Raw genomic sequence first — 54,879 nt, forward strand, 5'->3', positions numbered from 1 at the left:
TACAAGGAAAGCCCGCAACGAAAGTTGCGGGCTTTTTTCATTTGGAGGATCTGCGTGAGCAAGGCATTCACCAAGGAAACCGATGCGGACGGAGACGACGACGGCGCCGATGGCGCGTTGCCTCCGCTGCCCGCCGGCGGCAAGAACTACATCACCCCCGACGGCTACGCGCGGCTGCGCGACGAGCTGCTGCAGCTGATGGACGAAGAGCGCCCGAAGATCGTCGAGACCGTGCACTGGGCGGCCAAGAACGGCGACCGCTCCGAGAACGGCGACTACCTCTACGGCAAGAAGCGCCTGCGCGAAATCGATCGACGCATCCGCTTTCTCACCAAGCGCCTCGAAATCGCCGAGATCACGGACCCGTCGGTGCACCATGGGCGTGACCAAGTCTTCTTTGGCGCCACCGTGCGCTATGCCGACGAAGCCGGCGATGAGCGCAGCGTCACGATCCTCGGCATCGACGAGGCGGAAAGCGCGAAGGCGCAGGTCAGCTGGATCTCGCCGATCGCACGGGCGCTGCTCAAGGCGCGCGAGGGCGATGTGGTGAAGCTCGTGACGCCGGGCGGCGCGCACGAGGTCGAGATTCTGTCGGTGAGCTATCCGGCGCCGCGCCCGGCTGCAGCGTAGCGCTGCACAAAGCCCTGTCAGGGAATCGGCACGGTCCTGGAGGCCGTCAGCACCGAAGCGGTCCGGCGTGCCGCGCGCAGCACCGCATCGAGATGCGCACGGTCGCGCACCGCGATCACGAAGCGCAGGTCGGTCGAGTCCTGCGGCGTCTCGTCGGCCATTTCGACATGCGTGATGTCGGCTTCGGCATCGGCCAGCGTGGCGGCAACCCTTGCCAGCACGCCCTTGTCGTTGCGCACGGTAATGACCACGCCGGTTTCGAACGCGCGCGTGGGCTCGTCGGCCCACTCGACGGCGAAGAAGCGTTCGCTGTCCTTGTGGCGCAGGCGCTGGCCCACGCCGCATTCTTCGGTGTGCACCACCAGGCCTTCGCCGTGCCCGAGGTAGCCGACGATCTGGTCGCCCGGAATCGGCCGGCAGCACAGCGCGAAGCGCACCGATGAGTTCTCGCTGCCATCGAGCGTGACCGCGCCTTGCGACACGGTTTCGTGCGAGATGAAGCGCTCGCGGCTCAGCAGCAGTGCGTCGGGCCGTTCGCCCAACTCCGAGAGCATGGCCACGAGCCGCTTGGCGACGATGCTGGCAATGCGCTTGCCCAGCCCGATGTCGGTCAGCAGTTCGGCGCGGGTGCGGTTGCCGGTGAAGCGCAGCAGCTTTTCCCACAGCGCCTGGTGCTCTTCGTCTTCGTCGGGCAGCTTGCTCAGGCCCTCGGCGCGCAGCGCCTGCGCGAGCAGCTTTTCGCCCAAGCCCTCGGACTCGGCATGCGCCAGCGTCTTGAGGTAGTGGCGGATCTTGGAGCGGGCCCGGCCCGTGCGCACGAAGCCGAGCCACGCGGGGTTGGGCGTCGAGACGGGCGCGGTGATGACCTCGACCACGTCGCCGTTCTTGAGCTCGGTGCGCAGCGGCACCTGGTCGCCGTTGATGCGGGCGGCCGAGGTGTGGTCGCCGATGTTGCTGTGGATGGCGTAGGCAAAGTCGACCACCGTGGCGCCGCGCGGCAGCGCCATGATCTGGCTCTTGGGCGTGAACACGTAGACCGCGTCGGGGAACAGGTCGACCTTGACGTGGTCCCAGAACTCGGCGGCGTCGCGGGTTTCGTCCTGGATGTCGAGCAGCGACTGCAGCCACTTGGTGCCCAGTCGGTCGTTGCTGGCGGCGTTCGGCTCGGCGGCCTTGTAGAGCCAGTGCGCGGCCACGCCGGATTCGGCCACCACGTGCATGGCTTCGGTGCGCAGCTGGAACTCGACGCTCACGCCCGCCGGACCCACCAGCGTGGTGTGCAGCGACTGGTAGCCGTTGAGCTTGGAAATCGCGATGTGATCCTTGAACTTGCCCGGCAGCGGCTTGTACATCTGGTGCAGGATGCCCAGGCCGGTGTAGCAGGCGATCACGTTCGGCACGATCAGGCGAAAGCCGTAGATGTCGGTCACCTGGGCGAAGCTCAGGTGTTTTTCTTCCATCTTGCGGTAGATGGAATAGAGCGTTTTCTCGCGTCCGGCGATCCGCAGCGTCATGCCGGCGGCCGAGAAGGCGGTCTCGACCTCTTTCTGTACTTTTTGAATCAAGTCCCGTCGTCGGCCGCGGGCCTTGGCGACGGCCTTGGACAGCGTGGCGTAGCGCCACGGTTTCAAATGGCGGAACGACAGCTCCTGCAGCTCGCGGTAGGTCTGGTTCAGCCCGAGCCGATGTGCGATGGGCGCGTAGATCTCGAGCGTTTCGCGCGAAATGCGGGCCCACTTTTCACGCGGCGCATCGGCCAGCGTGCGCATGTTGTGCGTGCGGTCCGCCAGCTTGACCAGGATGACGCGCACGTCGCGCGCCATGGCCAGCAGCATCTTGCGGAACGACTCGGCCTGGTTTTCTTCGCGCGTGTTGAACTGCAGCTTGTCGAGCTTGGTGAGCCCGTCGACCAGCTCGGCCACCGGCGCGCCGAAGCGTTCGATGAGTTCGGGCTTGGTCACGCCGCAGTCTTCGATGGCGTCGTGCAGCAGGGCGGCCATCAGGGCCTGCGCATCGAGCTTCCACTCGGCGCATTGCGCCGCCACGGCGATCGGGTGCGTGATGTACGGCTCGCCGCTGTTGCGCAGCTGGCCCAGATGGGCTTCGTCGGCGAAACGGTAGGCGCGCCGCACCAGCTCGGTGTCTTCGGCGCTCAGGTAATCGAGCCGTGCCGTCAATGCGGCAAAGCTTGCCGCGGCCGCGTTCAGCGCCGCCGGGCTCGGCTTCGGCGTGCCTTTGGGGGCATGGGACTGATGTTTGGCTACCGCGCTCATGGCTACCACTTTAGCGTGACCGCTGTATGGACGCGTCCGGACATAAAAAAAGCACCGCTTGGCGGTGCCTTTTCGTTGCAGGGCTGCGTCAGATCAGCCCGGAACCTTCTTGAGCATTTCGATGCCGATCTTGCCTTCGGCGATTTCGCGCAGGGCGGTCACGGCGGGCTTGTTCTTGCTCTCGATCTTGGGCGCGTGGCCTTGGCTCAGCATGCGCGCGCGGTACGTGGCGGCCAGCACGAGCTGGAAGCGGTTCGGGATCTGCAGCAGACAATCTTCGACGGTGATGCGGGCCATGATGAGAAGCTTTCTGTCGGTGAGCGCGGGGCTCGGATATCAGGGGATGTTCAGTGCGGCGAATGTGTCGGCACGCGCACGGCGCTGTGCGGAATACCGAAGCCGCTGAGCGTGGACGATCGCCTTGAGATCGAAAAGCGCGCGCTCAAATACCTCGTTGATTATAACGAAGTCGAATTCCCCCGCCCGAGCCATCTCTTCGGCGGCGTTTTTCAGTCGCAATTCGATCACCGAGGCGCTGTCTTCGCCGCGCCGCTCGAGGCGGGAGCGCAGCTCTTCCCAACTGGGCGGCAGGATGAAGATCATGACCGCGTTCGCGAAAGTCTTGCGGATCTGCAGGGCGCCCTGGAAGTCGATTTCGAGAATCACGTCCGCCCCCTGGGCGATCCGCTCCTCGATGGCGCGCTTGGAGGTGCCGTAGCGGTGGCCGTGCACATGCGCCCATTCCACGAAGCCGTCGGCCGCGATCAGCGCGTCGAACTCCGTCGGCGAGGCAAAAAAGTACTCGCGGCCGTGTTTTTCCTGTCCGCGCGGTGAGCGCGTGGTGTGGGAAACCGAGGGCTGGACGGCCGAATCGAGTTCCATCAGCGCCTTGACCAGGCTCGATTTGCCGGCGCCGCTGGGCGCCGCCACCACGAAGATGTTGCCAGGGTAGTCCATGCTGCTGTTCGTCGTCGTCATTCGATGTTCTGGACCTGCTCGCGCATCTGCTCGATCAGGACCTTCATGTCCACGCCGATGCGCGTGAGCTCCAGCGCCGCCGACTTGGAGCCCAGGGTGTTGGCCTCGCGGTGCAGTTCCTGGATCAGGAAGTCCAGGCGCTTGCCGATCTCGCCGCCCTTCTTGAGCAGGCGCTCGATCTCGTCGAGGTGCGAGTTCAGGCGGGTCAGTTCCTCGGCCACGTCGATGCGGATCGCGAAGGCCGTGGCCTCGGTCAGCGCGCGGTCCTGGGCGGCCTCGGGCAGGGTGCCGCCGGTGCTTTCGGTCAGGCCCATGGCCTCTTTCCAGCGCTCCAGGAAGCGGGTGCGCTGCTGTTCGACCAGCTGCGGCACCAGCGGGCCGGCCTGCTGCACCAGGGTGCGCAGCTGGGCCAGGTGGGCCTCGAGCATCTTGGCGAGCCGGGCGCCTTCGCGCTGGCGGGCCGACATCAGGCCGTCAAGGGCCTTGCCGCTCACCTCGAGCAGGTCGGGGCCCCAGTCGCCGCGGGCGGCGCTGTCGCCGCCGGCCAGGCGCAGCACGTCGGCCACGCTCAGCTCGCGGGCGCTGGGCAGCCAGGCCTTGATGCTGTCCTGCACCCCGTTGAGCCGCTGGAGCAGCTTGACGGAGGGCTCGACGACGCCCGCCTGGGCGGTGTTCTCGATCGCTGCCCGCACCTCGACCTTGCCGCGCTTGAGCTTGCCCGTGAGCAACTCGCGCAGCGCGGTTTCATGCTGGCGCAATTCCTCCGGCAACTTGAAGGTGAGATCGAGGAAGCGGCTGTTGACCGAGCGGATTTCGACCCCGAGCCGGCCCGCGGCGGAGGGCCGTGCTTCGGCTTCGGAGTGGCTGCCTGCGGACCCATTTTGGCCGCTGGCGTAGCCGGTCATGCTGTAAACTGGCATTGCGCCTCACTGTGGTTTTGCTTGCAAGCACCGAGCGTCGGCACGGCGTTCGCTTGCCGCACCATCGCCTTCGGGCGAAACTCCCGGATTATGTCAAAGGTCAAGCCTTCGCCCCTGTTGCCCGATACGGTCATCGGCGGATACCGCGTTGTACGCCGGCTTTCCGCGGGTGGTTTCGGTGTCGTCTATCTCGCCATCGACCCTGCCGGCCAGCAGGTCGCCATCAAGGAATATCTGCCCTCGTCGCTCGCCACCCGGGGCCCCGACGAGCTGGCGCCCCAGGTGCCGCCCGAGAAGTTGTCTCTTTACCGGCTGGGCCTCAAGAGTTTCTTCGAAGAAGGCCGCTCGCTCGCGCAAATCTCGCATGCCTCGGTGGTCAGCGTGCTCAATTTCTTTCGCGAGAACGAGACCGTCTACATGGTCATGAACTACCTGGAGGGCGCGACCCTGCAGGATTTCGTGGTCACGGCGCGCGACCTCAAGAAGCAGAAGGTCTTCCGCGAATCCACCATCCGGTCGCTGTTCGACGAAATCCTGCGCGGCCTGCGCATCGTCCACCAGTACAAGATGCTGCATCTGGACATCAAGCCCGCCAACATCTTCGTCACCGACGACGACCGGGCCGTGCTGATCGACTTCGGCGCCGCGCGCGAAGTGCTCAGCAAGGAGGGCATCTTCATCCGCCCCATGTACACCCCCGGCTTCGCGGCCCCCGAGATGTACCGGCGCGACTCGTCGATGGGCCCGTGGACCGACATCTACGCCATTGGCGCCTGCATCTACGCCTGCATGCAGGGCTACCCGCCCAACGACGCGCCGCGGCGCATCGAGAAAGACCGCCTCAGCCTGTCGCTGTCGCGCCTGCGCGGCGTGTATTCCGACAACCTGATCGAGGTCGTCGAGTGGTGCATGTCGCTCGACCCGCTGTCGCGTCCGCAATCGGTGTTCGCGCTGCAGAAAGAACTCAGCCGCGAAGGCGAGCGCCGCTACACCAAGCTCACGGTGGGTGAGAAGGTGCGCCTGTCGATCGACAACATCCGCTCCTTCGACAAGAAGAGCCTGCCCAGGGCCGCCGCGCCCACCACGCGCCCCGCATGACATCACCATGAAATTCTCCGTCTTCCAGGTCAGCCGCAAGGGCGGTCGTCTCAAGAACGAAGACCGCATGGGCTATTGCTACACGCGGGAGTCGGGCCTTTTCGTGCTGGCCGACGGCATGGGCGGCCATCCGGAAGGCGAAGTGGCCGCGCAACTGGCCCTGCAGACCATCGCCGCGCTCTACCAGCGCGAAGCGCGCCCGATCGTGAAAGACGTGAAGTCCTTCCTGGCCGAATCGGCCATGGCCGCGCACCAGCAGATCATGCGCTACGCCAGCCACAAGGCCATGCTCGACACGCCGCGCACCACCGTCGTCGCGGCCGTGCTGCAGGGCACCACCGCCACCTGGATGCACTGTGGCGACTCGCGCCTGTACGTGGTGCGCGACGGCCGGCTGCTGGTGCGCACGCGCGACCATTCCCACGCCGAGCGGCCCAAGCCGCACGGCTCCGACACGCCCGTCAACCGCAACCTGCTGCTGACCTGCCTGGGCTCGCCGACCACGCCGCTGTTCGACGTGTCGAACCCGCTGCAGCTGCAGCGCGGCGACCGCCTCATGCTGTGCTCCGACGGCGTGTGGGGCGTGCTCGACGACGCGCTCATCGTGCACACGCTCTCGTCGGGCAAGCCCGTGTCCGACGCCGCCCCCGACCTGGCCGAAATGGCGCTGCGCAAGGGCGGCGCCCACAGCGACAACGTGACGCTCATCGCCCTCGAATGGGAAATGCCCGACAGCACCGCGGGCGACGACCGCAGCGGCGTGTCGACCGAGACCATCGAGGACGGTGTGTTCGCCTCGACCATCCAGGCGGGCATGCCGTCGGACAACGAGATCGACGACCTCGACGAAGACGCCATCGAGCGCTCCATCGCCGAGATCAACGAAGCCATTCGCCGCTCGGCCGCACGCAAGACCTGAGCGCGCCGACCGTTCCCCTTTTTCCCTCTTTCGAGTCTCCAACCATGACTGCATTCACACGAAGCGGCGGCCGTGCCGCCGACCAACTGCGCCCGGTGCGCATCACCCGCGGTTTCACCATCCACGCCGAAGGCTCGGTGCTCATCGAGTTCGGCCAGACCCGCGTGCTGTGCACCGCGTCGGTCGAAGAAAAAGTGCCGCCGCACAAGAAGGGCAGCGGCGAAGGCTGGGTCACGGCCGAATACGGCATGCTGCCGCGCGCCACCCACACCCGCAGCAGCCGCGAAGCCGCCAAGGGCAAGCAGACCGGCCGCACGCAGGAAATCCAGCGCCTCATCGGCCGCTCGATGCGCGCCGTGTTCGACCTGGCCGCACTCGGCGAGCGCACCATCCACCTCGACTGCGACGTGCTGCAGGCCGACGGCGGCACGCGCACCGCGGCCATCACCGGCGCGTTCGTGGCCGCGCAGGACGCCGTCAACAAGCTCATCGCCGCCGGCACCCTCAAGGCCTCGCCCATCAAGGGCCACGTGGCCGCCATCTCGGTTGGCATCGTCGAAGGCGCGCCGCTGCTCGACCTCGAATACACCGAAGACTCGGCCTGCGACACCGACATGAACGTCGTCATGACCGGCGCCGGTCACTTCGTCGAAGTGCAGGGCACCGCCGAAGGCGTGGCCTTCACGCGCGACGAAATGAACATCCTGCTCGGCCTGGCCGAGAAGGGCATCGGCGAACTCGTGACCCTGCAGAAGCAGGCACTCGCCGCCTCGAACTGACCACCTCCAGCTACTGGCGCCTGCTTGCAAGGCGGGCGCCACAGCCACTTTGACTTTCTATGAAACTGGTTCTGGCTTCCAACAACGCAGGCAAGCTCGCCGAACTCCAGCAACTGTTCGCGGAGCTGTCCGTCACGCTCGTGCCGCAATCGTCGCTGGGCGTGGGCGAGGCTGAAGAACCCTTTCGCACCTTTGTAGAGAACGCGCTGACGAAGGCACGCCACGCCAGCGCCGCCACCGGCCTGCCGGCCATTGCCGACGACGCCGGCCTGTGCGTCGATGCCTTCGGCGGCCTGCCGGGCGTCGACACCGCCTACTACGCCACCCAATTCGGCTACGCCAAGGGCGACGCCAACAACGTGAAGGCGCTGCTCGAGCAGCTCGACGGGGTCGTCAACCGGCGCGCCGCGCTGGTCAGCACCCTGGTCGCGCTGCGCAGCCACGACGACCCCGAGCCACTCATTGCCGTGGGCCGTGTCGTCGGCGAGATCGCGCCCGCGCCCGTGGGCGACAACGGCTTCGGCTTCGACCCCGTGATGTACCTGCCGAGCTTCGGCAAGACCTTTGCCCAGCTGACGCCCGAGGTCAAGAACGCCAACAGCCACCGCGGCCGCGCGGCGCAGGCCATGCTGGCGCTGATGCGCGAACGCTGGCTGTCGTCGTAGTTCGCCATGGCCACCGTCTTCCCGATTCAACCGGCGCAGCCCACGGGCGCGCCGCAGGCCAACGACGTGCTGCACTGGATGCGGCCCGGTCCGCTGCAGCTCAGCGCGCTGCCGCCGCTGTCGCTGTACATCCACCTGCCGTGGTGCCTGCGCAAGTGCCCGTACTGCGACTTCAACTCGCACGAGTGGCGCGCCACCAGCGAAGCCGACATCGACGGCATTCCCGAGCAGGCGTACCTCGATGCGCTGATTGCCGACCTCGACGCCGCGCTGCCGCTCATCTGGGGCCGGACCGTCCACACCGTCTTCATCGGCGGCGGCACGCCGAGCCTGTTCTCGCCGCAGGCCATCGACCGCCTGCTGGGCGACGTGCGCGCGCGCCTGAAGCTCGCGCCCGATTGCGAGATCACCCTCGAGGCCAACCCCGGCACCTTCGAGCGCAATCGCTTTCGTGCGTATCGCGCGGCAGGCGTCACGCGCCTGTCGGTGGGCGTGCAGAGCTTCAACGACGAGCACCTGAAGGCCCTGGGCCGCGTGCACGACCGCGCGCAGGCCATTGCCGCAGTGGAAGAGGCCGCGAGCGCCTTCGACACCTTCAACCTCGACCTGATGTACGCGCTGCCGGGCCAGACGCTCGAGGGCCTCGACGCCGACCTGTCGCAGGCGCTGTCGCTCGCGCCGCCGCATCTGTCGGTGTACCACCTGACCATCGAGCCCAACACCTGGTTCGCCAAGTTTCCGCCGACGCTGCCCGAGGACGACATCGCCTACGCGATGCTCGACCGCATCACCGAACGCACGGGTGCCATCGGCATGTCGCGCTACGAGGTTTCGGCCTATGCCCGCGAGGGGCACGGCTGCGCGCACAACCTCAACTACTGGGAGTTCGGTGACTACCTGGGCATTGGCGCGGGCGCGCACAGCAAGCTGAGCTTCGCGCACCGCATCGTGCGCCAGGTGCGCTACCGGGAGCCGCGGCTGTACATGGAGAACGCGCGCGCCGGCGCCGCCGTGTCGCAGAGCGACGAAGTGGCGCTGGCCGACCTGCCGTTCGAGTTCATGCTCAACGCGCTGCGGCTGAAGGCGGGCTTCACGCTGCCGCAGTTCAGCGAGCGCACGGGGCTGGCGATGACGTCGATCCAGCGCGGCCTGGAAGAGGCCGAACGCAAGGGGCTGCTGGCGCGCGACCTGTTCCGGGTGTGGCCGACCGAGCGCGGGCTGGACTTTCTGAGCGACCTGCAGGCGATGTTCCTGCCGGACACGGAGTAGGGCGCGGCTGTCAGCTTAAAATCGACGATTCCGGAGAGTTGGGTGAGTGGTTTAAACCAGCAGTCTTGAAAACTGCCGACGTGAAAGCGTCCGTGAGTTCGAATCTCACACTCTCCGCAAATTTTCCTTTAAAGTCAACAGCTTGGGTTGATTTTAAATTTTTGTCCCACATAAAAGCCCACATAAAGCCACCCTCGGACGAGCGGTGGTTTTGTTTTTGGACGCCACCCATCAAGCATCCACATGCCAAGGTGGCGAGGTTGGTCAACGTGCTAACGAAATCCGAAGAAGTACGGAACATGAAGAGGGTCTACGCAACTCTGCTTGCACTGTCGGCGGCCTGCCTCCTGTTGATGCCGGCACACAGCAAAGATGTGAAGCCTGACCCCGAGACAGGCCTGCCGACGTCGAGGCCCTTCGAGTTTCCCGAGCTCGGCGCGGTGACCCCGTTCTGGGACCGGCGGCTCATGGGTTACTTCACCACCGTCGACGGCGTCCGGCTGCGCTACAGCGTGCTGCTGCCGAAGGGGCAAGGCCGGTTCCCCGTGGTGCTGAGCATCAACGGCTACGACGCCGGTTCGATCGGCGGCGGCGCGTACCTGAAGAACAAAACCGCGATGTCCGTCGACTTCGATAAACGGCTGGTGGAGGCCGGCTATGCGGTGATGGGCGTCAACACTGCCGGCACCGGGTGCTCCGACGGCACCCTCGAGTACACCCGCCCACAACTGGGCAGGCATGGCGCCGAGGCCGTGGAGTTTGCCGCGGCGCAAGCCTGGTCCGACGGCAAGGTCGGCATGGTCAATGCGTCGTATGGCGGCTCTTCGCAACTCGCGGCGGCGCAATTCCAGCCGCCGCACCTTCGCGCGATCGTGCCTGGCGTGCCGCTGGTGGACTACCGCGACGCGCTGATGCCGGGCGGCGTGCCGCAGCCCGGCTTCATCACCCCGTTCCGCGGCGTGTTGCGTGGCTACTGGAGCAACGTGGTCGCCCAGACGGCCAGGGAGGAGGGCGACGCACATTGCCTGCGGCAAGTCGAGAAGAACCTCGTGGCCGAGGAAACGAATTCGATCATGAACCTGTACGTCTCGCATCCCTTGCGTGACGACTACATGAACAGCTTCGACCTGTCGCGCAACGCGGACCGCATCCGGGTGCCGGTTCTGTCATTCGAGTCTTTCCAGGACCAGGCGATCACGGCGCGCGGCGGCCACTACCACTCCAAGCTCGACCCCACGAAACTGTGGCGCTTCCAGTCGAACGGCAGGCACGACATGTATTTCGCCGAGGCCTTCCAGATCACGGCGGTGCGTTTTCTCGACCGGTTCGTGAAGGGCCGAGACAACGGCTTCGAGCGCGACACCTCGCGCACCACCGTGTGGATGGAGACATCCGGCACCGGCAGCGGTCCGCTGGAGCGGCGCGCTTCGCCCAAGCCGCGCTGGGTGGTACAGCGAGACACAGTCAAGGACGAGGACCTTGCCGTCAGGGAGTTTCACCTGGGCGCTGGCAACGTGCTGGCGGACAGTGCCACGCCCGGCGCGGCCGACGCCTTCGACTATCCGGGTGCCGGCGTGGCCGTCAACGACGTGGCGGGCAACAGCTTCTGGGGGCCGTTGCCCGGCGACTGGAAGACGACCAGCCTCGCCTACACTTCGGCGCCGCTGAGCCAGGACATGATGGTCTGGGGTCCGGGCAGCGCGGACCTCTGGGTCGCTGCCAACGGCGGCGACGCCGACCTCCAGATCACCGTCACCGAACTGCGTCCCGATGGGCTGGAAACCTATGTGCAGCGCGGCTGGCTGCGGCTGTCGAACCGCCTGCTCGACACCGCGCGCTCGACCCCGCTGCTGCCGGTGCACCTCGAACGGCCTGACCAGCTTCTGCCGCTGCTGCCCGGGCGTCCGGTGTTCGCACGCGTGGAGATCAACAAGATGGGGCACTACTTTCGCAAAGACTCCCGATTGCGTGTGTGGATCGACACGCCCGCGCAAAGCGGCGGCCTCGTGTTCGACACCTACACGCAGAAGCAGCGAGTTCACGTGCTGCACAGCGCAAAGTACGACTCGCTGGTGCGCTTCGGCGTGCTGAAGGACGTCAAGGGGCCCGAAAGCCAACCGGAGTGCGGGAGCGTGCTGCTGCAGCCGTGCCGGCCGGACCCACTCGCGGCCAACTGACTCGCGTCGGGCGCAGTGCGCCCCTGCAGTGCGCGTCCAGCTACGGCCGCCGCTTTCCGTGCCGGTGGTCTACGTCGGCGGGCTCTTGCGACGCCATCACTTCGTCATTGCCTCGTCACTGCCTCTCGGCTTGTGTGATCTCGGTCGACATCTGATAGCTCACGCCGAGCCAGCGATTCGATAGCCTGTCGATGGTGCCATCGGCACGCATGTCCTTGACAGCCTTGCTCACGGCCTCGCGCAACGCGGGCTGGTTCTTCTGCATCGCCGCAGCCGACAACTGGTAGGTCAGCACAGGGCCGACTTCCTTGATCGGCAGTTTGTTCACAGTCGCGTACCGCATGCCGCCAAAGTGCGAGCTGATGAGCGCATCTATGCGGCCTATGGCGAGGTCGTTGAACACTAGCCCGCCGTTGTCGTAGGTCACGATTTCAGAGTTGAGCAGGTTCGCGCGCGACCAGGACTCGTTGCTCGTGCCCGCAGTAACGCCGATGCGCTTGCCCTTCAGGTCGGGCCGGTCCTTGATGTCGTTGTTGACTGCGCGCACGAATATGCGGAAATCCTCCAGGCCGTAGGCGGTGCTGAAGTCGACCTGCTTCTCGCGCTCGGCGGTGGGCGTGAGGTCGTTCATCACGAGTTCGTACTTACCGGCCTTCAGGCCCTCGACGAAGTTCTTGAAGAGGTCGGCGACGAACTCGACCTTGGCCACGCCGATGCGCTTCGCCACTTCTTTGGCCACTTCGACGTCGTAGCCGGCGGGCTGATTGCGGTCATCCAGCATGCTCCACGGCGGACTGGCCTGCGTGTTGGCGATACGAATCACGCCTGTTGCGCGCGCATGGGAAAGAAGGTCGACCTGCTGCGCCCAGGCGGCGGGAGCGGACACCATGCCGAAGGCCGAATAAGCAAGAAGGCGGCAAAGCAAATCGCGTCGGAGGAAAGCTCGGTTCATGGCGCTGTACAGGAGTTGAAGGTCTGGGAACGAGCGCGATCTTGTCGCGCGTCATCGTCTCGCCACAATCCGTCGCAGATAGTTGCTCGATAAGCTCGGCTTATGCCCTCAGCAGGGGAACCCCTATGCCTTTCTGGACGCCTTGCGCGCGGGCGGAGCCGGCGGGGCACCGCTCAGTGCCTCGCGCACCCGCTGCAGGTCGGTGTCCAGCTGGATGCGCATCATGCGCAGCAACTCCTTCGCATTTTCCGACAGCGGCACGCCTGGCCTGAATACCAGCAGCGAGGTGGCGACGATGTCGAAGACCATGGGCTTGAGCAGCAGCCCACGCGCCACGTAGTCGAGCGCCATCACGGGGTGCGCCATGCCCATTCCGACACCCCGCAGCGCGAACTCGCACACTGAATGTGAGTAGGGCGTTTCGATCACCGGCCGCAATGTCCTGCCCTCGCGCGCCAACGCGTCGTCGAGCGCGCGTCGCCCCACGTCTTCGGGGTTGAGCGCGATAAAGGGATGGCTCGCCAGGTCGTTCGCGTCGATGACCTTCTTGCGCGCCAGTGGATGCCCCGTGTTCATGACGATGACACCGCGGACCTTCGCGAACGGGGAGTGCTCGAGGCCTGTGACTGACAGCTCTTCGGCCATCAACCCGAAGTCGAGTTGGCCGGCCGACACCTGCTGATAGACCTCGCGCGAACTCATCACCTGGAACGACAGCTGGATCTGCCGCCGCTCGAGGCCAAAAGCCGCGATGGCCCGCGGCATGAAGCCCGTGCCCAATGCCGGAAGCGATCCGATGGCCAAGCGCCCCAGGCCGAACGACTTCAAGCTCCGCACGCGATGCTCGATCATCTCCAGGCCGGTGAAGTAGCGGTCGACTTCAACCATCAGCGCCACGGCTTCCTGTGTCGGCACCAGGCGTCCGCGAACCCGCTCGAACAGGCGCAGTTCGCAGGCGAGTTCGAACTTGCGCAGCGACTGGCTCACTGCGGGTTGCGACACGCCCAGCAAGGTCGCGGCCTGGCTGGTCGTGCCCGCGCGCATGACCGCGCGGAATACCTCGATGTCCCGTTTTTCCATCCATAACCTCGGCTTATCGAGCGAGTTTTTTCCGCTGTTGAGTTGACAGGCCGGCTGACAAATACTTCAGAGCATCGAGACAACCTAACCTGAACGAATAGCATAAATGCAATCAATTGCTCCAGCTAATGACCAGTTCGAGAGCCTGTCGCCTGCCGTGATGCGCGGCTCGACGGTGGTTTTCAAGAACTTCAGCGACTTCGTGAATCGCAAGAGCCGCCAGCCAGACGGCTTCAGCTACGGCATCACGGGCACGCCGACGGCGCGCGGCCTCGAGCGCAAGATCGCAGAACTCGAAGGAGGGCGGCATTGCGTGGTGACGCCTTCGGGGCAGTCGGCCCTGATGACGACGGTCATGGGTTTCGTGCGCGGAGGCGATCACCTGCTGGTGTCCGCGGCGTCCTATGGCGCGCTGAAGATATTCGCGCAGAAATGGCTCGCGGGCATGAATGTCGAGGTGGAGTTCTACCCGCCCGCCATCGGCGCCGAGATCGAGTCGCTGATCCGGCCGAACACTCGGATGATCTGCATGGAGTCGCCGGGCACGGTGACCATGGAGATGCAGGACACGCCCGCCGTCGCGGCAGTGGCGAGGCACCACGGCGTGCTCACAATGATGGACAACACCTGGGCAAGCCCGCTCGGCTTCCGACCGTTGGAGCACGGCGTCGACTTCAGCATCGAGGCGGCGACCAAGTTCCTCGGCGGGCACTCCGACCTGCTGATGGGCAGCATCAGCATGAACGACCGCGCGCACTACGAGGTGCTGCGCGAGACCCAGAGCATCCTCGGACAGCAGGTGAGCCCGGAGGACTGCTTCTTAGTACTTCGCGGCCTTGAGACGCTGAAGGTGCGCGTGGCCGCGCAGAGCGCATCGGCGTTGAGCATCGCGCAATGGCTGCAGACGCAGCCCGAGGTCGACAGGCTTCTGTATCCGCCGCTCGAGTCGGACCCCGGGCATGCGCTGTGGAAGCGCGACTTTCGCACCAACGGGTGCCTGTTCTCGCTGATTCTGAAGCCCGCGCCGGAAGCGGCGTTTCATGGTTTCTTCGATGCCTTCAGGCGCTTCGTCATCGGAGCCAGTTGGGGTGGCGTGCACAGCCTGGCTGCGTACTATCCGGCGGCCTTGCAGGCGGAGCGTGTCTTTCCGGCCACCGACCAGCCTGTGGTGCGGTTGTCGATCGGCCTGGAGGATGCCGGAGACCTGATAGCCGATCTGCAGGCGGCGCTCGCGGGCTACGCTGCCCACAGGGCCTGTGCGCAGGCGCGTTGAAGACGGAGGCCACGCATGATGGATCTGTTCGTCAGGGCGCTGCCCTTGCTGGAGAAGGCCGTGCTGGTCACTCTGGGCCTGGGGCTTTCAGCCTTCTTTTTCGGATGCATATTGGGGCTGCTGGTTGCCCTGGCGCGCATCTCGCCATTCGGGCCACTTCGATGGTTCGCATTCACTTATGTCTCCGTGTTCCGCGGAACGCCGCTGCTGATCCAGATCTTGCTCATCTACTTCGGCCTGCCGACGTACGGCATCGTGATGGGGCCGATTCCCTCGGCGCTGCTGGCGCTCAGCCTGTTCGCCGCGGCATACCTCAGCGAGAACTTTCGCTCGGGCATCATGGCCGTCGACAAAGGCCAGTGGGAAGCGGCCTGGTCGATGGGCATGGGGTACTGGAAGACCCTGCTGCGCATCGTGCTGCCGCAGGCGACGCGCATCGTGCTGCCGCCCGTGGGCAGCCGACTGATCGGCCTGATGAAGGACACCTCACTGGCCTCTACGGTCACCGTGGTCGAACTCACACGGGTCGCCGAGCAGATGGGCGCCACCACCTTTCGGTACATGGAGATGTTTCTCATCGTCGGCGCCATCTACTGGTTCATCAACCAGACGCTCACTCTTTTGCAGACCTGGCTTGAAAGCCGCTTCTCGAGGCGCTACGCATGAATGAAAGCTCCACCTTCCCTGTCCAGGTGCGGAACCTTGCCAAGAGCTTCGGCGCCAACAACGTGCTGCGGCAAATCGACCTCACGGTGTCGCGCGGCGAGGTGGTGGTCATCATGGGGCCTTCAGGTTCGGGCAAGACCACACTGATCCGTTCGCTCAACTTCCTCGAGATGCCTGATCGCGGCACCGTGCGCATGTGCGGCATCGAGATCGCCGATGCCGGGCCGAAGCCTTCGGCCGAAACGCGCCGTCGCATGCGCGAGATCCGTCGCAGGACGGCGATGGTCTTCCAGTCGTTCAACCTGTTCCCCCACATGACCGCCGTCGAGAACGTGATCGAGGGCATGGTGTCGGTGCAGGGCCTGCGCAAGGCGGCGGCATTGCCGCGCGGGCGCGAATTGCTGGCGCAGGTCGGGTTGCTCGAGAAGGCCGACGAGTATCCGGGGCGGCTGTCGGGCGGCCAGAAGCAACGGGTGGCAATCGCGCGCGCGCTGGCCATGAACCCCGAGGTAATCCTGTTCGACGAGCCCACGTCCGCGCTCGATCCCGAGCTACGCGGGGAGGTGCTGAAAGTGATGCGCGATCTGGCCGGCAAAGGCATGACGATGCTCGTGGTCACGCACGAGACGCACTTTGCAAGAGACGTGGCCGACCGCATCATCTTCATGGAAGGCGGCGTGATCGTGGACGATGCGCCCCCGGCGCAGTTCTTCGGCCCCGCGACGAGCCAGCGCGCCAAGGATTTTCTCGGGCTCATCAGGGATTAGCAGATGCACATGTTCGCCCAGCGTGCGCCCGATCAGCCCATCGGGGAAAGCTCAGTCGGCGATGCGCTGCAACGCAGCCCGCGCCCGGGTCTCGTCAAGCAACTGTTCGGCCCGCGCCTCGTGGCCCAGGATGGCCCACATATTCGCCAGGCTCTGCGCGGCGCGCAGTTCCCAGCCCATGGCGCCTTGCTGCCGAGCGATGTCGATGGCGCGCAGATAGAAGGCCTCGGCTTCGTCGGTCATGCCGCCGCGTTCGCTGCGCCAGCCGGCGGCTCGCCAGACTTCCGCGGCGCTCCAAAGGCCTTCACCGCGCGCGAGCCGCGCGATCATGCCGTCGTCGACCCAGTCGGCGCAGAAGGTCACGAGCATTTCCCTGCGCGGCGCGTCGTAGCCCGCAAACCGCTCGGACACTTCGCGGATGTGACGGCTGCGCTCCGGCAGGTTGTCCAGCCGCAGGGCCTGGCAGAACCATTCGGCATACCGCAACCAGCCCAGCAGACCCTTGCGCTGCGCTTCTTCCATCATCAGCGGCACCCAGCGGCGCGCCAGTTCGCGGTCGTCCGCCCACAAGGCGACGACGCAGGCGCCGTACAGCGCAGAGCACAGCGAGACCGAATTGCCGATCGATTCCGCGCGGGCCACGGCGTCCTTCGCGACGCGCAGGGCCGCTGCCGTGTCGCCCTGCACCCACAGGGTGCGGCACAGCACGGCCATCGCGCCACGGTCGCGTCGGGGCCGAGCATGTTGGCGTGCGTGCGCCCGAGGCCGCTTGAAATGGCGATCGAGGCTTCGCTGTGCTGCCGCGAGACATCGAAGTTGCCGCAGAAATGGTGAGCCATCGCACTCACCCGGTGGGAGAGGATGAGCGCTGCCGGGTCGGATGCCGAAGCCACCATGGCGAGCAGCTTTTTCGAATCGCGCAGGGCGGCGGTGTACTCGCCACGAAACATGTCATGCGTGCAGCGGCCCCAGAGGGCCCGCAATGCCAGCACGGGCGCCTGCATCGTCAGCGCACCTGCCATCGACCGGTCGCAGAGGCGGTCCAGGTCTTCATGCGAGCCCTCGGTGTTCAGCAGCACCGTGACCAGCGTGGTGCTCAGCCATGTGGCGGTCTCCGTGTCAGGCTCGGGCTGCTGGTCGACGAGCGCGAGCGCGGCGGCGACCTTGTCGCGGTATTCGACGACCTGCGAGACATGGAACCAAAGGGGCATGGACGCGATGATGAGCGCCGCGGCCGCCCGGGCATCCGGTTGCTGCACCAGGCGGACATCCAGTGCGAAGCGCACGTCGTCCAGACGGAATGTGTAGCGCTCGCCCCAAGCCTGCTCGGTGAACTCCGGTATCTCGGCCGTCGCCGTTTTCATCAGATCGAGCATGAACGCCGCATGGCGCCGCTGCATCGCTGCGCGTTCCTCGCTCTGCACCAGAAGCGATGCGGCGTAGCTTCTTGTCGTATCGAGCAGCCGGTAGGGTGCGACGGCGTCGCTGCTGTCGAACGAGACCAGCGACTTGTTGGTCAGCGAGATCAGCGCGTCGAACGCCGCATCCGGGTCCGTATCGGCATTGAGCTGCAACGCGGATTCGACATCGAAGCGCCCGCGAAAGACCGACAGGCGGCGGAACAGTCGCAGCTCTTCCTCGCTCAGCAGCGCGATGCTCCAGTCGAGCGCCGCTGCAAGGGTTCGGTGACGTGGCGATGCAGCCCGCTTGTCGATGGCGTAGAGCCGCATGTGGTCGTCGAGCCTGCGCGCGAGATCGCCGGCCGATTGGACGCCCAGCCGAGCCGCCACGAGTTCGATGGCCAGCGGAATGCCATCGATCTGCCGCGAGATCTTCGACAGCAAGGGCCCATGCGATTCATTGAACGCGCCGGCACCCGCGGCCCTTGCGCGCTCCACAAGCAGCTTGACCGACGGCCAATGCAAGGCCTGTGTGAGCGGAATGCCTTCCGCATCGGGAACGGCCAGCGGCGGCAGGCGGACGACGTACTCCGCCGTCACTCGAAGGGATTCGCGGCTGGTCGCCAGAATACGCAGGTCCGGCAGCGCCGTCAGCAAGCCGTTGACGGCTGGTGCGAGCGATTCGATCACGTGCTCGCAGTTGTCGATGACCAGGAGCACATCCTGCCCCTGCAGGCATTGGGTGATCGCCTGCACGGTGTCGGGCATGTCGGCGGCGGCGCCCAAAGACCGTGCCATGGTGCTGAGCACGTGGGCCTGCGAGATCAGGGGCGACAGATCGACGAAGGCCGTCTGCGTGGCGTGCTGCGACTGCTGGTGCTCCGCGACGTGGATCGCGACACTGGTCTTCCCGATGCCGCCGGGTCCCACGAGGGTGACCAGCCGGTGGGCGCCGAGCGCAGCGAGGACTTGCTCCACCTCCAGATCGCGGCCGACCAACTCGGTCAACCGCACCGGCAGTTTGACGAATGAGGGCGCGGACTGTCGTGGCTTGGCGCTGCCGGAAGGGTCGACCCATTCGCGATCGACCCTGGCGTTGAAACGGTAGCCGCGCTGAGGAATGTTGGAGATCCATTCCTTGCAGCCTTCGGCTTCACCTGGTTCGCCCAGCACCTTGCGCAACAGCGACATGTGGACGCGCACGCTGGCTTCCTCGACCACGACACCGGCCCAGACGGTGGCCAGCAGCTCGTCCTTGCTCAAATATTCGCCGGCGCGCTTGACCAGTTGCAGCAGCAGGTCGAACGCCCGCGGCCCGAGTCGCACGGCTTGGCCTCCGCGTTCGAGGCTGCGGTGCATTTCCCGAACGGTGAACGGTCCGAAGCGCCAGAGGGCCTCTGCGGATGCCGCCGGCACATGCGGGGATGTCGGTAGGGCGTTGCGGTCTGCTTGCATGAATCACCCATGCAGGATGCATCGGGTCTCGGCGGATTGTTCCACGCCTCAGGGGCGTTCACGCAGTGGCGGCGGCATAGCCGTCCGGCATGAGGGGCGGTTACAACCAGCCCTGCTCGCGGGCATCGGCCAATCGGTATGTCAGGTACGCCGCGGCTTCGTCCCGGTCGTAGAAACAGCCGTCGAACAGAAACCCGGACTGTAGCGACGGCTTCACCGACAAGACCTTGCCGGCGGCGGTTCTCGCAACCACCACCTCGTCGGGCAACCCGTCGATCACGTGGACCGGCGCGAGCCGTCCGTCGGCGAAGCGTGACGGGTAGATATGGCCGGTTTCCGCGTTTCGGAACGCGGGGCGGAAGCCAAGGTGACGGTTTTCGCTGCTGATGCCGCCGCTTCCGCGGTACGTGACGTTTTGCTGCGCAAGGATCGATGGATTCATGGCTCACCCCGTGAATGAAGTTGCAGGCTGTCGTGTTCGTGTCCTCCGTGAGCGGCGCCTTTGGCATGCGGCGCACTGAAACGGATGCTAGGCAGCGCTTCCCGCAATCGGAAGATGGCTGCGCCACATCGCGGTGTTGCCGGCAAGGCAACAACGGGCGGCACCGCCCGATTGATGCCCGCGCCTCAACCCGGTGGTTCCGCCAAACCGCCTACCGGCAAACGGCAACGCTCCCTAGCATGAATGGCACCGCGGCACGCCTGCCCGGCTCCCCAACGCAGCCTCTCACTCTTCGAAGAAAGACCCCATGTCCCTTGACTCCAAGGTTCCCCCCGCGCGGCGAATCTTCCTGAGCCGCATCGGCGGCGCATCCGGCGCGGCGCTGGCGCTGCCTGCGTTGCTCGGCGGACTCGCGCCATCGCCCGTGCCTGCGCAAGCCGCCACCGCCGTCGCCAGCGGCGCGCAGACCCGACCCGCGGGCTACCTTTCGCTTGGCCCGCAGGAGGGTGCGTGCGTCGAAGCACTGATCAACGTGATGTGCCCGGCCGATGCGCTCACGCCCAACGGTGTCGACTGCGGCCTGCATGTCTACATCGACCGGCAACTGGCGGGCGCGTGGGGCCGCGGCGACCAGCTCTACCGGCAGGGCCCCTGGCACCCCGGCAAGCCGCAGCACGGCTACCAGTCGCCGCTCACGCCCGAGCAGCATTTCAAGGAAGGTATCGCGGTGCTGCGGCACGAGACCCAGCGCCGCACGGGCAAGGCCATCGAGCAGCTCGAGCCCGCGCCGCTCGATTCGTTGCTGCAGGACGTCGCGGCCGGCCGGTGCGACGACGACCCGCGCTTCCCGCTCGGCGCGTGGTTCAACGACGCCTTCTATCCGCTGTTCGTCCAGGCTTGCTTCGCCGACCCGATCTACGGCGGCAACCGCGACAAGGTCTTCTGGCGCTCGGTGGGCTTTCCCGGCTTGCCCGCGCTGCATGCACGCAACGTCGTCGAGTTTCGCGGCCGGCCCGTTCCCGTCGCGGCCACGCCCCAATCGATCGAGGACTTCAGCTGAAAAGGCCTGACCCATCATGACAAAGAAACTCAAAAAGCGATCCGTCGTCTTCGTCGGCGGCGGCCTCACCGCCGCTCTGGCCGCGCGGCAGATGATGAGTTCCGGCATCGACGTGCTGGTGCTCGAGCGCGGCGGCGACCTCGCCGGAAGCGCCGCCGCCACGCTGCCCAGCCAGCGCGACGAATTGCGCTGGGGCGTGCGCAATGGCCTGGTCCAGAACTGGGCCAACGAAACCTACACGCTGCGCCATGCCCACGATGAACAGGCGCTGCCCGTGCGGCGCATGGAAGCGTTTCTGCCTGGCGAAGGCATGGGCGGCGCGGCCAACCACTGGAACGGGCAGACCTGGCGCTGGGCGGAGTACGACCCCACCTTGCGCACCCGCCTCGAGTCGCGCTACGGCAAGGCCGCGATCCCGCGCGACATGACAGTGCAGGACTGGGGCATCGGGTATGCCGAAATGGAGCCGTACCACGACCTTTTCGAGCGGCTCTTCGGCATCGCGGGGCAGGCTGGCAACATTGACGGTCGGCTGGTGGATGGCGGCAACCCTTTCGAAGCGCCGCGCCAGCGCGACTTTCCGCAAAAGCCGCTCGAGATCCTCGAGTCGGGTCGCATCTTCCAGGCCGCCGCGCAAAGCCTCGGCTACAAGCCCTTTCCGCTGCCCGCGGGCAACTCCCCGCGCGCGTACACCAACCCGGACGGCATGCACTTGGCGGCGTGCCAGTACTGCGGCCACTGCGAACGCTTCTTCTGCGAGGCCAATGCCAAGGCCAGCCCGGCAGTGCTGCTCTATCCGCTGCTGCAGAAGAACCCGGACTTCGAGATACGGCTCCACTCGCAGGTGACGGGCCTTGTCTACGACCGGCACGCCAGGCGCGTCACCGCCGTGCGCTTCATCGACCTGCATACCGCGCAGGAATACGAACAGCCCGCCGACGTGGTCGTCCTCTCGGGTTTCACCATGACGAACACCAAGCTGTTGCTCACGAGCGGCATCGGTCGGCCCTACGACCCGAAGACCGGCAAGGGCGTGGTTGGCAAGAACTTCTGCTACCAGGTGATGTCGTCGGTGCCCGTGTTTTTCAAGGACCGCTGGATCAACCCCTTCATGGCCACGGGCGCATCGCAGATGGTGGTCGACGAATTCAATGGCGACAACTTCGACCATGCGGGCCTCGGCTTCTTCGGCGGCGGATACATCTATTCGAACGTGACGAACGGCCGGCCGATCAACGCGCGGCTGCAGCCGGCCGGCACGCCCCGATGGGGTTCGGCGTGGAAGCAGGCCAACGCCGACTGGTATGCGCACGCCTTCAACGTTGCAGTGCATGGCAGCAACTATCCGCACCGCGAGAACTACCTCGATCTCGACCCGAACTACCGTGACGTCTATGGCATGCCGCTGCTGCGCATGACCTTCAACTTCCACGACAACGACCGCCGCATGAGCGAGTACGTGACCAGCAAGGCCGCCGGCATCGCGCGCGCCATGGGCGCCACGACGGTCGGCACGCCGCAGCCGCGGCGCGGGGACTTCGATGCGAGGCAGTACCAGACCACGCACACGACGGGTGGCACGATCATGGGGGCGGACCCGGCCACCAGCGTGGTGTCGCCTCGGCTGCAGCACTGGGACGCGCAGAACCTGTTCGTGGTCGGCGCATCGGTCTACCCGCACAACGCCGGCTACAACCCGACAGGCCCGCTCGCGGCGCTGGCGTTGCGCCTGGGGGACGACCTCATGCGGTACGCCAAGCAGCCGCGGATGCTGTGATGCGCTCGACGCGGCGCTGCACCGTTACTTGCCGATGTGCGCTGCCCGGCCCACCGACAGCCCGAGCGCGCACATGACCAGGCACAGCACCGCGCAGGCAATCAGCGGAGCGGTCCAGCCTCGCGCGGCTTCATGCAGATAGCCCACAAGCGTCGGACCCACGGCCGCAAGCAGGTAACCGATGCTTTGCGACATGCCCGACAGCGATGCTGCAACCTGCTGCGAACCCGCGCGCAAGCCGACGAAGGCCAGACTCAGGATCAGCGCCGAGCCCATGCCCATGCCGAAGGCAAAGACCCAGAGCGCCGCGAACGCTGGTGCCACCAGCAGCCCCGCCAGCCCCACGGCGCTGAGCGCGGGCGAAGCAAAGGCGATCCACCGTTGATCGGGCATGCGTTGCAGCAGCGGCATCAGCAGCAGCGCAGGCACGGCGCCAGCCAGTTGCATCCACCCGTGCAGCGCGCCAGCGCGTGCGCTCGAATCACCCGCTTCCTGCAGGATCGACGGCAGCCACGCGATGGCGGCGAAATAGATGAAGCAGGTCAGGCCCAGGTAGGCCGCCACCTGCCAGGCCAGCGGCGCTTTCCAGACCGATGCGCGTGGCTTGCCGGGCGACAGGCCAGGTGCGGACACCGTGCGCGAGCGCAACTGCGGCAGCCACAGCAGCGCCGCGCCCAGCGGCAGCAGGACGACGGTGGCGAGCGAGGCCGGCCAACCCGCGCCGAGCGCGCGGTCCAGCGGTACCGCAACGGCCGACATCACGCCCGCGGAGGCAATCATCGCAAGCGCATAGCAGGCCGTGAGCTTGGCCACGTGGTACGGAAAGTCGCGCTTGAGCAGGCTTGGCAGCAGCACATTGGCAATGGCGATCGCGCCACCGATCACGCACGTTCCCGTGTAAAGCGCCGTTGCGGTGCCCGTCGAGCGCACGCCAATGCCCGCGACCAGCAACATCAGCGCGGCGAACAGCACGCGTTCGAGGCCGTAGCGGTGCGCAACGGGCGCCGCCACCGGCGACACCACGGCGAAGGCCAACAGCGGCAGCGTGGTCAGCAGGCCGGCCTGCGAGGCGCTGAGTCCGAAGCTCGCGCGAATGGGTTCGAGCAACGGGCCGAGCGCGGTGATCGGTGCCCGCAGGCTGGCGGCGATGAGGAGAATGCCGGCGATGAGAAGCGCGGGGCGGTGCAGGCGCAATACCGGCGTCGAGGAATGCATGGTGTTTGAAGTGAGGCTGCGTGGGCTATGAATCTATCGATCGCGTGCCATGTTCGATGCCAGCCGACCGACAGATGATTGGCAAATCCGGTCAAATCGAGGGCGTGACCACGCACCATCCCCACCCCTGGCGCTTCGAGTTCGACAAGATGGCGTCGCCGGCCGCGGCGCTCCGGATCCGCACGCGCGGGCAGCCCGAGGCGCTGGCGATGCATGCGCACCCGCAGGGCCAGTTGGTGATGGTCGCGCGTGGCGCCATGACCTGCGAAGTGCCCGGTGCGCTGTGGATGGCGCCCGTGCATGGCGGCCTCTGGATACCGGGCGGTGTGCCGCATGGCAATCGCGTCACGGCCGATGCAGACGTCTGCTTTCTGTTCGTTGCGCAAGATGCGGCGTCCATGCCGTCAGCCTGCTGCGCGCTGGGAATAAGCCCCTTGCTGCGCGAACTGGTCCTGCATCTCGCGGACCTCCCAGAGCCGCAGGGCGCCGAGACGGAGCGCCTGCACGGGGTCCTCCTGGACCAGCTCGTGCGCGCACCTTCGGAATCGATGCACTTGCCAGTGTCGGACGAACCGCGCCTGCGCCGCATGGTCGATGCGTTGATGCAGGACCCCTCCGACCGCACCAGCACCGCGCAGTGGGCGTCGCGCCTGGCCATGAGCGAGCGTACCTTCACGCGGTTGGTGTTGCAGGAGACCGGCATGTCCTTCGGCCGCTGGCGCCAGCGGCTCCACCTGATCGTGGCGCTGCAGTGGCTCTCTTCGGGCATGCCGGTACAGCAGGTGGCCGGCGAGCTGGGCTACGACTCGGTGAGCGGGTTCATCGCTATGTTCAGGAAGACGATGGGCAAGCCGCCGGCGCGCTACCTGGCCGAACGGCGGCCGGGCGGGCCGTAAGGCCCGCGGGGCTTACTTCACCGGAATGAAGAAGTCCATGCCCTTGTCCTTGATGAGCGTCACGATGAACTTGGCTGGCTGCGTGCTGCTGGCGTTGCGGCCCACCGTGTGGATGTCGTTCGGCCCTTCGTAGAAGGTTTGTCCCTTGGTGAGGGTGACCTCCTTGCCGCCCTTGACGCCCATCACGATCGAGCCTTCCAGCACGTAGACGAACGCATGTGCGTCGTGGCGGTGCACCGGGTCGACGGCGCCCGGCGGGTAGTCCACGTTGATCATCAGCACTTCCTTGCCCGGAATGTTGGGCAGGTCGCGCGTGAGCAGCGGCGTCACGACGGCCTCGGGCGCGGCCATCGCGTGCTGCGCCAGTGCCACGCCGCAGGCCAGCAGCAGGTGTTTTCCAGTTTTTCCGAATGCGGACATGTTTCTTTCCTTCAAAGGGCTCCTGCCGTGCGGGGCCGGGTTGCACATCGCGGACGCGATGCGTCGGTCTTTCTCACGGACGACTGTGCCCGCTGAACGCTCGCGTGCCAGTCTCTGGTAGTCGCAGGTGCGCCTGCCTCTTTTGGAGGGCATGCCCGGCTAGAAGCGCCGCGCGTAGCGCAGCTGAATGAAGTTTTCGCCGGGGTTCGGGTGCTTGATGCCCGCGTCGAGAAATGCTCGATGCGCAAGGCGATCTCGTGTTCGCGCCGGTCGCCGAAGCTTCGGCCGATTGCCAGATGGGTGCCGAAGTTCAAGTTCGTGGAAAAGCTCTTTTGCCGCGTACGGTAGACCGATGAGGTCGCCGTGAGCCCTACGCCCGCTTCGGCGAACCAGGGCGACGCGCCGTCGTCGGGACGCCAGCGAAGCACGGGCACGACCGCGAGTTGCGACAACTGCGAGAGACCGACCCGGTCCTGCGACGAGATGTTCCAGTATGCGTACGAGGCTTCGAGGTAGCTACCGAGCGCGCCGGTGCCGAGTGTCCATCGGTAGGGCAAGTCCCAGGTGAGGCCGGCCGTCAGCGTTCGCGTGCCGTGTGCCGAGCCGGCCTGCACGAAGACGGAAGAGGGCTTGAATGCCTCCTGTGCAGAGGCACCTGGGAAGTGGCACAGGCAGATGGCTGCACCGATGAAAGCACGCGTGAAGCGGCGTTTGAGATGGAGCGATGGCCTGAGGAAGGCCGGGCAAGGGAGGGCGTCGATCATGTGAATGGCAGCCGGGCTGACGTTTTGAATTGAACGCAGGCGGTTGTGCCTGTCGCAAGTCGAGCGTAGAGAAACCCGGCGCCGAGCGGATGCGCCAGAAGAGAGGCTTCAGGGGCCCCTCTTTGGCCGGTGAACGTTCAGATCACCAGAGGCTTTCGAGCAGCGTGTCGAGCTTCACGCTCGCGTTGTTGCCCAGGTCCGCGACCTCGTTGGGGTAGTTCTGCTTCAACAGCCTGGCCACTTCAGGGAGCCGCGCGATGTCGAGGTCGAAGGCGCCGATGCGGTCCGGCAAGCCAAGCGACTTCACCACGCTTGCGATCCGGTCGGCCAGTTGGGCCGCCGCGTCTTCACCGCGCGCCGCGTCCGATGAACTCGGCGCAAAAATGCCCAGCTTGTCGCCATAGAAGTCCGCGCACGCGCGGATCACCGGGGCCAGCGTGATGCATGAGGTCGCGCTGTGAGGCAGGCCGAAGGTGCCGCCCAGGATGTGGCCGATACGGTGGCTCAGGCCATAGATGACCGAGGCAGGCGAGAAGTAGCACTGCCACGCAGCCAACTGCAGCTGCAACAAGTCATCGGGCGTCACCAACCCCTGGTCGATTGCCTCGCGCGTCGACAGGGCATTCGGCCACTTCTGCAGCACGGCAAGAAAGCGCGCCAGGCCGCTCGCCGCCATGACCGCGTGCGGATGCTCTTTCGTGACTTTGCGCATACCCTCCACCGCGTGATCCATGCCCTTGACGGCGGAGGAAAGCAGCAGCGCACGCGGCGTGTCCAGCAGCAGCACAGGGTCGATCACGACCACCTTGGGCACAGTCTCTCGCACTGCGTAGCTGCGTTTGAACTTCTGCGGCCCGTCGGTCTCCGTGATGCCGAAGTAGTGCGAGAACTCGGAACCGGACAGCGTGGTCGGCAGGGCTGCGATCGGCAGGTAGCGCCCGGTCTTCTCATGATGCAGGTGCGACACCGCCTTTGCCGCGTCGAGCACCGAGCCACCGCCCAGCGCAAGGATGGATCCGGCGCCGGCTTGCAGGCAGGCCTCAAGCCCGTTCTGCACAGCGATGTCGGGCACATGCGCCGGAAGGTCCGTGAAGGTGCCCGCGTCCTGCTTCAGGTTGGGTTGCACGCAGGTACGGTGCAGCTTGGCCAGCGGCTCGACCGTGAACGTGATCGGTCGCTGGATGTCGTGGTCGCCCAGCCGCGCGACGGCGCCCTGCAGGATGTGGCGTCCCCAGAAGACGCCTTCTTGCGGCAAGCAGTTCAAGTGATTCATGTCGATCCGGCTCTTGTATTTCAGAGCCCACAAGATAGGTCGGCGGCACAGTGGCCACAAGCCGTCGTTCGGCAAACGCAGCGTCCATGTGCATGGACGACGACGGGCTCGTGCGGCCCGCCGCGCGAGGCGGCCTACGCGGAGCGCGATGGGTGGTCGAACGCCGTGATCACCGGGATTTCCACAGCCAGGAAATCCACCAGCGAACGCACCGCCGGCAGCAGCCCGGTGCGAAACGGAATGAGCGCCGAGATGCGCGCGTCCGCCGCCGACCAGTCGGGGAGCAACTGCTGCAGCGCACCGGTTCTCAGTTCCGAGCGGCAGATGTAGCCCGGCAGCGCCGCGATGCCCAGGTTGGCGCACGCCGCTTCCTTCAGCGCGACCATGTTGTTGCTCTGGAAGCGCGGGTCGATGGGCATGACCACCTCTTCGCCGTGCGGCCCTCGCAGCGGCCACTGCATGGGGCCGTTTCGCACCATCGCGATGGTTGCGTGCTGCGCCAGGTCGGCAGGGCTTTCAGGCACGCCCATCTTCTGCAGGTAGGCGGGGCTCGCGAACAGGTACCACGGCACGTCGGAGAGCGCGCGCTGCACGAGCGTGGAGTTCTGCAGCGGGGCAGTGTGGCCGCGGATTGCCAGGTCGAAGCCTTCGCCCACGATGTCCACGTAGCGGTCGGTCGCGATCTCGATCACGCGCACCTTCGGGTACTGGTTGAGGAAGACTGGAAGTACCTCGCGCAAGGCGAACTGGGCAATCTCGACGGCTGTCGTCAGCCGGATCACGCCGCTGGGCTCGGTCAGGCGCTGGCGCACCGCTTCCTCGGCGACGTCGGAGCTGTGCAGCATCGCCACCGCGTACTCGTAGAACTCCTTGCCGATGTCGGTCATGCCGAACTGGCGCGAGGTCCGGTTGAGAAGGCGCACGCCCAGGTAGCTCTCGAGCTCCTGGACGCGATGGCTCAGTGTCGACTTCGGCAGGCGCAGTGCGGCACCTGCGGCCGTGAACCCGCCTCGGTCGACGACCTGTACGAAGTAGTACACATCCTTCAGATCCAGCATCGGCGGCCAGGGCAAGAGGCAGAAAAATGCCGCGGAGCGCGGCACGGCTGGCGCAAGCATAGCGCCAGAGGAGCGCCGCGCAAGATGCCCCGCAGCAAGCCTGCGTCGGGAAATTGCCGCGGCGATGCCTCAGGCAACTTCGGCGACCGGCTGCGCGGCGCGCAGTGCCCTGGTGGTCGACGCGACGCGGCGGCCCTGGTAAGCGGCGACGGCGAGTTGCTCGGCGCCGGGCATCACCGAGTCCTTGTGCGAGACGTGAGTCGCGCCGTAGGGTGTGCCTGCGGCGAACATGGAGGCGTCGGCGTAGCCCAGCGGCACGATGATCAGGCCGAGGTGGGCCATGGGGCCGTAGAGCGACAGCAGCGTCGACTCGTTGCCGCCATGCGTCGACGAGGTAGAGCCGAAGACCGAGCCCACCTTGCCGTTGAGCTTGCCCTGGAACCAGAGGCCGCCGAGCGAGTCGATGTAGGCCTTGAGCTCGGAGGCGATGGAGCCGAAGCGCGTGGGCGTGCCGAAGATGATCGCGTCAGCCCAGTCGGCATCGGCTTCGGTCGGGGCTTCGTACTTCGCGTTCATCTCGCTGGCGCGCTCAGCCCAGCCGGGCACCTGGCGCATGACTTCCGGGCCGACGAATTCGCGGGCGCGGCGCATCCGCACTTCGGCGCCCTCGGCCGTTGCGCCCTGCGCGATGGCCTGGGCGAGAAGCTCGGTGGAGCTGTTGCGGGAATGGAAAGCGATGAGGACCTTGGGTTTGGACATGGGTAACCTGTGTGTTGAAACAAAAGAAAGTCTTCGCCCCCCGGGCGTTCGGTGGGCAAGAGCGTGCGGAGTTGAAGAAGCGGGGCGGCGGTGCCCCGCGCGGCGCTCAGATCGCGATCGGCTCCAGGCGGCCGAGCAGCTCGTCCTTGCGCTCGCGCAGCCACGGCGGCAGCTGGAACTCGGCGCCGAAGTGGCCGGGCTCCTCGTCGATCGCGAAGCCGATGTCGGTCGTGGCCGCCTCGAACATCACGCCGCCGGGCATCTTGAAATACATCGAGCGGAAGTAGTTGCGGTTGACCGACTCGGAGGTGTCGATGTGGCCCATCGACATCAGCTTCTCCTTGATCTGCATCTGCTGCTCGACGCTGTCCACCGCGAAGGCCACGTGGTGGATGGTGCCCTCGCCGTAGATCGACGAACCCTGGTGCCTGTCGGGCTCGTGCAGAAACTCGACGATGGTGCCGGGCGCGCCGTCCGCGGTTTCGAAGCGGTGGTGCGGGCCGTCGTCGTCGGCGTAGCGAAAGTCCAGCGCGTCCTGCATGAAGATGATCGATTCCTCTACCTCGCGCAGCGACAGCGTGATGCTGTGCACGCCCCGGATCGCGTATTGCGCGGGGATGTCGTCGGTCGAGCACGGTGGACGCTTGTCGCCGTTGCAAGCCACCAGATCGAACTCGATGCCGCATGGGTGCTGGAAGCGCTGGCGCTGCTCGCCGAAGCGCTCGACCACGGTCTCGTCGAAGCTCACGCCGTGGGCGCGAAAGCGCTCGCGCCAGAAGTCCAGCGAGCCTGCGGGCACGGAGTAGTTGATGACGCGGATCTGCCCCGAGCCGCGGCGGCCCTTGACGCCTTTCTGCTTGAAGGGAAACGAAGTCACCAGCGTGCCGGCGTCGCCCTGCGCATTGCCGTAATAGAGGTGGTAGACGGGGTCCTCGCCGTCCAGGAGGACGGTTTTCTTGACCAGACTCTGGCCAAGCAGCTTGACGTAGAAGTCCACGTCTTCCTGTGCGCCGCTGACACAGGCAGTCAGGTGGTGGAAGCCCTTGATGATCGACATGGGAAAAACCTTTCGTTGATGCGAATGAATGCAGCCACTTTCGCGGCGGTGCAATGGCGGGGTTACTGCTGGATGAACGAAGCGAAGTGCTCGAGCTCCAGCTTTTGCAGCGTCATGCGGTTCTCGGGCAGGCTGTTGTCGGCCCAGCCCATCGACATCCCCGCGATCACCATCTCGCCTGCGGGAATGCCGAGTTCGGCGCGCAGTACGTGATGCTGCAGCGACCAGATCTGTTGCGGGCAGGTGTCCAGGCCGCGGCCTTTGGCTGCCAGCATCACGCTCTGCAGGAAGCAGCCGTAGCACAGCAGGCTGGCCCACTCCAGCTGGCGGTCCATCGTGAAGATGATGCCGACCGGCGCATCGAAGAACAGGAACTGGCGCTCCACGTCGCGCATGCGCCCGGTCTTGTCGCTGCGGTGCACGCCCTGCGCATCGCCTAGTTGGCCGCGAAAGGTGTTGAAGCGCGTGGCGAACGGGTCGTGCAGCGGCTGAGGAAAGAACGGGTACTCCGGCGCCAGCTTGTCGTGGTTGGCACGAAACTCCTCCACCGCGGCGGTGGTGACGCGCTTGCGCGCTTCGCCGGTCACGACATAGCAGCGCCATGGTTGCGTGTTGCTCGAGCTCGGGGCGTATTTCGCCGCCGAGAGAATGTCCTTCACCATGTCGAGCGGAACGGGCTGGTCGGTGAAGCCGCGCTTGCTGCGCCGCTCCAGGATCAGGTCATCGATATACGGCGTCGTGTGCATTTCCGTGGGCTCCATCAACAGGTTGGCTGACATGATGTTTTTTGTCTCTCTATGGTTTGGGGATCTGATTCGAGGAAATCGTAGGTACGCCGCACGGCGCTGAGAAGCCCTCTTTGGTTGCACGCTCGGTCCCGAAAACGCGAACGATCGGGGCCGGCGAGCCGGTTCACCGGCCTTGGCGAGCCATGTGCGGGCACACGGGCGGCGGGTTGCCGATGAAGGTGCGCGCGGACCAGAGCTCCGGGAAGGGAATTTCCTCGAGCGTGGGTGCGAGCCATGCGACGCCCTCGGAGCCGAAGTACGCCGGACGCGCGCCGAAGGTGCGGCGCGTGGCCATGAGGTGGCGATACTTCCAGTTGCAAAAGCCCTCCGCGATGTCGGCCAGCGTCTCGCCGAGCTGCTGCAGTTCGATGCGGCTGTCGGCGTCCGCGTAGATGTCGCGCCACACCTGCTCGACCTCCTGGCTGGGCGTGTAGGGTGCACTCAGGTCGCGCGCGAGCAGCGCGGGGGGCACGTTCAATCCTCGACGCTGCAGATACCCGAGCACGTCGTCGTACAGGCTCGGCTCGGCCAGCGTCTGGTTGAGCTGCGCCCAACGCGGTGGCTGCGGCTCGAAGTGCTGCAGGTGTACCGCCTGCTTGATGCCCAGCAGGTAGACCATCTGCCGATAAGTCCATCCCTGTAGCGCGGTGTCCTTGCCGTGCGTTGCCACGGCGCGCGACAGGATGGCCAGCAGGTCGTTGGGCGTCATCCAGTCGATCGAGCGCCAGATGGCCTCGAGCGGCGCCTGGTGGCCGACGATGCGCAGCAGCGCGCGATAGGCCTGCGGCAGGTTGTCGACGCGCAGAAAGCGCTGAGCCGTCTGCATCTCCTTGATGATGAGCATCCAGTAGAGCTCGGAAACCTGCACATGGACGATCCACGCGTGCTCGCCAGGATGGTCGCTGACCGTGCGCTGCAGCTGATGCAGCGTGTCGGTCTGGATCCATGCGCTATAGGGGGTCTGGCCTTCGGGGGTGACGCCGGGCTTCGGGCCCGAAGTGCCGGTGGTGTCGGGGATGTCGTTCACGTGGTGCTCCTGGTTGTGTTGATGTGAAAGCTGTCAGCGCCTTGGCGCTTCGGTGCCGCGCAGCACCAACTCCATCTGCCGCGCGACCTGCAGCAGCGCGCCATCGCGGCCGGGCTTGGCCACGACCTGCAGCGCCGCGGGCAACCGGCCGCCACGCACGGGGAGCGGGATCGAAACCGCGGGAAAGCCGGCCACGTTGAACGGCGCGGTGTAGGTCATCAGCGCCTCGCGCACCGTCCCAGTCCAGGCTCCGATCGCGATCGAGCTCTCGCCCACGCGTGGTGCGGTACAGGGGCAGGTCGGCAACACGAGAAAGTCGACCGCCGACATGGCGCGGTGCAGGCGCGCGGTGAAGTCGCGTCGCGTCTGCTGCGCAAGCGCGTAGTCGCCCAGCGTGATCGTCTTCGCGCGCTCCAGCCGGTCGACGGTTTCGCGGCCGTAGAGCGCGGCGATGCGCTGCGCGTCGTTGTGCCTGAAGTGCCCGACTCCGCCTTCGGTCAGCACGAGGTGTGCGAAGGCCTGCTGCACGCCGTCGAACAGCGTGGTGCCGTCGAGCGCGGTGCCGTCGAGCATGTCGCAGGAAAAGCCCTGGGCGAGCAGGGCGACGGCGGCATCGAAGGCCCCGGCCACCTCGTTGCTGACCGGCACGGGCGCGATCTCGCGGACGACGCCCAGGCGTGCGGCCGCACGCGCCTTTCCCTGCGGCACGTCGATGCGCAGCGCGCCCGCAAGGACGACGATGTCGTCGACCGTTTCTCCGAGCAGGCCGGGGTGATCCAGCGTGGGCGCCAGGCGAAACACACCGCGTGTGGACAGGGTTCCGTAGCTCGGCTTGAAGCCGGCAACGCCGCACAGCGCCGCCGGTATCCGCACCGAACCGCCGGTGTCCGTGCCCAGACCGGCCGCCACGGCGCCATAGGCGATGGCCGCTGCCGCGCCGCCACTGGAGCCGCCGGGAATCCGCGTGAGGTCCAGCGGGTTCAGGGTGTCGCCAAAAGTCGCGCTGGCCGTGGTCACGCCCCAGGCGAACTCATGCGTGGTGGTCTTGCCGATGATGATGGCGCCTTGCTCACGCAGCGATGACACGATCTCGGCATCGGCGGACGGCACATGACCTCTCCACGCGGCCGAGCCATAGCTGGTTTCAACGCCTTGCGTGTCGATCAGGTCCTTGACGCCGATGGCCAGCCCCTCGAGCGGCCGCGCCCTGCCTTCCGCATAGCGCTGCTCACTCTCCCGGGCCGCACGCAGCGCACCTTCGCAGTCGATGGCGGCGAACGCATGCAGCGTGCGCTGGGCTGACTCTGCCGCGTCGAGCGCCTGCTCAACCAGCCCGGACACCGTGATGCGCCCGCCGGCGAGCGCTTCGAGCGCACGGCGAAGGCCCGGCGCACGGGGGATCACGCTGGATGGCTGCGCGACGTTGTCCGTAAAGGCGTTCACGTGGGCTCCGGTTCAGAAAGACGATGGATGGAAACGCAAGACGAGCGCCTCCCCTCGCGGCGTCGAACGCCGCGAGACCGGAAGCTCGGAAACGCTGTTGAAACTCAGGCGGCGGCGACTGCCGTGCAGTCCGCCACGGCGTCCATGTAGCGCGAGGGCGGCATCGAGGCGATCGACGCGCCGATGGCTTCCTTGCACAGTGAGGGCCGCTTGCAAAGCGCGTCGAAGTAGTGCGCCACGTTAGGCAACGCGTCCCACATCGAAGAGAGGCCGAGGTAGTTGATGCGCACGAGGTTCACGCCCCACAGCACGTCGGCCAGCGAGAAGAGATGGCCGTTGGTGAACGCGAAAGCCCCGGCCGCGAGATCGCGCTCCAGGTCCGCCAGCAGCGCGCCCGTATGCTCGCGCGCGGCGCGCTGGAAGGCGGGGTCGTGACAGACCTTCTTGCCCCCGGTCTCCTTCACGATCTTGGCGCGATAGGCCGCCACGAGCTCGGGCTCGTCGGCGTTTTCCTGGATCAGGCGTTCGAGCGCCATGACCTTGTAGTCGTACACCGTCTGCATCGATGCCTTGAGCGGGTCGGGCCTCAGGTCCGCATCGGGGTGGAAGCCATAGAGCAGCGCGCCGTTGGAAATCCTGTCGACGATGCCGACCTGGCGCATCACTTCGCCGCGCGCCTGGGGTTCGTCGGGAACCAGTTGCAGCGGCTGGCGAGAAACCGCGTCCAGGTAGGTGCAGATGCGCTGCGAATCGGCGATCACGCGGCCGGCTTCATAGTCCACCAGCAGCGGCACGACGCAAGGGTCGAAGCCTTCGCTTTCCACGGAAGTGCGTCCGCTGTATCCCGACACGAAGGCGCGGCCCAGCTCGCGACCCGCGAACAGGCGCAGCCGGATGTAGGCGGGGCTGTAGTGCTCGGCGGGGACCAGTCCGTCAGTACCCATCGTGCTCAGGATGAGCATGTCGTTCGAGCGGTAGGGCAGTGCCTTCTCATGCAGCACCGTGCGTACCTTCTGCGAGCACAGCGAACTGGCTGCGTGGAAGAGTTCGAAGCGCGGGTTCGCGTCGCGGCCCACCAGGGTCGTGCGGTGGGGGTCCTGCACGGCGGCGCGGGCGGCGGCTGTCATGTCCATCAATGGGGCGGGGGGCGTCATCACGTTCCTCTCATCGGCCTGTACTGCAGGCGCACCAACTGTCGATCGGCGGGGTTGCCTTCAAGCGTGTTGAAGACAGCCGAATCGTAGGTAGCCTGGTGTCGAGTGAGAAGGCGTCAAAGCTTGCACGCTCGGTCCCGAAAATCCGAACGATGCGTTGGTGCGCGTCAGAGTTCGGACGCTGCGGCGGCCTCAGGGATCAGCGGCACCCAGCGCGGCTGCCCCTGTACGCGCGTGACCCATGCGCCGATGCCGGCGAAGCGCGACATCGCATAGCCGCCTTGCGCGGCCAGCGACACGTAGGTGGACGCGGCCAGGTCCGCGATGGTGTAGCGCTCGTCCACGAGCCAGGTGCGCTCGTGCAGCCAACGGTCGAGTTTTTCCAGCGCCAGGTAGCCCTCGGCGTGGAAGCGCGCGATGTCCTGTTGTCTGTCGTCGGCCATGCCGTACAGATGCAGCACACGTGGCGTGGCGATGTTCTTCTGAAGGTCGGCCTGCTCGAAGAAGAGCCAACTGAGCACTTCGGCGCGAAGGTACCCATCGTCGGGCAGGTAGGGTGTGCCCTGCGCGAGGTACAGCAGGATGGCGCCCGACTCGACGACCGGCCGCCCGTCTTCCAGCATCAGCACCGGAACGCGTTCGAAACGGCTGATCGCGCGAAAGTCCGGCTCGTGGGTATCGCCCTTGCCGATGTCCAGCGTGACGCGCTCGTAGGGCAGGCCGAGCTGGCTCAGGAGGATGCGGATCTTCCACGAGTTGCCGGAGAGACGGCTGTCATACAGGCGCAGCATGGTGAGGTTCCATCGGGGTGGGCACGCGGGGTGTTGCGCGGATTGTCGCCGCCTTGCGCGGACCCTGCAAAAGAGAGAGGCCTTTGCCGAACCATCGGCCGCTGTGCACATGTGGCCTGGCACTTAACGTGGATTCAGGTGGCCCGCCCGATGCGGCCGCCCGCTGCGAAGCAGCACCCACCCTCTCACTGAACCCTTCACAAAGGAACGACATGAACCACCCCCGACTGCCCTGGACCGAAATTTCTCCCAAGTCCTACCAGGCGATGGCCGGCGTCAACGGCTCGCTCGCCAAATCGACGCTGGGCCATTCGCTGATGGAACTTGTGCAAACGCGCGTCTCCCAGATCAACGGCTGCGCCTTCTGCCTGGACATGCATGCGCGTGACCTGCGCAAGCACGGCGAGACCTGGCAACGCCTGAACAGCCTCTCGACCTGGCGCGAGGTGAGCTTCTACGATGCGCGCGAACGCGCGGCCCTGGCCTGGGCCGAAGTGCTCACGCGCCTGGCCGACCAGCACGGCGATCAGGACACGGCCTACGAAGCGCTGAAGAAGCACTTCAACGACCAGGAGATCGTGGAACTGAGCTGGACCATCGCCGCCATCAATGCGTGGAACCGCCTGGCGGTGGGCATGCGCACGCCGCCTTCGGACCAGCCGCTGGAGTAAGCAGCAACAGCCGGCGTCTCGCGACGCCGGCTGTTTTTGCGCAAAGGAATTGTTCAGGATTTCTTCAGGTACAGCGCCAGGAACGCATCGGTTCTGCCGTTGGCCAGCGCGGCCGCTTCGGCGTCGTAGCTGATGCCACGATGCCGCGCGAACGCGTGGTGGCATCCAGGGTAGTTGTAGACCTGGACCTGCGAGAGATCTTGCAGCGCTGTGGTGATCTTCTGCTGTGCTTCGGCCGGAATGTACTCGTCCTCCTGAGCAAGATGAATCAGCATCGGGCTGTGGACGCCGCCGGCCTCCTCGAGGTGCTTGTCGGCGTTGCCGGGGTAGTAGGCCACCGCCGCGTCGACGCCGACGCGCGCGGCTGTCAAATAGGTCAGAAGCCCGCCCAGGCAGTAGCCGACAACCCCGACCCGGCCTGTCGCGTCAGGCAGTGCGCGTGCTGCCTCCAGCGTGGCGACGATGTCACGCACGCCGGCGTCGAGGTCGAACGCGTTGTACAGCGCCAGTGCCTTCGCGCGCTCGACCTCGGTCTGGTCGGTCATGTCGACGCCGGGTTCCTGCCGCCAGAACAGGTCAGGGCTGATCGCTAGGTAACCCTTCGCCGCGAGTTCATCGCAGGACTGACGCATGTCGGCATTCACGCCGAACACTTCGTGAATAACGACGACGGCCGGCGCCGGCAGGACCCGCGGGCGGGCGATATACGCTATGAAGGCGCCGTCGGAGGTGGTGATCCGGAGCTGGTTGTGCATGGTGTGTTCAGGCGTTGAGCCAGAAGGCGATGTTGCTGACGTACTGCCTGGTCGACCGGAGCGCCTCGGGAAAACCGGCGATGCCCTCGCCGGGCGACTCGCTGACGAACGAGGGGCAGCCGCAGGCCGGGTCCCAGTTGTAGTCGGCGAAATGGTGGAAGGTGGACTGCGCGATGGCGCGCCCGCCGTGCTCGGAACGCTCGAAGGCCACGGCGATGTTGAAGCGCCGCCCGGAGACCGCGCTTTGTCCTTCGGCGATCACGCGGCCGCTCGAGTCGTTGGGCGGTGCGCTGACCACACCCTCGTGCGGATGCGACGGCAGGTACTGCACCACGCCGGTCGCCGACTGCCGGTCGCGCATCACTGGATGAATACTTCCCACCGAGCGCACGCGCTGGAAGTCGCCGTTGGCGCCCGAGTGGTAGTTGGGCCACGAGATGTGCGCTGCGAAGGTGTCGTCGATGCAGTGACGGCCTTCGTCGGGCTCACGATTGCGACTGTGAAAGTGGTGCGCGAGCCCGATGCCCCCGAGGGTGCAGATCGAGCTGCCCACGTCCATGTGGTCGCGGGTGACCATCAGGGCGCCGCCGGCACGACGGAACTGGCTGATGCCCATGCAATCCTCGTCGGTCAAGCCGTCGCCACCGTCGACTGCGAAGAGCCAAAGCTGGTCGAATTCCGAATCGTGCAGCGTCGACAGCACGGGGTCAGGCTTGCCGCGCTGTGCGCGGTCGCGGGCTGTCACCTTGAACGCAAGGCCGCCGTCCTTGTCACGCAGCCCCGACAGGAACGAGGCCAGGCGGCTGAACCGCGAGATGTTCCAGTCGTCGGGATCGCCCTCTATCGTGGTCTGCAGCAAAAGGTTCAGCATGACGCACCCATGGGGTTGGAGCCGTAGTACACGGCGTTCAGCTGCGCAGGAAGGCCAGCAGATCCGCGTTGACCTTGTCCTGCATCGTGGCGGTGAGACCGTGCGGCGCGCCGGGGTAGTAGATCTCCTTGGCGCCCTTCACCAGCCTGGCTGCCTTCTTCGCCGCGTCGTGCACGGGCACGATCTGGTCGTCTTCGCCGTGCATGAACAACGTCGGCACGTCGAACTTTTTCAGATCCTCGGTGAAATCGGTTTCGGAGAACGCCTTGATGCATTCATAAGCGTTCTTTTGGCCACTTTGCATGCTCCAGAGCCAGAACTGGTCCAGGATGCCCTGCGAGACCTTCGCGCCGGGACGGTTGGCCCCGTAGAAGGGTAGCGCCAGGTCCTTGTAGTACTGCGAACGGTCGGCGGCCACGCCTGCACGGATGCCGTCGAACACCGTCAGCGGCAGGCCCTCGGGGTTCGACGCCGACTTGACCATCACCGGCGGGACGGCACCGATGAGCACGGTTTTGGCGACGCGCTTCGTGCCGTGGCGGCCGATGTAGCGCGCCACTTCGCCGCCGCCGGTCGAATGACCGACCATCGACACGCCTTTGAGGTCGAGCGCCTCGAACAGTGAGGCCAAGTCGTCGGCATACCCGTTCATATCGTTGTTCGACGACGACTGGGTCGAACGGCCGTGGCCGCGACGGTCATGTGCGATCGCGCGGAAGCCGTTCTGCGCGAGAAAGTGCATCTGGTCATCCCAGGCGTCGGCGTTGAGCGGCCAGCCGTGCGAAAAGGTGACGACCGGGCCGCTGCCCCAGTCTTTGTAGTAAATGCGAGTGCCGTCTTTGGTGGTGATGGTGTCGCTGGTCATACGGGGGGCTCCGGCTTTGTGGGTTGGATGGGTTGGGGGTGGCTGCATTGGCGCTGTCGTGCAGGCCGAGCGCGAGCGTGCTGGTGGCAACGACAGCGCTCGTCGCGAGCAGGTCGCGGCGCGAGGGGGGTCTGGGTGAGCTTCATGGGGTTCCTCTCGAATGAAGTTGAACAAGCGGGTTGTGTCTGATGAACGGCTGCTCTCGACGGGCGAGTGCCATAGGGTGAAATGGATCGTAGGTTTGGCTCGCGCGCGGCGGTAGGTCCGCAACGGGACTCACGCTGTTGTTGAGAGCGCACCAATGGCCGATGCGTGCGTCGAATCGAAGTCCGTCAGGCATTGAAGGTCGGCCGCCCGAATGCGGGCTGTCATGAAGTCGATGAACACGCGCATGCGAGTGGGCAAGTGCTGCCGGCTCAGATAACAGATGTAGTGGCCGTGGTCGTCGGGCGCGTGCTGCGCAAGGCAGGGCACCAGCGCGCCGCTGCGCAGCGAATCGCACACCAGGTAGCCCGCCATTTGTGCGATGCCGTGCCCGTCGAGTACGGCTTGCAGTACCAGGTCGGCGTCGTTGTAGGTGAGCTGCGAGGGCGGTACGAACTTGGTCGTCTGGCCCGCGACCTTGAACTCCCATTCAAAGACGCGGCCTGACGCGAAGCGAAAATTGATGCACCGATGGTTGCGCAAATCTTCAATCGACATGGGAAGACCGTGCGCCGCTTTGTAGGCGGGCGAGGCGCACAGCAGCATCTGCATCGGAATGATTTGCTTGGCGATGATCTGGGCGTCTTCCATGCGGCCGTTGCGGAACGCGACGTCCACCCGGTCTGTGGTGAAGTCGGTCGGCTTGTCGCTCAGCAGCAGGTCGATCGACACGTCGGGATAGGCGAGGCGGAACTCGCCGAGCAGTGGCGCCACCACGCGGCGGCCGAAGCCAACCGCCGAGCTGATGCGCAGATGCCCGCGCGGCGGCCCCTGGCGCAGATCTCGCATCTCCTCGACGGCCTGCACGATCCGGTCGACACCGGTGTGGCAGTTGGCATAGAAGAGGTCGCCCTCGCGCGTCAGTGTGGTGCTGCGGGTAGTCCGGGTGAAGAGTCGTACGTTGAGTTGGTCTTCCAGCTTCTGCACGCTGCGGCTCACGGCCGAGCGACCGATGCCCAGGCGGTCGGCGGCTCGCGCGAAGCTGCCTTCGGCCACGACAGCGATGAAGGCGACCACGCCCGCGTAGCTTGCGGCGAAGCTCGATGCGAGCGGGTCCGCACGTGACGTGAGGGAGGAAGGCGTGGCAAAGGGTGGGGCGGGAAGGGTCATGGCAGCGTCTCGGTTCCAGGGGACCGCGGTGGCGGTCGCCTCATGAAATGGGACTCTGCCCGCGTGGCCGGGCGAGGGCCAGTTAATGCCTGTCAAGGTTTGTTATGGGCTCCGTTCCTGCTCCCGTTCGCGCTCCCACTGCGCCGCCGCGCTTGAGGATGGCGGCCAGCGCCGCCAGCTTCTCTGGATTGCGCTGCGCCTGGATGCGCAGGATCTTTGCGTCGTCGGTCTCGAACGACTGGACCGACTCCAGTTCGCCGTCGATGAAGCGCAGCAGGCCCCATTCGCCGTTGACCGGAGCGATCCGCATGTGCACGCGCGCGCCGTAGCGCCGGCCGGTGGCGTAGTAGAGCCGCGCGATGCGATCCGAGCCGCGCAGCGGCACCCCGAAGCTCTGTACCTTTCCGCCGCCGTCGCCGACGAACTCCGCGTCGTCGGCCAGCAGCGTGCGCAACGCCGAAATGTCGCCGCGCCGCGCGGCCTCGGCGAATTCCTTGAGCAAACGGATGTGGTCCTCGGGCTTGACCCGAAAGCGCTTGCGCTTTTCGAGCAGTTGCATCTTCGCGCGGTGCACCAACTGGCGGCAAGCAGCTTCGCTCTTGCGCAGTGTGAGCGAAATCTCGCTGTAGCTTGCACCGAAGACCTCGCGCATCAAAAAGGCGGCTCGGCTCTCCGGCGACAGACGCTCGAGCATGGTGAGGAAGGCGATGGAGATGTTTTCGGCCTGCTCCAACATTTTTTCAGGCGAGGGAGAAACATCGGGCATGACGGGCTCCGGCAGCCACATGCCGATGTAGTGCTCGCGCTCCACCTTGGCGGCGCGCAGCCTGTCAATTGCCAGGTGCGTGACGACCGACACCAGCCAGGCCTGCGGGTTGTCTACCGCCTGATCGGCCGCGCCGTTGGCCGACTGGCGCCAGCGCACCCAGGCATCCTGGACCAGGTCCTCGGCTTCCTCCTTCGATCCGAGCATCCGGTATGCAATGCCGTGTAGGCGAGGCCGCAGTTCGTTGAAGATCTCGTTGATGTCGTTTGTGTCGTTCATGGTGTCCGGCTAGGTTGGAGCAAGCCAGGCGCGGGCTGGGCCTTGCGTCTGTCTTGTCCATGAAGACGTGCGGGCACCGGCGTTTGTGACACCGCAAGCGCCCTGCGGATGCTTCCAAGGTTAGGAGCGAAACCGTGGCGGGGCAGCCGGCATTGAGAAGAGGCGCGCCTCTCCCTTTCGCAGGGGGCGCTGCCGGGGCAACCTGAGGAGATCGGCCGGCTTGCGCCGCTCGTGCGCGCTCATCGCCGGGAGCCGGGCGCGGCTCGCTGGGTCAGGAAGGTGCGCGCCCGATCAACAAGACTTGTCACCCCCACTCGCGTGCCGGGGCATGCCCCCGATGTCCTTGTCCCGCAGCGCCGCGAGCGCCGCCACCGCGCGCTGCTCCCAGGCAACCGCGCCTTGTGCGCGCGCGACCTCCAGGGCTTGCAGGTACAGCGCCTCGGCTTCGGCGTCGTTGCCTTGCCGCTCATGGCGCAGGCCCGCGGCGCGGTAGACCTCGGCGGCGCTCCACGGTCCGCCGCCGCGCATGACGCGCGCAACGAGCCGGCCGTCCACCCAATCGTCGCAGAATGTGACGAGCATTTCGCTCAGCGGATCGTCCATCTTCGCCATCCGAAACGTGACCTCCCGGATGTGCGCGGCCCGGTTGCTCACTTCGTCCAGCTTCAGCGCGTCGTCGTAGCACAGCGCCCATTCGTGCCAGTAGTCGAAGCCCTTGGCGCGCGTCTCGCGCAGCAGGGTGTCTACCCACTCGCGCGCAGTCGCGCGTTCGCCGGCCCAGATGGCCATCGGGCAGATCCAGAACAACGCGACGCAAAGCGACATCGCATGGCCCAGCGCCTCGGCTTCTTCCACACAGCGCACGGCGGTGGCCATAGCAAGTGGCGCGTCACCTTCGATCCACAGGGTGCGCGCCAGGATGGCCATGGCCGTGGTCCGCGCGTCGGGCTGGAAAGTATTGCCCTGGCCGCGCCGCGTTGCGCCGTCGACATCCATCGCGGCCTGTGCGTTGGTTCTTGCGTCGGCGAAGGCGCCGCAGAAAAAGCTGGCGAGCGCCAGCATGCGATGCGACAGATTGCGCGTCACGTCGCTTTCCGACTCGCTGGCATAGGCGCCCAGCCGCTGCGCATGCCGAAGCGCGGACGGGTAGTCGCCGCGCGTCACGTTCAGCGCGCACAACCCCCACCGGGCCTGGAACTCGAGCGTGCCGACCTTGAATTCCAGCGCGCTCGCCAGCGCCCGCTCGCACGCCTCGGTCATGTCGGCGACGGAGCCGCCCGTGTGCCACAGCGCGTTGTATAGCGCAAGTTCCAGCCAGCCGGCGGCCAACCGGTCGGGTTGCGGCTGTGCGCGCAGATAGTCCAGTGCAGCTTGTACGCGATCTCGGTACTCGCCGACCTCCGACAGGCGGAACCACAGCGGCGCCGAGGCGACCGTCAGCGCGCCGGCGATGGCCGCGTCCTCTTGCTGCGTGAGGCAAGCGTCCAGCGCCGCGCGAACGTCGTCGAGCAGCGCCCCGTAGCGCTGCAGCCATTCGTGCGCATCCAGCGTGGCCTGGTCGGCGCCCGCGCTGCCCAGGAGCTCCAGCATGAGCCGCGCGTGGCGTCGCGCCACCAGCTCCTGCTCGCCCGCTCGCACCAGCAGCGCCTGTGCGTAGCTGCGCGTGGTGTCGAGCAGCCGGTACGGGGCGCGCGCTTCGCGCTCGGTGTCGTAGACGACCAGCGACTTGCTGGCCAGCGAGATCAGCGCGTCAGCGGCCATGTCGGGGTCCAGCTCGTTGGCCACAACGCTGAGGGCGGCCTCGACGTCGAAATGCGCGCGGAACACCGACAGCCTGCGAAACAGCAGCAGTTCCGATTCACCCAACAGGCCGATGCTCCAGTCCAGCGTTGCCGCAAGCGTGCGCTGTCGAGGCAGCGCGGCCCTTGCGAGCGTCGAATGCAGCCGCATGTGGTCGTCGAGCCTGAAGGCCAGGTCGGTCGCGGACTGCGTTCCCAGCCGCGCCGCCACTAGCTCGATCGCCAGCGGAATGCCGTCGACCCGGCGGCAGATGCGCGCAAGCGCACCGCCGCTGGCGTCGTCGAATACGCCGGCACCCGCCGCGCGCGCGCGCTCGACCAGCAGCTCGACCGCGGGCGACTGCAGCGCACGGGCCAGCGAGGCAAAGGCATCCTTGTGGATCGCCAGTGGAAGCAGCCGCAGCACATGCTCGCCCTCGACGCGCAGCACTTCGCGGCTGGTGGTGAAGATGCGCAGGTTCGGTAAAGCCACCAGCAACCGGTGCAGCAGCGGCGCGAGTGTCTCGATCATGTGCTCGCAGTTGTCCACCAGCAGCAGGGCCGCCTCGCCTTCCAGGCGTTGGATGACGGCCTGCTCGACATCGGGCACGCCGCCGCGCACACCAATTGCCCGCGCCACGGTGGTCAGCACATGGTCGCGCGAGGTCAGTGGCGCGAGGTCGATGAAGCGCACCGCGCAGCCGTGGCGCTCCCGGTAGCGCTCAGCCACGCGCACGGCGACGCTTGTCTTGCCCACGCCGCCGGCGCCCACCAGTGTCACCAGCCGGTTGTCGCACAGCATCGCGAGCAGTTGCGTCATTTCTTCGTCGCGGCCGATCAGCGCCGAGAACCGAACGGGCAGTTCGGCGGGCGCGACCTCGACGGAGGCCGCCGCCTCTGCCGCATCGGCAGTCTGCGCGAACTCGCGGCGTACCCGGCCGAGAAAACAGTAGCCGCGCAGTGGGACGTTCGCAATCCATTCGACGCAGCCGTTGTCGTCGTCGGGCTCGCCGAGCGCCTTGCGCAGCATCGACATCTGAACGCGGACGCTGGCTTCCTCCACCACAACGTCCGGCCAGACTGCTGCCAGCAACTGGTTCTTGTCGACGACTTCGCCCGCGCGCTTCAGCAGCTCGAGCAGGAGGCCGATCGCCCGCGAGCCCAGCCGTACCGGCTGGCCATGGCGTTCGAGCCTGCGCTGCTCTTCATGTAGCACGAAGGAGCCGAAGCGCCACAAGCTGGCGCCGCTCTCCCGTGCGACCTCAGGCACGGACCAGCCCGCGCTGCGTCGCCTCGACCGCCACCTGCGCGCGCGAGCGCACATGCAGCTTTTCGCAAATCCGCGAGACATGCGCCTTCACAGTGTTCGCCGAGATGTCCAGCTTTCGGGCGATGCCCTTGTTGCAGTCGCCCATCACGAGAAAGCGCAGCACGTCTTCCTCGCGGGCCGTGAGCCAGGTGTGCGGAGGGCTGCTTCCGAAGAGGATCGCCGAGCGCTTGCAGAGGTAGCGCGCACCGCCGCGCGCCACATGGCGGATCGCGTCCATCAGCTCGCAGGGATTCGCGTCCTGGAGCACATAGCCGTGCACGCCACCGTGCACTGCCTGCATGACTTCGCCCTCTTTGTCGCGGCGTGTCATGACCACGATGCGGGGCGAGGGGCGGTCGTGCGCGCTGGCGTCCGCCGAGGCCAGCAGGCCGAGCGCACAGGCATAGTCCGCAACGACGACGTCGACAGCGTGCGCTGCTGTGTCGGTGCGCGGGCCAGCCTGCACGTTGAAGTCGGGCTCCTGACCAATGAGCGCGACGAGGCCGGCCATGACGAGCGGGTCTGCGTGGCAGATGCGAACGGTGAGATTGGAGGAGGAGATCATGGCAATGGCAAATGAATGGGTAAAGTGCTTGAGGGTCAAGCCGCGAGCGAGTTGATGCCGTGCGCGCGCACTTCGTCCGCCAAAAGGCCGCGGCGCGTTGCCTCGGCGATCGCGCCGGTACGCGTGGGCTCGCCGAGCTTCGACAGGATCGCCTTCACGTGGGTTTTGACGGTGCCTTCGCCTATGCCAAGCAGGCGGCCGATGTCCTTGTTGCCCAGGCCGCGCGCGATGAGCTGCAGAACCTCGAGCTCGCGCGCCGTGAGAATGGCTTGGACCAGCGTGTCCAGCAGTCGATCGGCGACGGAGCGCGACAGATACCGTCGGCCCGCGGCCACGCTGCGGGCCGCATCCAACAGCTCGTCGGTCGAGCAGTCCTGCAGCAGGTAGCCGCGAACGCCTGCGTCGACCGCGCGGCGGATCTGCCAGCTGCGCTCCTGGTCGGTCACCACCAGGACGGCGGCGGGCGTCCTGCCACGGCGCGACGACGGTTGTGTCGCGCGCAGGATGCCGGTGGCGTAGTCAGTCACGAGCACGTCGGCGTCTTCCACGCTTGACGGCCGCACCGCGAAATCGGTGCTGCAGCGAAGCAGCGATGCGATGCCCGTAGCCACGTAGGGGTCGTGGTGCGCGATCGCCACTTGGATCGGCGGCGAGGATGGGGTGTAGAGGGTATGGGCCGGTGTTGCCATGAACTCGGGTCCTTCTGAAGTCATGGAGCGAGTTTGGGCAAACGGCGCCGTGAAGGCCAGTTAAAGCCTGTCAATCCTTGTTATGGTGCAGCCACCGGGCGTGCCAGCGCCACGATGCCTGTGATGCCGCTGCGAGCCATCTTCGCGTAGGGGCAGTAGCGCTCGGTGCTGCGCACCAGTTGCTCGGCAAGGCTTTTTTCGACGCCTGGCAGGTACACGGCGACGTCGGCCGTGAGCATGAAAAGCCCGTCCATCGGATCGCGCCCGAACACCACGGACACCTCGACACGGGCGCAGACAGCGGAACCCCGCTGCGCGTTGCCAGCAATACCAGCGCGCCGTGGAAGCATGCCGCGTACGCGGCGGCGAACAACTGCTCCGGGTTGGTGCCGCCACCTTTGCCACCGAGCTCGTGGGGGAGCCGCAGCGCGATGTCGAGTTCTCCGTCGTCGGAGCGCGCAACGCCCGAGGCGCGCGCGTGCGCCGCTTCGCCACCGGTGACCGTGACCTTGGTCTCGTAGATCGGCTGGAACTGCGCGCCGTGGTACCGGTCCAGGAGGGTCACCGGCGGCGCGTGCAGCGAGTGCATGAGGGGCGACGGCTTGGTGGGCATCGTGTGGCGGTTTTCTCGTTGGCTATTTAAGCGAGGCCAGATAGGCGATGAGATCCGCGCGCTGCTTCGCATCGTCGAGCCCGGCATAAGGCATCACGTTGCCCGGCACGGCCTTCTGCGGGTTGGCGATGTAGGCGTCGAGTGTCTTCGCGTCCCACGTGTAGCCCGCGCCTTTCATGGCGCGGCTGAAGCGGAAGCCGGGGGCACTGCCGGCCAGCCGTCCGTTCACGCCCTGCAGGCTCGGGCCGACGCCGACGCTACCGTCTATCGAATGGCAGGCGGCACACTGGGCGTAGGCCTGCTTGCCCGCGGCGACGTTCTGCGCACCGGCATGGAAGGCGAGAAGAAGCAAAGTGGGAATGAGCGCAATAGCTCGCAAGGCATTCATCGTCGAGTCCTCAAGGTGTTTGCAGTTCGAACGCGGCGCTGATGATCAAGCTATGTCCTCGCCGATCTGTGGCAGTGCGGCCATCACGCCGTAGTCGCTGCGACGCAGCGTGCCGCGAATATCGAAGCCGATCGTGTAGACCTGCTTCACCGGATTGATGCCGGCGCCCACGAAAGTGGCGTCCAGCGTGATCTCGCGCGTCACGCCGTGCAGCGACAGCTTGCCGCTCACCAGGAAGCGGCGGTGCGCCAGCGACAGCGGCGTGGTCGAGGTAAACGTCATGTCCGGGAAACGTTCCGAATCGAGCCAGTCCCGGCTTCGCAGTTCGGCGTCAAGCACGCTGCTCGAGGTCGACACGTTCGCGACGGGCACCGACACCGCGAGGACGCCCATGCCAAGTTGCTCCGACGCAAGGTCGAGTGCGCCAGCGGGGCGCAAAAACTCACCGTAGTACGTTGAAATGCCGAAGTGCGACACGCTGAACAGGACGCGCGTGTGCGCAGGGTCGAGCAGGTAGCTGCCGCGGCGCACCGCATGCAACTCGGGCGAAGCAACCATCGGTGGTGGGAGGGAGGCGGTATCGGTCATGTCAGCTCTGGGCATGGGTTCTCAGGGTCTGCAGCGGTTGCGTGCCGGGCTGGCAGCCGCTGCCGCGGCGGCTCGTGCGACAACCACCGCACGAGAGGGGACGCCCGTTCGAGGGTGGCTTCATCGGGGCCGGACGCAGCAGAGGCGCTGGCTTCGGCACGCAGTCAGCAGAAAATCAGCGCGGCGCCTTGGGCAGAGCGAACCAGGCCGCGAAGTCGAGCGCGCCCAGTCGCGGGCTGGGACCCGGCACGAGGGTGTCGTCCTTCAGCTCGGCGCCGAAGTAGCGTGCGTGAACGTCGGGCACCACGGTGCGCGGGTCGTTCGTGGCCTTGAGGTAGCGCGCCACGAGGTCCGACAAGCGCACGCGCTCCGGCCCGGCAATCTCGACCACGCCGTTGAGCGGCACGCCCACTGTGAATGCGGCCACCGCGTCGGCCACGTCGTCCGACGCAATCGGTTGCACGAAAGCGGGCGAGAGGTGCACGTTGTCGCCGTCGGCGCCCGACTGTGCGATCGATCCGAGGAACTCGAAGAACTGCGTCGAGTGGACGATGGTGTAGGGAATGCCCGCGTCGCGGATGAGTGCTTCCTGTGCGATCTTGCCGCGAAAGTAGCCGCTCTCGCTCAGCCGGTCGGTGCCGACCACCGACAGAGCGACGTGGTGCCGAACGCCGGCCTTCGCTTCCGCGGCCAGCAGGTTGCGCCCTGAGGTCTGGAAGAACTCGAGCACAGCCTTGTCCTCGAAAGAGGGCGAGTTGGCCACATCGAGCACAACCTGCGTGCCGGCCATCGCTACGTCCAGGCCTTCACCGGTGATGGTGTTCACGCCCGAGGCCGGCGATGCCGCCACGACCTCGTGGCCGGCTTGGCGCAACCTAGTGACGACTTTCGAGCCGATGAGGCCGGAGCCGCCGATGACAACGATCTTCATGATGGTTTCCTTCTTTTCAGTGAGGGGTCAGGCGAGCTTGGCCTTGTCCAGGCCAAAGATCTTGTCGGACGAGCCCGGCACGGTCTTGAAGGCGAGGTTCAAGCGGCTCCACGCGTTGGTGGACATCACCAGAAACGTGAGGTCGGAGATTTCCTTTTCCGACAGCTGCGTGCGCACGCGCTCGTAGATGTCGTCGGGCACACCCTGCTCGGGGAGCTTGGTGAGCACTTCGGTCCAGGTCAGAGCGGCGCGCTCGCGTGGAATGAACAGCGTGGAGTCGCGCCATGCAGCCAGATGCAACAGGCGCAGCTCGCGCTCGCCCTGAATCTTGGCTTGCTTCACGTGCATGTCGAGGCAGAAGGTGCAGCCGTTGAGCTGCGAGGCGCGAATCGACACCAGATTGCGAATCGACTCCTCGATGGTGCCTTCCTTGATGGCGTTGAGAAACTCAACGAACTTCTTGAAAATCACGGGAGATTGCTCGGTGTATTTGACGCGTTGGGTCATGAGTTGGTCCTTGGAGAGGAAGTGGCGGAGGCCTGGGTTCGGGGCGCCCGGTGTACCGGCTAGCGAGAATTCGCGAGAGAGGCACTTTGATCGTAGGTTTGGCACCGGGCGGGCGGAAGGCATGCGCGCGGCCGCACGATGTTGAGCGATTCGCACCAATCGGTGGTGCGCACTGACTCAAAGAATGATCTCGTTCTCCGGCTCAGGCAGGGCTGGCAGGTCGGACTCGCCGATGAATGCCTTCAGCTCGCGTTCGATGGTTGTCGCGATGAGCGTGATCGGCACGTCGTTGGCGCTCCCCTCGAACGGGTTCTCGGTACTCTCGCCGACCTGCTCCAGCGAGGTGTACATCCACGAGATCGTCGCGCTGAACGGAATCACCAGCCATACCATGCCGCCCTGCATCAGCCCGCTGATACCTTCGTTGAGTTTGTCGAATTCCTTCAGCAAGCCGAAGGGCAGAAGAATGCAGAAGGCCCAAACGAACAGTGTGTTGATGACGGCGTATTGCCTTGGGTACGGGAAATTCTTCAGGCGTTCCGCGCGACCCTGCTGGTCGATGAAATCCTTCAGCGGCTTGTTGAGCTCGATGTAGGCCGTGAGCGAGATGGCGTCCTCGTCGAGCAGGCGCTTCAACGCGCGGCTCTGGAGCCAGAGCACTTGCATGGCCTTGTCCCGAACCGAATCGACCTGGCTGCGTTCTTCCGCCGAGAGGTGCTTGCGCAGCTCGTCGCCCAGCGGCGTCTCGCGCTCGGCGATGCGGTAGAGGTTGCGGTACTCCGCGTTCGATGCTTTCTCCATCGTCTCCCACGGCCTCGGGCTGCGCAGCTCGTAGCGCAGGCAGGTAAGCCACGCCACGTGGCGCGCGATCAGTTCGCGGGCATCGCCGGGGCGTTGCACGAAGCCGCGCACGCTGGTGCCCCAGAACCGGCTGCTGCCGAGGATCGAGGTCCAGAGATGCTGCGCTTCGACGGTGCGGTTGTAGGTCTGTACATTCTTGAAGCCGACGATGAACGAGGTCGCCGTGCCAAGAAGGCCTACTACCGTCAACGGAATGGTGAGCCATCGCATGCCGAGCACCTGGTAGAGAACAACAGGCAGCATGCCGACCGCAAGAAGAAGGTAGATCTGGCGCCTTGTCCAGACGATGAATTCGGTGACTTTGTAGGTTTTACCTAGGTGCATGGTGGCTCTCCCGGGAATGGGCAAGCGCGGGCCGCAGGTGCCAGATGGCCCCGCGCCCGCGACGCATGGGCTGGATGGAAGGGGGCGTATGCGACGGCTAGACCTGCATCCGCAGCGCTTCAATGGCAGCGAGGACCTCGAGCGGCTCCGCGCGCATGCGCGCGTCTTCCTCGATCAGCGAGAAGCGGATGGCGCCCGTGTTGTCGATCACGTAGGTCGCGGGCACCGGCAGTACCCACTGCCCGTTGCCGTTGAGCACGGGAATGTCGGTGCCGACGGAGCCGTAGTAATCGACCACGTCAGGATGCAGCGTGTAGGCCAGTCCGAAGCCGTTGGCCGCTTCGAGCTCGCAGTCGCTCAGAACCGTGAACTCGAGCGCGTTCTTCTGTGCCGTGTCCGATGAGTTTTCAGGCGTCTGCGGCGAAATGGCCAGCAGCGTGGCGCCCAGGCGCTCGAGTTCGGCCACCTTCAACTGCCACGCCCGCAATTGCAGGTTGCAGTAGCTGCACCAGCCACCGCGGTAGAAGACGATCACCAGGGGGCCACGCCGCCAGACGTCCGACAGACGCACCCGTTGGCCCATTGCATCAGGCAGGGTCACGTCGGGTGCCGGGTCGCCAACACGCCTTGCGCGAGCTGCGATGCCGGTGGCGTCGAATACGTCGTCGGCCTCCGTGGGCGTGACTGCGCTCATCGCTGCCCCTTTTCGGGCCCATGCCCAATACCGAGGGCAACGCCGAGCGCGCTGCAGAAGACGCCGATTGCATCGCCGGGCGCTTCCTGCAGCGCTTCGGAGGCGGCGACTACAGAGCCAGCAGCAGCTGCGGCGATCACGACAGCTGTGCTTGCGATGGTCTGCAGCCGGTACCGCCAGTTTCCTCGTTCGGTGTGCGCTCTGGTGGGCGGTGTTGATGTCTGTCGGGGGGATGTCATGGCGGGTCTCCTGGAGCGATGGATCGCCGTCGGCGGCATCGGCGGCGGCCCGTCAAGCGTAGTGAGTGCCGCGCGGCGCCGGTAGGCCGGCAGGGGGGACCACGGTGTTGCTCCGCGAGCACCAATGCATTGCAGGTTGCTCCGAACTGTGCGCCTTGGCTCAGTGGCGTGGCGCCTTCGCGTCGGCCGCCTCGACGATGAGGCGACTTACCGGGTTCGGGTTGGACACCATGACCACGTGCGAAGCGCCCTTGACCACCACCGTCTTCATCGACTTCGCGCGGTCGGCCATGAACGACAGCGCGGCTGGCGGGATGTTCTTGTCGCGGTCACCGTAGATGAACCACGACGGCACGGTCTTCCATGCCGCAGCGGTCGCCGGCTCTCCCAGTGCGCCCTCGGTGATAGGCCGCTGAGCCACCGCCATCAGGAGTGCTGCGCCGGGCGCGACGTCGGCGGCGAACTGGCTGGGGAACTTGTCTTGCTGGATGTAGAGGTCTTTGCCGCCGTCTGCCAAGGTCACGGGCGGCGCGAGCGTGGGCCCGAGCGTGCTGCCCGGGAACTTGCCCGAGAGGTCGGCCGCCGATTCGCCCGGCTCAGGTGCGAACGCCGCCACGAAGACCAGCGCCTTGACGTTGGGCTGGTCTTGCGCGGCGGCGGAGATCACCGAGCCGCCGTAGGAGTGCCCGACCAGCACGACCGGCCCCTTGATCGAGCCTACGACGCCGGAGACATAGGCCGCGTCGGATTTCACACCACGCAGCGGGTTGGCTACCGCGATGACCGGAAAGCTGCGGGCCCGCAGGTTGCGCACCACGCCGTCCCAACTGGCTGACTCGGCGAAGGCGCCGTGGACCAGCACGACCGTGGGCCGCTGTGGGGACGTGGCTTGCGTGGCCGCGGTGGCAGGGGTGGCGAGGTGCATTGCCATGAGGCCGACGGCCACGAAGCCGCGTGCGAGTTGCGAGAGTTTCTTCATCTTGATTCCTTGGGTTGGGTGGCCTGGGAAGGTGCTTCGCACTTGGTGCGAAGCCGGTCTTGAGCGAAGGCGTAGGCGCGTCGCCTTCGCTTGTCCTGAAGGTTGTGAGGTCGTTGGCGGGCGCGCTGATCAGCACGCAGCGGCATCTTTCGTGTGCGTGTTCGCGCACACCCGCTTCATCGGCGCGGGTTGCGAGCCGGCGGCCGAGCAAATATCCTGAGGCGGGGCGGGCACCGATGTCGCCGCCGTGGCCAATTTCAGTTCGGCAGCGGCGGTCGCGCCGCCCGCGATGGCGGTGGCGGCGGCCACGGTCACCAGGCACACGCTCATGTAGCCCCATGCAACGCGAGGTCCATGGCGGACGGTGTCGGCGATGCCGCCGGGAGGAGAGTGCAATGTGTCATGGAGGGTCCCGATAAGGCCCCAGGGCCTTCACCCCAGGGCGACTGGGGCGCCGGTCCGCGAATATCGCGAGACGGATCGATGCTAGGTTTGGCTTCCCTGTGCGGGTAGCCCTGCGCGAGGTACGTCGGTGTTGCACGCGCGGCATCAATGCCGGCGCTCACACAGCTGCATGCGAAGGCCTCACACAAGCGTCTTGTCGATGTAGCACCAGCGCCAGTCTTCGCCGGGCTCCGCGGACCGCACGACAGCGTGGCCCGTCGCATGGAAGTGGCCGGTGGCGTGCTTGTGCTCCGAAGAGTCGCAGCAGCCCACATGGCCGCATGCGAGGCACATGCGCAGGTGCACCCAGCGGCCACCCGTTCGCAAGCAGTCCTCGCAGCCCGCGGCCGAGGGCTGGACCTCCTGGATCTGGTCGAGATGCGTGCAGTTCGTGGTCATTCGTTGTCTCCGTGCGGCGCTGCCGCGTGGTGGGGGGAAGGAAAGCGGTTCATGGCTACATCGCGGTGTAGTTGGGTCCATCGCCGCCTTGCGGCGCGGTCCACACGATGTTCTGAGTCGGGTCTTTGATGTCGCAGGTCTTGCAGTGCACACAGTTCTGCGCGTTGATCTGCAGGTAGTCCTGGCCCTTGTCGTTCTTGAGGAATTCGTACACGCCCGCCGGGCAGTAGCGGCTCTCAGGTCCCGCATAGGTGCGCAGATTGAGCGCTACGGGCACGGCCGCGTCACGCAGCGTGAGATGAACCGGCTGGTCTTCGGCGTGGTGCGTGTTGCTCAGGTAGATCGAACTCGCCCGATCGAACGAGAGCTTGCCGTCGGGCTTCGGGTAGGCGATGGGCTCGCACAGGTGGGCGGGATGCAAGGCCGCATGGTCCGGGGTCCGCCCGTGCAGCGTCCACGGCGGCGTGCGCAGGCCCAGGCGTGGCATGAGCCATTGCTCGATGCCCGTCATCAACGTGCCGACCACGCTGCCTCGCTTGAACCAGAGTTTGAAGTTGCGCGACTCTTGCAGCTCGGCATGCAGCCAGCTGCCTGCGAAGGCCTGCGGATAGGCTGCGAGTTCATCGCGCGCGCGCCCCGCGCGCAGCGCGTCGCACACGGCTTCGGCCACCAGCATGCCGGTCTTGATGGCCGCATGACTGCCCTTGATGCGGGCCGCGTTCAGGTAGCCCGCGTCGCACCCCACCAGTGCGCCACCAGGAAACACCGTTTTCGGCAAACTCTGCGGCAGGCCGTTGTTGATAGCTCGCGCGCCGTAGCCGATGCGCGTGCCGCCTTCGATGTGTGCGCGCACCGTGGGATGGGTCTTCCAGCGCTGAAATTCCTCGTAGGGGCTGAGCCAGGGGTTGCGGTAGTCGAGCCCAACGACGAAACCCAGCGACACGCGGTTTCCCTCGTGGTGGTAGATGAAGCCGCCGCCGAAGGCGTCGTCAGCCATTGGCCAGCCGGCCGTATGCACTACCAGGCCTGGTTTGGCTTGCGACGCATCGACGGTCCACGTTTCTTTCAAACCGATGGAATAGCTGGCGGGGTCGCGCCCTTCGGCAAGGGCGAAGCGCTCGATCAGCGTGCGCCCGAGCTGCCCGCGAGCGCCTTCCGCGAAGACGGTGTATTTGCCGCGCAACTCGACGCCTGGTTGGTAGGCTGCGGTCCGCTCGCCGTTGCGCGCGATGCCCATGTCGCCTGTGGCCACGCCGGCGACGCGGTTCCCGCTGTCGAACACGACTTGCGTGGCGGCGAAGCCCGAAAAAATCTCGACGCCCAACTCTTGCGCATGTTGCGCGAGCCACTTCACCACATTGCCGAGGCTGATGACGTAGTTCCCATGGTTGCGAAAGCACCCGGGCACCAGGAAGTTGGGTGTGCGCCATGCGCGCCGCTCGCCAAGAAACAGGAATGCGTCGGCAGTCACGGGCTGATCGAGCGGCACGCCGAGCTCCTTCCATGTGGGCAACAGTTCTTCGAGTGCCCGTGGGTCCATCACCGCGCCCGAGAGAATGTGTGCGCCTGGTTCGCTGCCTTTTTCGACCACCGCAACCGCAGCCCCCGGGTTCAGCTGTTTGGTGCGGATGGCGGCGGCCAAGCCCGCGGGACCGCATCCCACGATCACGAGGTCGTAGTCGAACTTTTCGCGTTCGACGGCGAAGGAGGGCGGGAGGGGGCTGGTCATGCGACGTTCCGTGTCCGTTGGAGGGGGCGCCTTCCGCCCGTCGCATTGCCGTGTTGCTGATCGGATTTGCGCGGGGGTTCCGCGCCGACGTGAGTTCGTCCCGTGCACGAACGGATGGAAAGTGCACGCCTCATTACAGCCGCCTCGGCAAACTGACACCCGTCATCTTCGTTGCGGCGGGCGGAAGGCAAAAATCTGAAGCTGATCGTAGGTTCGGGCGGCGTGCACCGGTAGGCCCTTGGCGCGGACCGTGGTGTTGCTCGCCACTCACCAATGCGCAGCTGGCGGTATCACACGAACTTGACCGTCGCATTCATGCCGACGCGCGACATCTTTGAATAGGGGCAGATGCGTTGCGTCTCGGCGACGAGCGCGGCGGCCTCGCAGGCGTCCATCTGAGGCAGGCTCACTTCGAGCTCGGCGACGATCAGGAACAGTCCGTCCACTGGGTCGCGCGCGAACGAGACCGTGGCTGCGATGTCGATGTGCGGCGGAAGGCGCATGCGCTTCGACGCGGCGGCGATCGTCATGGCGCCGTGGAAGCAGGACGCGAAGCCCGCTGCGAAAAGCTGCTGCGAGTTCGTTCCGCCGCCGTCGCCACCCAGCTCCTTGGGCTGGCGCAGGACGAGGTCGAGGTTGCCGTCGTCCGAAACGGCCCGGCCGGAAGCGCGCGCATGCCGCGCCTCGCCACCGGAAACGGCGACCGTGGTGGTGTAGAGCGGCAGTATCCCCTCGCCACTGTAGGGCGCGAGAAGTCCGGCGGGCGGGGTGGCGAGCGAGATCATGGTGAAGGCCCTTATGGTGCAAGTGCGGCTCGTTGCCGTCTGGGAGCGATTTCATATGCGATGCGCAGCCTCGGCACCGCGAACGTGACCCAGGCTGGGCCTTCTTCGGCGCTCATGGCGGGGTTTCGAATGCAACCGGATCGAAGCTCGTGCCCTGTGCGAGCGTGCGGTGCACCGGGCATCTCTGGGCGACCTCCAGCAGTTGAGCGCGCTGCGTGTCGTCGATTGCGCCCTCGACGGCTACCGTGCGGCTGAAGACATCGGCAGGCGAGCGGTTCCTGTCACGGCGGTGATTCACTGCGGTGCGGATG

56 protein-coding genes, 1 tRNA gene and 1 pseudogene (1 of these 58 only partly in view) are annotated in these 54,879 nt (G+C 66.2%); 15 read left to right on the plus strand and 43 right to left on the minus strand.

The window, feature by feature from the left end; genetic code table 11:
- Positions 1-54 precede the first annotated feature (54 nt).
- Positions 55-630 carry a transcription elongation factor GreB gene (gene greB / locus BMG07_RS02125; protein ID WP_198082970.1) on the plus strand — a complete coding sequence of 192 codons (576 nt, stop codon included), beginning with the start codon at positions 55-57 and terminating at the stop codon, positions 628-630.
- Between the two features lie 17 nt (positions 631-647).
- On the opposite strand, the gene BMG07_RS02130 is transcribed toward greB, so the two are convergent.
- The 4 genes from BMG07_RS02130 to BMG07_RS02145 all read right to left on the minus strand — a co-directional run bounded on the left by BMG07_RS02130 (position 648) and on the right by BMG07_RS02145 (position 4,801).
- Positions 648-2,903 carry a bifunctional (p)ppGpp synthetase/guanosine-3',5'-bis(diphosphate) 3'-pyrophosphohydrolase gene (locus BMG07_RS02130; protein WP_198082971.1) on the minus strand — a complete coding sequence of 752 codons (2,256 nt, stop codon included), beginning with the start codon at positions 2,901-2,903 and terminating at the stop codon, positions 648-650.
- Between the two features lie 93 nt (positions 2,904-2,996).
- The gene (gene rpoZ, locus BMG07_RS02135; RefSeq protein WP_021009011.1) at positions 2,997-3,200 is read right to left on the minus strand and encodes a DNA-directed RNA polymerase subunit omega; all 204 of its coding nucleotides are present in this window, start codon (positions 3,198-3,200) and stop codon (positions 2,997-2,999) included.
- Positions 3,201-3,239: 39 nt separating this feature from the next.
- Complete coding sequence (gene gmk, locus BMG07_RS02140; protein ID WP_198083144.1) at positions 3,240-3,860, minus strand: guanylate kinase; 621 nt, start codon at positions 3,858-3,860, stop codon at positions 3,240-3,242.
- A gap of 17 nt (positions 3,861-3,877) precedes the next feature.
- On the minus strand, positions 3,878-4,801 hold the full coding sequence (locus BMG07_RS02145) for a YicC/YloC family endoribonuclease (RefSeq protein ID WP_198082972.1): 924 nt from the start codon (positions 4,799-4,801) through the stop codon (positions 3,878-3,880).
- A 90-nt stretch (positions 4,802-4,891) separates the two neighbouring features.
- Here BMG07_RS02145 and BMG07_RS02150 point away from each other — a divergent pair, with 90 nt between their 5' ends.
- The 7 genes from BMG07_RS02150 (at position 4,892) to BMG07_RS02180 (ending at position 11,708) form a co-directional block, all read left to right on the plus strand.
- Positions 4,892-5,899, plus strand: coding sequence for a serine/threonine-protein kinase (locus tag BMG07_RS02150; RefSeq protein WP_198082973.1), 1,008 nt, complete (start codon positions 4,892-4,894; stop codon positions 5,897-5,899).
- 7 nt (positions 5,900-5,906) lie between these two features.
- Positions 5,907-6,818 (plus strand): PP2C family serine/threonine-protein phosphatase, encoded by a 912-nt coding sequence (locus BMG07_RS02155; RefSeq protein ID WP_198082974.1) that lies wholly within the window; start codon positions 5,907-5,909, stop codon positions 6,816-6,818.
- A gap of 44 nt (positions 6,819-6,862) precedes the next feature.
- Positions 6,863-7,597 (plus strand): ribonuclease PH, encoded by a 735-nt coding sequence (rph, locus tag BMG07_RS02160; RefSeq protein ID WP_198082975.1) that lies wholly within the window; start codon positions 6,863-6,865, stop codon positions 7,595-7,597.
- A 59-nt stretch (positions 7,598-7,656) separates the two neighbouring features.
- A complete protein-coding gene (gene rdgB / locus BMG07_RS02165) occupies positions 7,657-8,262 on the plus strand; it encodes an RdgB/HAM1 family non-canonical purine NTP pyrophosphatase (protein ID WP_198082976.1) in 606 nt (201 codons plus the stop codon).
- A 6-nt stretch (positions 8,263-8,268) separates the two neighbouring features.
- Positions 8,269-9,531, plus strand: a complete 1,263-nt coding sequence (gene hemW / locus BMG07_RS02170) for a radical SAM family heme chaperone HemW (RefSeq protein ID WP_198082977.1) — start codon at positions 8,269-8,271, stop codon at positions 9,529-9,531.
- A 32-nt stretch (positions 9,532-9,563) separates the two neighbouring features.
- Positions 9,564-9,648, plus strand: a tRNA-Ser gene (locus BMG07_RS02175).
- 257 nt (positions 9,649-9,905) lie between these two features.
- Positions 9,906-11,708 carry a CocE/NonD family hydrolase gene (locus BMG07_RS02180; RefSeq protein ID WP_307866832.1) on the plus strand — a complete coding sequence of 601 codons (1,803 nt, stop codon included), beginning with the start codon at positions 9,906-9,908 and terminating at the stop codon, positions 11,706-11,708.
- A gap of 115 nt (positions 11,709-11,823) precedes the next feature.
- Here BMG07_RS02180 and BMG07_RS02185 read toward each other — a convergent pair whose 3' ends face one another.
- Both BMG07_RS02185 and BMG07_RS02190 read right to left on the minus strand, forming a co-directional pair.
- Positions 11,824-12,660 carry a transporter substrate-binding domain-containing protein gene (locus BMG07_RS02185; protein WP_307866833.1) on the minus strand — a complete coding sequence of 279 codons (837 nt, stop codon included), beginning with the start codon at positions 12,658-12,660 and terminating at the stop codon, positions 11,824-11,826.
- 123 nt (positions 12,661-12,783) lie between these two features.
- On the minus strand, positions 12,784-13,740 hold the full coding sequence (locus BMG07_RS02190) for a LysR substrate-binding domain-containing protein (protein WP_198082980.1): 957 nt from the start codon (positions 13,738-13,740) through the stop codon (positions 12,784-12,786).
- A gap of 106 nt (positions 13,741-13,846) precedes the next feature.
- On the opposite strand from BMG07_RS02190, the gene metC reads away from it, so the two are divergent.
- From metC to BMG07_RS02205, 3 genes are read left to right on the plus strand one after another with little or no spacing between them, the layout of a single operon-like run.
- Positions 13,847-15,013: a cystathionine beta-lyase gene (gene metC / locus BMG07_RS02195; protein ID WP_198082981.1), complete on the plus strand. Its 1,167-nt coding sequence runs from the start codon at positions 13,847-13,849 to the stop codon at positions 15,011-15,013.
- A 15-nt stretch (positions 15,014-15,028) separates the two neighbouring features.
- Positions 15,029-15,679, plus strand: a complete 651-nt coding sequence (locus tag BMG07_RS02200) for an amino acid ABC transporter permease (RefSeq protein WP_198082982.1) — start codon at positions 15,029-15,031, stop codon at positions 15,677-15,679.
- On the plus strand, positions 15,676-16,446 hold the full coding sequence (locus BMG07_RS02205; RefSeq protein WP_198082983.1) for an amino acid ABC transporter ATP-binding protein: 771 nt from the start codon (positions 15,676-15,678) through the stop codon (positions 16,444-16,446). The genes BMG07_RS02200 and BMG07_RS02205 overlap by 4 nt, the downstream gene beginning before the upstream one ends.
- A gap of 51 nt (positions 16,447-16,497) precedes the next feature.
- Here the strand turns inward: BMG07_RS02205 and BMG07_RS41305 are convergent, their stop codons facing one another.
- From BMG07_RS41305 to BMG07_RS02215, 3 genes are all read right to left on the minus strand, one after another.
- Positions 16,498-17,088 carry a hypothetical protein gene (locus tag BMG07_RS41305; RefSeq protein ID WP_269758554.1) on the minus strand — a complete coding sequence of 197 codons (591 nt, stop codon included), beginning with the start codon at positions 17,086-17,088 and terminating at the stop codon, positions 16,498-16,500.
- Entirely contained in the window at positions 16,971-19,301 is a 2,331-nt protein-coding gene (locus BMG07_RS02210; protein WP_269758555.1) for a winged helix-turn-helix domain-containing protein, read from the minus strand. Before BMG07_RS02210 ends, BMG07_RS41305 begins: the two co-directional genes overlap by 118 nt.
- A gap of 100 nt (positions 19,302-19,401) precedes the next feature.
- Positions 19,402-19,743 carry a hypothetical protein gene (locus tag BMG07_RS02215; protein ID WP_198082984.1) on the minus strand — a complete coding sequence of 114 codons (342 nt, stop codon included), beginning with the start codon at positions 19,741-19,743 and terminating at the stop codon, positions 19,402-19,404.
- A 307-nt stretch (positions 19,744-20,050) separates the two neighbouring features.
- On the opposite strand from BMG07_RS02215, the gene BMG07_RS02220 reads away from it, so the two are divergent.
- On the plus strand, positions 20,051-20,803 hold the full coding sequence (locus tag BMG07_RS02220; protein WP_198082985.1) for a gluconate 2-dehydrogenase subunit 3 family protein: 753 nt from the start codon (positions 20,051-20,053) through the stop codon (positions 20,801-20,803).
- Positions 20,804-20,819: 16 nt separating this feature from the next.
- Positions 20,820-22,580, plus strand: a complete 1,761-nt coding sequence (locus BMG07_RS02225) for a GMC family oxidoreductase (RefSeq protein WP_198082986.1) — start codon at positions 20,820-20,822, stop codon at positions 22,578-22,580.
- Between the two features lie 24 nt (positions 22,581-22,604).
- On the opposite strand, the gene BMG07_RS02230 is transcribed toward BMG07_RS02225, so the two are convergent.
- Positions 22,605-23,795 carry an MFS transporter gene (locus BMG07_RS02230; RefSeq protein ID WP_198082987.1) on the minus strand — a complete coding sequence of 397 codons (1,191 nt, stop codon included), beginning with the start codon at positions 23,793-23,795 and terminating at the stop codon, positions 22,605-22,607.
- A 74-nt stretch (positions 23,796-23,869) separates the two neighbouring features.
- On the opposite strand from BMG07_RS02230, the gene BMG07_RS02235 reads away from it, so the two are divergent.
- Positions 23,870-24,691 (plus strand): helix-turn-helix domain-containing protein, encoded by an 822-nt coding sequence (locus BMG07_RS02235; RefSeq protein ID WP_269758556.1) that lies wholly within the window; start codon positions 23,870-23,872, stop codon positions 24,689-24,691.
- A gap of 12 nt (positions 24,692-24,703) precedes the next feature.
- Here BMG07_RS02235 and BMG07_RS02240 read toward each other — a convergent pair whose 3' ends face one another.
- The 11 genes from BMG07_RS02240 to BMG07_RS02290 all read right to left on the minus strand — a co-directional run bounded on the left by BMG07_RS02240 (position 24,704) and on the right by BMG07_RS02290 (position 35,225).
- Positions 24,704-25,111 carry a cupin domain-containing protein gene (locus BMG07_RS02240; RefSeq protein ID WP_198082989.1) on the minus strand — a complete coding sequence of 136 codons (408 nt, stop codon included), beginning with the start codon at positions 25,109-25,111 and terminating at the stop codon, positions 24,704-24,706.
- 11 nt (positions 25,112-25,122) lie between these two features.
- A complete protein-coding gene (locus tag BMG07_RS02245) occupies positions 25,123-25,875 on the minus strand; it encodes an acyloxyacyl hydrolase (protein ID WP_269758557.1) in 753 nt (250 codons plus the stop codon).
- 142 nt (positions 25,876-26,017) lie between these two features.
- A complete protein-coding gene (locus BMG07_RS02250; protein WP_198083146.1) occupies positions 26,018-27,148 on the minus strand; it encodes an iron-containing alcohol dehydrogenase in 1,131 nt (376 codons plus the stop codon).
- 134 nt (positions 27,149-27,282) lie between these two features.
- A complete protein-coding gene (locus BMG07_RS02255; RefSeq protein WP_198082990.1) occupies positions 27,283-28,206 on the minus strand; it encodes a LysR substrate-binding domain-containing protein in 924 nt (307 codons plus the stop codon).
- Positions 28,207-28,335: 129 nt separating this feature from the next.
- Positions 28,336-28,965 carry an NAD(P)H:quinone oxidoreductase gene (gene wrbA / locus BMG07_RS02260; RefSeq protein ID WP_198082991.1) on the minus strand — a complete coding sequence of 210 codons (630 nt, stop codon included), beginning with the start codon at positions 28,963-28,965 and terminating at the stop codon, positions 28,336-28,338.
- A gap of 106 nt (positions 28,966-29,071) precedes the next feature.
- The gene (locus BMG07_RS02265; RefSeq protein WP_198082992.1) at positions 29,072-30,022 is read right to left on the minus strand and encodes a ring-cleaving dioxygenase; all 951 of its coding nucleotides are present in this window, start codon (positions 30,020-30,022) and stop codon (positions 29,072-29,074) included.
- 62 nt (positions 30,023-30,084) lie between these two features.
- Positions 30,085-30,768, minus strand: a complete 684-nt coding sequence (locus BMG07_RS02270) for a nitroreductase (protein ID WP_198083148.1) — start codon at positions 30,766-30,768, stop codon at positions 30,085-30,087.
- A gap of 166 nt (positions 30,769-30,934) precedes the next feature.
- Positions 30,935-31,837 carry a tryptophan 2,3-dioxygenase family protein gene (locus tag BMG07_RS02275; RefSeq protein WP_307866834.1) on the minus strand — a complete coding sequence of 301 codons (903 nt, stop codon included), beginning with the start codon at positions 31,835-31,837 and terminating at the stop codon, positions 30,935-30,937.
- A 33-nt stretch (positions 31,838-31,870) separates the two neighbouring features.
- A complete protein-coding gene (locus tag BMG07_RS02280; RefSeq protein ID WP_198082993.1) occupies positions 31,871-33,280 on the minus strand; it encodes an amidase in 1,410 nt (469 codons plus the stop codon).
- Between the two features lie 104 nt (positions 33,281-33,384).
- Complete coding sequence (locus BMG07_RS02285; RefSeq protein ID WP_269758558.1) at positions 33,385-34,434, minus strand: glutathione S-transferase family protein; 1,050 nt, start codon at positions 34,432-34,434, stop codon at positions 33,385-33,387.
- Positions 34,435-34,601: 167 nt separating this feature from the next.
- Positions 34,602-35,225, minus strand: coding sequence for a glutathione S-transferase family protein (locus tag BMG07_RS02290; RefSeq protein WP_198082994.1), 624 nt, complete (start codon positions 35,223-35,225; stop codon positions 34,602-34,604).
- Between the two features lie 212 nt (positions 35,226-35,437).
- Between BMG07_RS02290 and BMG07_RS02295 the strand changes: the two genes are divergently transcribed.
- Entirely contained in the window at positions 35,438-35,896 is a 459-nt protein-coding gene (locus BMG07_RS02295; RefSeq protein WP_198082995.1) for a carboxymuconolactone decarboxylase family protein, read from the plus strand.
- Positions 35,897-35,949: 53 nt separating this feature from the next.
- On the opposite strand, the gene BMG07_RS02300 is transcribed toward BMG07_RS02295, so the two are convergent.
- The 22 genes and pseudogenes from BMG07_RS02300 to BMG07_RS43875 form a co-directional block, all read right to left on the minus strand.
- Positions 35,950-36,651, minus strand: a complete 702-nt coding sequence (locus BMG07_RS02300; protein WP_198082996.1) for a dienelactone hydrolase family protein — start codon at positions 36,649-36,651, stop codon at positions 35,950-35,952.
- A gap of 7 nt (positions 36,652-36,658) precedes the next feature.
- Complete coding sequence (locus BMG07_RS02305) at positions 36,659-37,522, minus strand: hypothetical protein (protein ID WP_198082997.1); 864 nt, start codon at positions 37,520-37,522, stop codon at positions 36,659-36,661.
- A 37-nt stretch (positions 37,523-37,559) separates the two neighbouring features.
- Positions 37,560-38,387 carry an alpha/beta fold hydrolase gene (locus tag BMG07_RS02310; protein ID WP_198082998.1) on the minus strand — a complete coding sequence of 276 codons (828 nt, stop codon included), beginning with the start codon at positions 38,385-38,387 and terminating at the stop codon, positions 37,560-37,562.
- A gap of 276 nt (positions 38,388-38,663) precedes the next feature.
- Positions 38,664-39,701, minus strand: coding sequence for a LysR family transcriptional regulator (locus tag BMG07_RS02315; RefSeq protein WP_198082999.1), 1,038 nt, complete (start codon positions 39,699-39,701; stop codon positions 38,664-38,666).
- An 82-nt stretch (positions 39,702-39,783) separates the two neighbouring features.
- Positions 39,784-40,746 carry an RNA polymerase sigma-70 factor gene (locus BMG07_RS02320; protein WP_198083000.1) on the minus strand — a complete coding sequence of 321 codons (963 nt, stop codon included), beginning with the start codon at positions 40,744-40,746 and terminating at the stop codon, positions 39,784-39,786.
- 291 nt (positions 40,747-41,037) lie between these two features.
- Entirely contained in the window at positions 41,038-43,794 is a 2,757-nt protein-coding gene (locus BMG07_RS02325) for a winged helix-turn-helix domain-containing protein (protein ID WP_307866835.1), read from the minus strand.
- Positions 43,787-44,437, minus strand: a complete 651-nt coding sequence (locus BMG07_RS02330; RefSeq protein WP_269758559.1) for a response regulator transcription factor — start codon at positions 44,435-44,437, stop codon at positions 43,787-43,789. The genes BMG07_RS02325 and BMG07_RS02330 overlap by 8 nt, the downstream gene beginning before the upstream one ends.
- The gene (locus BMG07_RS02335; protein WP_198083002.1) at positions 44,434-45,087 is read right to left on the minus strand and encodes a DNA-binding response regulator; all 654 of its coding nucleotides are present in this window, start codon (positions 45,085-45,087) and stop codon (positions 44,434-44,436) included. Before BMG07_RS02335 ends, BMG07_RS02330 begins: the two co-directional genes overlap by 4 nt.
- Positions 45,088-45,167: 80 nt before the next feature.
- Positions 45,168-45,676, minus strand: a pseudogene (locus BMG07_RS44610) (Ohr family peroxiredoxin).
- A 46-nt stretch (positions 45,677-45,722) separates the two neighbouring features.
- The gene (locus BMG07_RS02345; RefSeq protein WP_198083003.1) at positions 45,723-46,088 is read right to left on the minus strand and encodes a cytochrome c family protein; all 366 of its coding nucleotides are present in this window, start codon (positions 46,086-46,088) and stop codon (positions 45,723-45,725) included.
- 45 nt (positions 46,089-46,133) lie between these two features.
- Entirely contained in the window at positions 46,134-46,676 is a 543-nt protein-coding gene (locus BMG07_RS02350; RefSeq protein ID WP_198083004.1) for a YceI family protein, read from the minus strand.
- A gap of 175 nt (positions 46,677-46,851) precedes the next feature.
- A complete protein-coding gene (locus BMG07_RS02355; RefSeq protein WP_198083005.1) occupies positions 46,852-47,607 on the minus strand; it encodes an SDR family oxidoreductase in 756 nt (251 codons plus the stop codon).
- Positions 47,608-47,634: 27 nt separating this feature from the next.
- Positions 47,635-48,114 carry a carboxymuconolactone decarboxylase family protein gene (locus tag BMG07_RS02360; RefSeq protein ID WP_198083006.1) on the minus strand — a complete coding sequence of 160 codons (480 nt, stop codon included), beginning with the start codon at positions 48,112-48,114 and terminating at the stop codon, positions 47,635-47,637.
- Between the two features lie 177 nt (positions 48,115-48,291).
- A complete protein-coding gene (locus BMG07_RS02365) occupies positions 48,292-49,299 on the minus strand; it encodes a bestrophin family protein (protein WP_198083007.1) in 1,008 nt (335 codons plus the stop codon).
- Positions 49,300-49,396: 97 nt separating this feature from the next.
- Complete coding sequence (locus BMG07_RS02370; protein WP_198083008.1) at positions 49,397-49,993, minus strand: peroxiredoxin-like family protein; 597 nt, start codon at positions 49,991-49,993, stop codon at positions 49,397-49,399.
- On the minus strand, positions 49,990-50,232 hold the full coding sequence (locus tag BMG07_RS41315) for a hypothetical protein (RefSeq protein ID WP_269758560.1): 243 nt from the start codon (positions 50,230-50,232) through the stop codon (positions 49,990-49,992). Before BMG07_RS41315 ends, BMG07_RS02370 begins: the two co-directional genes overlap by 4 nt.
- Positions 50,233-50,392: 160 nt before the next feature.
- A complete protein-coding gene (locus BMG07_RS02375; RefSeq protein WP_198083010.1) occupies positions 50,393-51,211 on the minus strand; it encodes an alpha/beta fold hydrolase in 819 nt (272 codons plus the stop codon).
- A 129-nt stretch (positions 51,212-51,340) separates the two neighbouring features.
- Complete coding sequence (locus tag BMG07_RS02380; RefSeq protein ID WP_269758561.1) at positions 51,341-51,526, minus strand: hypothetical protein; 186 nt, start codon at positions 51,524-51,526, stop codon at positions 51,341-51,343.
- A 270-nt stretch (positions 51,527-51,796) separates the two neighbouring features.
- Positions 51,797-52,054 carry a UBP-type zinc finger domain-containing protein gene (locus BMG07_RS02385; protein WP_198083013.1) on the minus strand — a complete coding sequence of 86 codons (258 nt, stop codon included), beginning with the start codon at positions 52,052-52,054 and terminating at the stop codon, positions 51,797-51,799.
- A 55-nt stretch (positions 52,055-52,109) separates the two neighbouring features.
- Entirely contained in the window at positions 52,110-53,783 is a 1,674-nt protein-coding gene (locus BMG07_RS02390; RefSeq protein WP_198083015.1) for an electron transfer flavoprotein-ubiquinone oxidoreductase, read from the minus strand.
- Positions 53,784-54,073: 290 nt separating this feature from the next.
- Positions 54,074-54,568 (minus strand): Ohr family peroxiredoxin, encoded by a 495-nt coding sequence (locus tag BMG07_RS02395; RefSeq protein ID WP_198083017.1) that lies wholly within the window; start codon positions 54,566-54,568, stop codon positions 54,074-54,076.
- A gap of 112 nt (positions 54,569-54,680) precedes the next feature.
- A protein-coding gene (locus BMG07_RS43875; protein ID WP_307866836.1) for an OsmC family protein crosses the window boundary here: on the minus strand, positions 54,681-54,879 show its final stretch. The gene runs 494 nt beyond the window's last position; only the last 199 of its 693 coding nucleotides appear in the window; its start codon lies beyond the right edge, outside the window; the stop codon is at positions 54,681-54,683.

The organism is Variovorax sp. E3, from assembly GCF_016082275.1.
Classification (GTDB): domain Bacteria; phylum Pseudomonadota; class Gammaproteobacteria; order Burkholderiales; family Burkholderiaceae_C; genus Variovorax.

Bases quoted from the DNA above. Each gene is read 5' to 3' on its own strand.
- BMG07_RS02130 (WP_198082971.1), bottom strand. From the start codon at position 2,903: ATGAGCGCGGTAGCCAAACATCAGTCCCATGCCCCCAAAGGCACGCCG.
- rpoZ (WP_021009011.1), bottom strand. From the start codon at position 3,200: ATGGCCCGCATCACCGTCGAAGATTGTCTGCTGCAGATCCCGAACCGC.
- gmk (WP_198083144.1), bottom strand. From the start codon at position 3,860: ATGGACTACCCTGGCAACATCTTCGTGGTGGCGGCGCCCAGCGGCGCC.
- BMG07_RS02145 (WP_198082972.1), bottom strand. From the start codon at position 4,801: ATGCCAGTTTACAGCATGACCGGCTACGCCAGCGGCCAAAATGGGTCC.
- BMG07_RS02150 (WP_198082973.1), top strand. From the start codon at position 4,892: ATGTCAAAGGTCAAGCCTTCGCCCCTGTTGCCCGATACGGTCATCGGC.
- BMG07_RS02155 (WP_198082974.1), top strand. From the start codon at position 5,907: ATGAAATTCTCCGTCTTCCAGGTCAGCCGCAAGGGCGGTCGTCTCAAG.
- rph (WP_198082975.1), top strand. From the start codon at position 6,863: ATGACTGCATTCACACGAAGCGGCGGCCGTGCCGCCGACCAACTGCGC.
- rdgB (WP_198082976.1), top strand. From the start codon at position 7,657: ATGAAACTGGTTCTGGCTTCCAACAACGCAGGCAAGCTCGCCGAACTC.
- hemW (WP_198082977.1), top strand. From the start codon at position 8,269: ATGGCCACCGTCTTCCCGATTCAACCGGCGCAGCCCACGGGCGCGCCG.
- BMG07_RS02185 (WP_307866833.1), bottom strand. From the start codon at position 12,660: ATGAACCGAGCTTTCCTCCGACGCGATTTGCTTTGCCGCCTTCTTGCT.
- BMG07_RS02190 (WP_198082980.1), bottom strand. From the start codon at position 13,740: ATGGAAAAACGGGACATCGAGGTATTCCGCGCGGTCATGCGCGCGGGC.
- metC (WP_198082981.1), top strand. From the start codon at position 13,847: ATGCAATCAATTGCTCCAGCTAATGACCAGTTCGAGAGCCTGTCGCCT.
- BMG07_RS02200 (WP_198082982.1), top strand. From the start codon at position 15,029: ATGATGGATCTGTTCGTCAGGGCGCTGCCCTTGCTGGAGAAGGCCGTG.
- BMG07_RS02205 (WP_198082983.1), top strand. From the start codon at position 15,676: ATGAATGAAAGCTCCACCTTCCCTGTCCAGGTGCGGAACCTTGCCAAG.
- BMG07_RS02210 (WP_269758555.1), bottom strand. From the start codon at position 19,301: ATGCAAGCAGACCGCAACGCCCTACCGACATCCCCGCATGTGCCGGCG.
- BMG07_RS02215 (WP_198082984.1), bottom strand. From the start codon at position 19,743: ATGAATCCATCGATCCTTGCGCAGCAAAACGTCACGTACCGCGGAAGC.
- BMG07_RS02220 (WP_198082985.1), top strand. From the start codon at position 20,051: ATGTCCCTTGACTCCAAGGTTCCCCCCGCGCGGCGAATCTTCCTGAGC.
- BMG07_RS02225 (WP_198082986.1), top strand. From the start codon at position 20,820: ATGACAAAGAAACTCAAAAAGCGATCCGTCGTCTTCGTCGGCGGCGGC.
- BMG07_RS02230 (WP_198082987.1), bottom strand. From the start codon at position 23,795: ATGCATTCCTCGACGCCGGTATTGCGCCTGCACCGCCCCGCGCTTCTC.
- BMG07_RS02235 (WP_269758556.1), top strand. From the start codon at position 23,870: ATGATTGGCAAATCCGGTCAAATCGAGGGCGTGACCACGCACCATCCC.
- BMG07_RS02240 (WP_198082989.1), bottom strand. From the start codon at position 25,111: ATGTCCGCATTCGGAAAAACTGGAAAACACCTGCTGCTGGCCTGCGGC.
- BMG07_RS02245 (WP_269758557.1), bottom strand. From the start codon at position 25,875: ATGATCGACGCCCTCCCTTGCCCGGCCTTCCTCAGGCCATCGCTCCAT.
- BMG07_RS02250 (WP_198083146.1), bottom strand. From the start codon at position 27,148: ATGAATCACTTGAACTGCTTGCCGCAAGAAGGCGTCTTCTGGGGACGC.
- BMG07_RS02255 (WP_198082990.1), bottom strand. From the start codon at position 28,206: ATGCTGGATCTGAAGGATGTGTACTACTTCGTACAGGTCGTCGACCGA.
- wrbA (WP_198082991.1), bottom strand. From the start codon at position 28,965: ATGTCCAAACCCAAGGTCCTCATCGCTTTCCATTCCCGCAACAGCTCC.
- BMG07_RS02265 (WP_198082992.1), bottom strand. From the start codon at position 30,022: ATGTCGATCATCAAGGGCTTCCACCACCTGACTGCCTGTGTCAGCGGC.
- BMG07_RS02270 (WP_198083148.1), bottom strand. From the start codon at position 30,768: ATGCACACGACGCCGTATATCGATGACCTGATCCTGGAGCGGCGCAGC.
- BMG07_RS02285 (WP_269758558.1), bottom strand. From the start codon at position 34,434: ATGACGCCCCCCGCCCCATTGATGGACATGACAGCCGCCGCCCGCGCC.
- BMG07_RS02290 (WP_198082994.1), bottom strand. From the start codon at position 35,225: ATGCTGCGCCTGTATGACAGCCGTCTCTCCGGCAACTCGTGGAAGATC.
- BMG07_RS02295 (WP_198082995.1), top strand. From the start codon at position 35,438: ATGAACCACCCCCGACTGCCCTGGACCGAAATTTCTCCCAAGTCCTAC.
- BMG07_RS02300 (WP_198082996.1), bottom strand. From the start codon at position 36,651: ATGCACAACCAGCTCCGGATCACCACCTCCGACGGCGCCTTCATAGCG.
- BMG07_RS02305 (WP_198082997.1), bottom strand. From the start codon at position 37,522: ATGCTGAACCTTTTGCTGCAGACCACGATAGAGGGCGATCCCGACGAC.
- BMG07_RS02310 (WP_198082998.1), bottom strand. From the start codon at position 38,387: ATGACCAGCGACACCATCACCACCAAAGACGGCACTCGCATTTACTAC.
- BMG07_RS02315 (WP_198082999.1), bottom strand. From the start codon at position 39,701: ATGACCCTTCCCGCCCCACCCTTTGCCACGCCTTCCTCCCTCACGTCA.
- BMG07_RS02320 (WP_198083000.1), bottom strand. From the start codon at position 40,746: ATGAACGACACAAACGACATCAACGAGATCTTCAACGAACTGCGGCCT.
- BMG07_RS02335 (WP_198083002.1), bottom strand. From the start codon at position 45,087: ATGGCAACACCGGCCCATACCCTCTACACCCCATCCTCGCCGCCGATC.
- BMG07_RS02345 (WP_198083003.1), bottom strand. From the start codon at position 46,088: ATGAATGCCTTGCGAGCTATTGCGCTCATTCCCACTTTGCTTCTTCTC.
- BMG07_RS02350 (WP_198083004.1), bottom strand. From the start codon at position 46,676: ATGACCGATACCGCCTCCCTCCCACCACCGATGGTTGCTTCGCCCGAG.
- BMG07_RS02355 (WP_198083005.1), bottom strand. From the start codon at position 47,607: ATGAAGATCGTTGTCATCGGCGGCTCCGGCCTCATCGGCTCGAAAGTC.
- BMG07_RS02360 (WP_198083006.1), bottom strand. From the start codon at position 48,114: ATGACCCAACGCGTCAAATACACCGAGCAATCTCCCGTGATTTTCAAG.
- BMG07_RS02365 (WP_198083007.1), bottom strand. From the start codon at position 49,299: ATGCACCTAGGTAAAACCTACAAAGTCACCGAATTCATCGTCTGGACA.
- BMG07_RS02370 (WP_198083008.1), bottom strand. From the start codon at position 49,993: ATGAGCGCAGTCACGCCCACGGAGGCCGACGACGTATTCGACGCCACC.
- BMG07_RS41315 (WP_269758560.1), bottom strand. From the start codon at position 50,232: ATGACATCCCCCCGACAGACATCAACACCGCCCACCAGAGCGCACACC.
- BMG07_RS02375 (WP_198083010.1), bottom strand. From the start codon at position 51,211: ATGAAGAAACTCTCGCAACTCGCACGCGGCTTCGTGGCCGTCGGCCTC.
- BMG07_RS02385 (WP_198083013.1), bottom strand. From the start codon at position 52,054: ATGACCACGAACTGCACGCATCTCGACCAGATCCAGGAGGTCCAGCCC.
- BMG07_RS02390 (WP_198083015.1), bottom strand. From the start codon at position 53,783: ATGACCAGCCCCCTCCCGCCCTCCTTCGCCGTCGAACGCGAAAAGTTC.
- BMG07_RS02395 (WP_198083017.1), bottom strand. From the start codon at position 54,568: ATGATCTCGCTCGCCACCCCGCCCGCCGGACTTCTCGCGCCCTACAGT.